Source organism: Mycetohabitans sp. B3 (assembly GCF_021498065.1).
Lineage (GTDB): Bacteria > Pseudomonadota > Gammaproteobacteria > Burkholderiales > Burkholderiaceae > Mycetohabitans.
In genome coordinates, this window is record NZ_JAHLKN010000059.1 from 1 (window position 1) to 42,609 (window position 42,609).

The following is a 42,609-nucleotide window of genomic DNA, read 5'->3' on the forward strand; positions in this document are numbered from 1 at the left end:
GTTGATATCGCTTGGCTAAAAGTCGAGGTATCTGCTTATGGACTTTTTCCTTGCACAAAACTCTTGACAACTTTCTGCTCATAGAAGTCCGCCCTGAACAATTCGGAAACGCTGGTGCAGTAAGGCTCTGAGGCCGGAATGGTATGGTGGGATTTGCAAGAGACGGGCATATTAGCGTGAATTTCCTGCAAATTTCGACGAGGGTTGAATGGGTCCGAAGACGCCGGTGCTAGAGGGGGATTTGTTCCGCCAGCCGCTGCGCGAGCAGATCAACTTGAAGCATCCGTTAGTTCGTCTGGCCGATCTGATAGAGGTGGCTGAGTGTCTGACGTCAACTAAAAAAGCCGCCGACGACAACTAAAATTGCCGCCCTATGCTGCTACGGGGGCTGATGCCGTCGGCTTGTCGCCGGCAGCTTTTGCCCGATAGCTTTCAACGCTCATCAAGTCAAGAATGACACTGTGATGAACGACGCGGTCGATGGCCGCGAGCGTGGTCATCGGATCCTTAAAGATGCGCTTCCACTCCGAGAACACGAGGTTTGTCGTGATGATGATGCTCTTGCGCTCGTAGCGCTCAGCGAGCAACGTGAACAGCACTTCCATTTCATCTCGGTTATGCTGGACGTAGCCGATGTCGTCCAGAATAAGGCACTCAAAGCGATCTAGCTTTGCTAGTTGCTGCAGCAAACGCAGATCGCGCTTTGCTGCCAGTAGCCGCTGCACCAAGGCCCCCGTGGATGTGAACAGGACCGGGTACCCTTGCTCGACGAGCGCGTGCCCCAATGCGCAGGCAAGATGGCTTTTCCCGGCACCAGGTCGGCCGAGCGCAATCACATTGATGGCATCCTTGAGGAAGCTGCCGCTACGCAGCCGCTCGATCTGCAGGCGAGTGGCCGGATCGAATCTTTCCAGTTTTAACGTGCGCAAGTTCTTCTCGGGCAGCAGTTCGGATTGCCTCAGTAGTCGCTCGATTCGGCGCGACGCTTTCGCGGCACGTTCGATACGAGCCAGCTCGAGAAGAAACGCCTCATGAGTCAGTCCTTCCTTTTCCGCTCGCAGTGCTGTGTCTTGCACAGCTGCCGCCATGGCACCGAGATTAAGCGCACGAAGCGACACCAGCAATTCTTCACGGGCGTTATGCATGATTGCTCCGCGACGGGATTAGGGCGTCGTAGTCGCGCAAGTTGATGGTGGCCTTGCCGATTTTCGGCACCGGCGTCAGCGTAGGGCTTGCGACGAGTTCGCGCACGACATCGAGCGTCGGTATGCGATCTTCATGCAGCAAGCGGCCGATTGCTTCGTCAACTTCCGACTCGGATGTGCTCGCAGCTAAATGCAACAGGCGAAGGTATTGCTGGTCCGCCTTTGTCGGCATTGTGGCAAGCAGTGCGTCGTAGGCCCGGCGAAACATGGTCGTTGGAAACAGCTCGTCTCTGTAGCAGTAAGCCGCGAACGCGCCGGGCTTTCTCACCAGTGACCAGATCAGATGCCGATAGTCGATTCGCCGCTGATTGCGCCCGCTTAGGCGCGGCAGAGTCAGAACATGTGCCGTGCCGTGGTAAAGATCCAAGTTCTCCGAGCGGATGCGCGCCTTCAGCGTGGCGCCGATCAATCGTGACGGCACCGAGTAGTGATTGTTGAGTACCCGAACCAAACTAAAACGAGAAACGCGCACCGTGACCTCGCGCGTGAACTCCAGCGGCGCTGCGGGCAGCGCTCTAAGCGCGGCTCGCTCCGCCTCGAATCGTTGCGAGCGCGTAAGATTGCGCTGCCGAATAAGTTCGCCAAGGAAGTGTTCGTAGTCGCTGCGCGTTGCGAACTCTCGCGTGCCGCGAACCCGTAGCGCCTGGTCCACGGCCTCTTTGAGGCGAAAGTGCGATTGCTCGACGTCGCCGTTTTGGTTCGCGCATCCGGCCGTGTTCGCTGATGGCTGCATGCCGTAATGAGCAAGCAATGCACGATAGTTCTGCGTGAACTCATGCATGCCTTCGCGATCGAGCTCGCGTACGGCCGCAGTCAGATTATCGGTGCGATGCCATTGTGGAACACCGCCGATCTGCCACAGGCACGCTTCAAGCCCCTCAGCCAGCGCCTCAAAGCTCTCGGAGAAGCAAATGCGCACGGCCTCCACGTTCGAGTACGTCAGCACCAGGTGGTAGAGCAGATGCGGGAATGCCGTGCCCGAGATCGTTACTTTGAGCCTATTCATTGAAGTGAAATCGGATTGAGCCATGCGCCCGGGCACATGCTCCTGTGCAAACATGACTTCTTGTTCCGGGCCGTGACGAACTCGCCACGCTTGGATGTGCCGCTGCAACGTGCGCAGCTGGCCTTCTTGATATCGCCCCGGAAACGCCTGGCACAGCAGCGTGAATAAGGTCTTGGCCTGCAATGCCGGATCTCGCTTGAGATGCTCCTCAACCCATGGCCAATCGACGTTAAACGGATTGTCCCGCGTGCGATGCATGCGCGGCTTCTTCATTTGACTCGGTAACGTGCCAGCACGCTCGTACTTACGGAGCGTGCGCTCACTCATACCTGTTCGCGCTGCCGCCAGCTTCTGACTCGCTCCTTTACGCCGTTCTTCACGCAACAATTTGATTTCTCCGTCTTTTTTCATGCTGGCTCCGCAAGGAGCCGCATGATAGCGACGGCCGCAACCTCAACAGTTCAGCCGCCCAACACCGGCAAATCTAGTTGTCGCCACCGGCAAAAGTAATTGTCGCCAGACATCACGGAATGGAAAGGGCAGTTGCAGACGCGCGGCAGACGTGTTCGGCACGGCTGGCACGTTCTCGAGTGAGCCGCCGGTAGAGCTGAAGGCGCTGCATGCGAAGATCGGCCAGTTGACCCTGGAGCATGATTTTTTAGAAGGCGCGCTCACCAAAGCGGGATTGCTGAGCGCAAAGCGATGATTGACCGTACGCATGCGCTGCCGGTTTTGCAGCAAGCACGGCTAGTGGGCATCGCAAGATCGAGCGCGTATTATCGAGCGCAGCCGACGAGCAAGGCAGATCAGTTGCTGATGCGACGAATCGACGAACTGCATATGGAATTTCCGTTTGCCGGAGCACGGATGCTGGCGCGTTTGCTGTATCGTGAGGGGCATAAGGTCGGCCGCCGGCGTGTGCGCACGCTGATGAAGCGCATGGGCGTCGAGGCACTGTACTGCAAGCCGAACACAAGCCACCGCAACGCGCAGCACAAGCTCTGGCCGTACCTGCTGCGCCGCATGAAGATCGAGCGGGCCAACCAGGCGTGGGCACTGGACACGAGCTACATTCCGATGGCGCGCGGCTTCGTGTACCTGACGTCGGTCGTGGACTGGACAAGTCGCAAGATCCTCGCGCACCGAGTGGCCATCACGCTGGAAGCCACGCACGCTGTCGAGGCGCTCGAGGAAGCGTTTTCGCGCTACGGACAGCCCGAAATCGTTAACACAGACCAAGGCAGCCAGTTTACGGCGAACGCATTTACCGAGGCCGTGCTGGGCCGAGGCATCCGACTGTCGATGGATGGCAAGGGAAGCTGGCGCGACAACGTGTTCGTCGAACGGGTATGGCGCAGCATCAAGTATGAAGAGGTCTATCTGAAAGCGTATGAGTCGGTCAACCATGCCCGGAGCTCCATCGGCGAATACATCAAGCTGTACAACCAGAAACGCCCCCATTCGAGCCTGGCAGATCAGACGCCGGATGAGGCATACTTCGCGACGCTGCCTGCGATTAAATCGGCAGCATGAGTGCCCCGGATGTTCCACCTAACAAGCACGAAAAAATGTCCGAACAACCGAGGCCACTTCTCATGATCCGGCGGCGCAGTGCAATCGAGCCGGTCATCGGCCATATGAAAGCAGACGGTAAGCTCGATCGCAACTGGCTCAAAGGCGCGCTTGGCGATGCCATTCATGCGGTGCTGTGCGGCGCCGGCCACAACCTGCGCATGATTCTCAGGAAGCTGCGGCTTTTTTACGCTTTGATCCTGGTTGCTCTGCTCGATCGCGATGCTCACAGGTTGTCGGCAGCATGAACTCGCCGCAGAGCAAAGCGTATTGTTCAGGACGGGTTATCTATTTGCCATTTGCTGGAATTGCTTGCTGCTCACCGGTTTGTAGCGCGTTGCGGACTGTAAATTAATTTCAGTCACGTTATTGACACAACACATCATTTCATCCTTCGCCCGCAACTGGAGAGGCTTGCTGACATTGTCGCAAGTCGCGTATCTGTGCCGCACTTCTGGAGCGAGCGAAGCAACGCGACGAAAACGGCCTTCTAAAAAGTGAAATGATGTCCGCGAATCGCACAGGTAAGCCTTGTACTCATGTGATTGCGTGTCGGATTTTATTCAGTGCAAAGCCGCTTCGAAACATAGGAGATACTAAGCCGCCAATTATCATGGCCCATTTGCCAACGCTCCTTGTTACCCGCTCGACGGGGAAATATGCTAAGTCCAGCAAGCTAATAAGCATGCTAACTATGAGTAATGGATTAATTCAACCTAGTGAGGCGGCAATGTGCAGAATATCTGCAGTTATATTGATTTTTTTGTTTTCGCTTGTATCAGTACCTGCTTGGTCGGACATTGGACGATACACCACGGCTACGCCCGCTCCGCAGGACGGGGTAATGCGAGTTCAGGGAATCCAAATTACGGATATCGTGGCAGAAGATACTGCTTGCCCTGAGAATGGTCGTATAGCAAGAGATGCTAATGGAACGCCCCTCTTTTGTCAGTCCGGTCGCTGGTCCTACGCAACTGCAAGTGGCGGAAAATATATTTGTATTGGGCGAGAAGAATGTGGTTTCTCATCTGCAAAAAGAATTGAGGGCGATATTACTATGCTCTATTTATCCAAGAGAAATGAATCAAAGAAGACGCAGTGGTTCATGATTCATAGTATTCCCAAAGAATATGATCATGGAGTATGTCGTGCGGGAGGTATTGTGGCTAAAGAAAAGCCGGAATGGCTTGGGAATGATTTCATCAATCCAATACCATCTTCTCCGCCAAATAAATATGCTTTTGTAGAAAATGGAGATCGAGATTGCAGCGTAGTTATCCCCGTTCCACCGGGATCAGTTGGAACACTTCGGGTTAACAATGTTTCCGCAAGACAAGATGGCTCGAAAATTAAGGGAGATAGTTGGTTTTATAAAGTTTCTATATATGAGTAAGCGATTTTAAATGGTTAATATCATATGCTGCCTTGGGTAGTGCTCGAGGTGGCACTTGTGCAATTCTTGTTTAGCTTCATGGGAGTGCTACTTCTGTATGGGTGGTGTGAGGAGTAGGTGATTCATCGTCGTTAAACTGTAACTATACTTCACCACCCAAGTCATACGACTTGCCGATTGCTTACATAATGACGGAAGGACATAGCCAAGCGAACTACGAAGAATGCTATAGGAAGAGCTTTGTGTAATATAAACAACGGAGTTAATAATTGGACAAGTACAATAACTTACTTTTTGCTGCTCTCTCGCAGTGGCCGGTATCGCAGCCAGTGCAACCAGTATCGCTTCCGGGGGGTTATCAGAATTTTGGGACGGGTCTCCCTCAGTTTAGTGGCCACCTCTGCGTTAAGATTTCCGGCTGCGCTTCCTCTAGAGCGTGTTAGGCACTTTTGATCAGAGTTGTTACCCTGTGGGGATGACAGAACGCAAGCCTTACCGACGGATGTATCGAACGAGGAATGGAGCTTTGCCACTGCCTACCTGACTTTAATGAACGAAGGCGCACCGCAGCGTTGATACGAACTGCGCGAAATGTTCAACGCGCTGCGCTGGATGGCGCGAGCGGGTGCATCGTGGCGTATGCTGCCGACCAACTTCCGCCGTAGGAACGAGTCTATCAGCAAACGCAGCGTTGGCTGAACGCGGGTTGCTTCGAAGCGGTGATCAACGATTTGCGTTCGGTGCTGCGCGTGGCGCAACAGCACCAGGCACAGCGCAGTGCAGTGCAGTTATCCTGGATGGTCGCACGTTGCAGTCCACGTGCGAAAGCGGTCCGCGTGCGGGCTACGACGATCATCAGCGCAAGCAAGGCAGTAAGGTATATGGCTGAGGACACGCTGGGTCTGCTGCTGGCGGTGCACATTACGCCGGCCAACGCGCAGGAGCGCACACAGGTGGCCGAGCTTGCACGTCAGGTTCAGCATGTCACCGTTCAGACGGTGAAACTTGCATTCGCTGACTGGGGCTCTACGGGCGACACGCCTGCGCAGGCCGGTCGCGATGAAGGCGTGGAGCTGCAGGTCATCAAACTGCCTGAGGCAAAGAAGGGCTTGGTGCTGCTGCCACGCCGCTGGGTGGTCGAGCGCAACTTCGTCTGGCTTAACTGGTTCAGGCGACTGGTCCGCGACGACGAGCGCCTGCCCGAAACCCTGGCCGGCCTGCATTTCGTCGTCTTCGCTATGCTCATGCTGTACCCATTATGAAAAGTGCATAACACGCTCTAGGGCATTTGACAGCAATCGCATCGGTGAAGCCGTGCCACGCTAAACAGCGGCGTCACGCCCAAAATTTCGCCGCTTAAGGTCGCGGTCTTTCAACTAGGCTATTTCCCTCACAAAGCGACCTTAGGCTGGCTGCCAGCGGCCCAGGCCACACAGTATCCAAATAAAGTTACCAAGAGCCTGGCCGTGGCGAGTCTGCTGGCTGCTGACGCGCCCCGCGCACAAGCCGTAGCAGCGCCGTACAGGTACACGGCAACCCAAAACAATTTTTGTAGAACAAAAAAAGCGGGCCCCATTTGCTGGGACCCGCGTCAGTATTGGTGCCGGCTGCAGGACTCGAACCCGCCACCTGATGATTACAAATCAAATGGGCATCCGACGGGGAATTCGTTGACTATTCAATGTGTTTCGCCGAACAGCAATGCATTCAATTTCCATCCGCTGCGATTTGCCCAGACGCAAAACAGGATGTGTTTTTTCTCCACGCGCGGACACACGAGGGCAGCCAACGGTTCGGGGCGACGCGACAGGCGACGTCGATAACGAGAATACCCGCGATCATCGATGAACCAAGTTCCGACGTTCTCAACGATACTCTATCGCGCTGTTTGTAGTCCTGGCTGGCACTATCCGGGAACGTTGATAAGCCGCAATGGCTGCGATGCGCACGGTGGCCGCTGCTACTTCGAAGTCGAACTCTTTCACTGTTAGGGTTTTCGGTAATTAATACCGATTCGTGCAGCGATACAGCAAATACCCGTAATTAATTCTCCTGGAACCACCCCTACGGCGGCTCGTTATGTGTAAAATTCGGACGCTGAAATCAATTCGTAAGGGTTGTAACAGGAATGAGCGTGGAAGTTTTTCTGGCATCGGCCATTGGCCACCTGAACGGAGTGTTGTGGAACTACATGCTGATCGCGCTGTTGCTGGGTGCGGGAGCATGGTTCACATGGCGCTTTGCCGGCATCCAGCTTCGCGCGCTGCCGCTGAGCGTGCAGACGCTGTTTCGCGACGATGGCGAAGGCAAGCGCAAGGGCGATGGCATTTCCTCGTTCCAAGCCTTTGCCACGGGGCTTGCGAGCCGGGTCGGCACGGGCAACATCGTGGGCGTCGCCGTTGCGTTGAGCGCGGGCGGTCCCGGTGCGATCTTCTGGATGTGGCTGACCGCGCTGCTCGGCATGGCGCTCGCATTCGTTGAGGCCACGCTCGCGCAGATATTCAAGGTGTCCCATCACGACAACACTTTTCGTGGCGGCCCGGCCTACTATATCTGGGTTGGATTGCGTTCCAGGCGCCTCGGGATGGTGTTTGCCGCATCGTTGATTCTTGCGTTCGGCCTCGTGTTCAACGCGGTGCAGGCCAATTCGGTCGCGGACGCACTGCATGCGTCGTTCGGCACGGACCGGGTTGTCACGGGAGCCTTGCTGATCGTGTTGATCGCGCCGGTGATCTTTGGCGGGATTCGCCGCATTGCACGCATCGCGCAGTTCCTCGTGCCGGTGATGGCCTTCGGCTACCTTGCACTGGCCGGCTACGTACTGTTGGCACACTTGAGTTCGTTCCCGGCGGTGATCGCGTTGATCGTGCGCAGTGCGTTTGGCCTCGAGCAGGCGGTCGGCGGCGTCGCAGGCTACGCCATCAGCCAGATCGTCGCGGTCGGTATCAAGCGCGGACTGTTCTCAAACGAGGCGGGTATGGGTAGCGCGCCGAACGCGGCAGCGACCGCCACCACGCGCCATCCTGTCACGCAGGGCCTGATCCAGATGCTCGGCGTGTTCGTCGACACGATCCTGATCTGCAGTGCGACGGCGTTGATCATTTTGTTGTCTGGCGAGTACCAGCCTGGCGCGCCGGTCGAGGGTGCAGTGCTCACGCAGCGCGCGATGTCCAGCCATGTCGGCGATTGGGGCGCGACGTTCCTGACGTGTGCGATCTTCATGCTCGCGTTCTCGTCGATCATGGGCAACTATGCGTGTGCCGAGGGCAACGTCATGTTCATCACACGGCGCAAGGACGTGTTGGTCGGGTTCCGATGCGCGGTGCTCGGCATGGTGATGTTTGGCAGCGTCGCGAAGTTGCCGCTGATCTGGTCGATGGCCGACTTGAGCATGGGGCTGATGGCTACGATCAACTTGTTGGCAGTCTTGGCGCTTGGCAAGTATGCACGCGCTGCATGGCTCGACTATTGTGCTCAGCGTAACGCTGGCATCGCGCAACCCGTGTTCAACCGGCACACGATCACCGGCTTGGATGCGATATTGCCGGAGGGCGCATGGAGTGGCGATGCATATCGCCCTTCCGCCGCCCGACAGAGCATTGGCACGCAATCGGTTTCGAAAGGAGTGCGCTCGCGCTCGGTGCCGGCTTGGGCAACCGACTCCAAGTAACTGGCGATAATGTTGTCGGCGCTGCGGTGCTGCGGCGTCGCGTGGCTGAAAGCCGCAGCCGTGGCGCCCGCGGCGCCACGCGCGGTTGACGGCATGGCTGCCACAGGTACCGTACTGCTGTGTACTGTGGCGGCATGGGCGGTGCGGGCGCACTGGCCCGATCGCAGTGAGTCGGGCAAACATCTGTTGGCCGGCAGCGTTGCTGTAGGGCTTCCATCTTGGCACGGGCTGTTGTGGGCTTGAGCAGGGATGCGGCGCCGCTGTGATGGCCCTGTTAGGTGCGCTGCAGCCGCTATTGACGGCAGTTGTGGCATCGCGGTTGTTTGGAAAGCGACTCTCGTCGCTAGGTTGGACGGGCTTTGTTGGTGGGCTTGGCGCAGTGACGCGTCCTGCTGCCTAAACTCGCAGCGCATGATACCGCTGTGCTGCCCCATGCGGTCGCTGGCGCGACCGGCACGGCGCAGTGGATCGTGGTGATTGCGGCGATCTTCGCGGTATTGTCGATCATGGCGGGGACGCTGTATCAGAAAGCTTCGTTGTCGAATGTGCATTTGACCAGCGCCACCGCGTTACAGAACGCCGGCGCTGCGCTGGACGCCACCGCTTTCGCGCTGGTGCTTGGCGAACACCGCTGTGTCGCCGCGCCCCAACTGTGGGCGTAGTTGGCATGGGGTATCGTGATGCCGTCGGGTTTCGCGACGACCCTGCTGGTCCGGATGGTGCGACGCGGTGACGCCGGGTGACGGCCCTGCTGTTCCTGGTGCTACCGTTGGCTGCGTCTGGAGTTAACTAGGCGTTTGGCGAAACGTTGCTGCCGGTGCAATGGATCGGATTCGCCGTCGCGTTGGCGGGCGTGCTGCTTGCTCGCATACGAGCGTCCGCCTGCTGAGCTGGTTGTCGATCGTGTATGCGGGTGTTTTCTTATATGCTTGAGTGCGCGCGAGTTGCCGCATCCGGGAGCGGCGGCACTCGGATGGTTGGAGCTAAACGTGACGACGACTGTACTTCTTGTCGACGACGACCCGGAAACCCTCGCTGCCTGGGCCATTTGCTGCACGCAGCAGGGCTATGGGGTGCAGAGTGCCACTGACGGCGGGCATGCGCTAGCGCTGCTCGACGCGACACAAATCGATATTGTCGTGGCCGATTGGCGCATGCCCAGGATGTCGGGGAGCGCATTGTGTCAGGCGATACGTAATCATCCCGTGCTTGCCGACACGCTGTTCATTCTTGTGTCGGGCGAATCCAGTCCGCCCGCGTTCGTCCGCTACGACGCGTTTCTGCGCAAGCCGCTGGATTATCCTGAATTGTTTTCGACGATGCGTCGGTTGCTTGACGCGCGTGCCGAGGAGCGTGCCGCGACGCGCAGGCTGCCGAGCGTCTGATGCCTTCCGCGGCGTGGCGCTGGCTCCTGGCCGCTACGTGTGCCCGGCCATTGGCGCTGGTGCCTGCAAGTGATCTAGGTCCCTGGCCGCTGGGCGCTGCACGGCCTTGGTTGGACGGCTGATTGAACCTACTGGTCGCCGCTCTGCCCGGCGTGGGTGCCGCACGCAACGATGCAATTGTGTTCGCGTTGACCATTCAGTTGGCGTTGCGCGGTGCCGCTGACATAACCTCATAGCGCCATCGTCGTTGCCGCAGGCTCCGGACGACTTGCTGTTGCGTGTGGCTCAGCTGTATGACGGCGATCCGCCGCAACTGCACCGCCTGATGCAGGCGTGCGCACTGGCGGTGGATGGCCGACTTGAACGTCGGGACCGCGGTGGCAGCAGCGGAAACCTTTGCACTGGACTCGCAATACATCAAGCGGACGCTGCCCGCGCAACATAGCGTATTGCGGGCAGCAGTCGGATGCCGCGTCCGGACGGGCTTGTCAATGGTTGATTTGCAAATAGTCGAGCCTGCGGTAGCTGAATCCGCGACCGACTAGGTTTGCGAGCGGCTCGTTCTGCGGGTGGCTGGAAACGGCTGAATCCGCAGGCAGATGAGTTTGCAGGCGAAGGGGGCTACGTATGGCTGAGCCGGCGGAGCCTGCGAATGGTTGGATGTGCAAATGGTTGAATCTGTGAATAGCTGATCTGTGAAGGATTGAATCGGGACAACGCCAATGGCCGACAACGAGTTCACTTATGTTGAGCACTTCCATGTGATTACCGGGGGACCAGGATCGGGCAAGAGCATGCTGCTCGACGCACTGCAGGCGGCTGGCTATGCGCGTTCGGTCGAAGCAGGCAGGGGGGTGATCCAGGACCAGGTGCGGATTGGCGGCCCAGCGCTGCCGTGGCATGATCCCGTGTTGTTTGCGCAGTGGATGCTGTGCTGGGAGATGCGCTCGTATCATTTGGCTCACGAGCGCAGCGTGCCGGTACTGTTCGATCGAGGCGTGCCCGACGTCGTCGGTTATCTTCGTCTCTGCGGCTTGCCGGTGCCGCCACACGTGCTACGCGCCGCGCAATCGTTTCGCTATAACCGCCAAGTATTTATCGCGCCTCCTTGGCGCGAGATTTTTGTGCAGGATGTCGAAAGAAAGCAAGATTTCGACGAAGCACGGCGCACATACGACGTGATGGTCTCGACATACGATACGCTGGGCTACCAGTTGGTCGAGCTGCCTTGCGGGCCGGTGAGTGAGCGGGCCCGGTTTGTCATTGAGCAGATCGCGCGCGGCGACCACCGCGGCGGTCACGAGGGCTGTCGATCGTAGTGGATCGCCCTGGCGTGCCGGCGCCGGTCCCCACCGCTGCACGGCGCGTCGATGCGAACGGTCAGCACAAGTCATAATAGGATCGCTCGCAACAAGCCTCCTTCCTTGGACGTATCGCTGGCAACTCGCCGTACGTCGTTCAAACGCGGTGTAGTACTGTGCGGCACTGGGCATGCATACAGCGCCTGGTGCAAATCTGGTATGTCACGTTGGCGCGACCGGCAGCGTTTGCACGCGGTGCGATCGTCGGCAGCGATTGCCGTTCTGTCAACGGTTTGCGCTGCATATGCCCAGTTTACCCACAGCCTTCCCAACACATTCTGGGGATAACACGATACCGCGGCAAGCTATCGGTCCGCACCGTCGCCCCGCGCAGTCTCTGCGCAAGTCGGCGCGCTTGCACAGGCTACGACATTGCAGCCGTTTTGCATTGGACTTGCGGTGGCCCGGGCGCCGGCGTCGCGACCAGACCATAGACGTCGAACACGAACCACGTAATCAGCGGCACGCGTTGCACGCCTGACACGCATACCGCCTCGTCCGAGTGCGGAAAGTCGTGCTCCGGCGATGGTGAGAACAGAGCAAGCAACGAGGCATCGTGGCGGCCGCTCAGTCCGAGGTCGGACAGCGCCTCTGCTTCGATGTTGTGAAGGCGCCGCCATGTCAGTGGCTCGTCGCGAACCCGATAGCGTCCGGCGATCGCATGCACGATTCGCCGCAAATCGGCGGCGGCGCGATCAAACGCCCGTTTCGAGAAAAATGCGTCGTCCATCTTCATCTCCTTGTGTGTGTATACTGTATATTTATACAGGTGTTGAAGCAAGCCACGTTTTTCCGGAGGTGCCACAATGCCCGACAAACCCATGCGTCGCTCGATGCCGCAGGTGGCGGCATTCGTGGATGCACTACGGGCGGCGTTCGGCGACGTGGAAATCGATTCGATGATCGCGAGCGGCATGGCCGGCGAGCCGGTGTTCTATGCACGGGAAGGGGGTGAGTCGATCGGCACGCCTGTGCCGTGCAGCAGTGAAGGGTGGCGTGGTGCCGGCCTGGCCGCGCGCCACTATTGTCCCGGCTGCAGTGGCGATTGCGTCGGTACCGCACGCCGCTGCATCAAGCCGTAGCAGCCCCGTTTTCTGTTGGCGCGACAGGCACTTAGCATGCGTATCCAATGGTTGTCCACATCGTTGCAAACAAAATTTGTGAATAAGCCGGTGTAGATTTGGGCGTCGGTGGCTGCGACACCCATCGGGTGTCGAGCGCTATCGTTCAATCCAATGAGAGTCGAAAATGATCTTTGCTTGCCGGCCTCGACTCGCGTGCCTGTGGCTCGTCGTGTTGTTTTTTTGCCACCGCGCAACTTGTGCTTGCGCATATTCATCTCACTCGGTAGTTGCCAGGGCCCAGCGACACGATCAGTCTCGCGCAGCAGGACGTATGAATTGCGCCGCTTGGGTCGGTGATCATTGAGCTGACCGACGTGGCGTGAAAGCGGTGTCGGCCGGCACGAACTGCGCAAGGTCAGCTGTTCGTTGCACGTTATTGCGCGGTGGGGAACAAGTGCCGCGGGCTCAAGCACTTGCGCCGTTTGTCCCGAGGATATTCACAGGGACGTTCACAAAATCTGTGGAGAACTGCGTCCACTAGTGTCCGCGCATCATGCTCGACCGTGAGGTCATCGTCACCGTGTGGTCAGAGCCGAAGTGCACGTTGAAATAGCCTGCCTGCGTCACGTTACCCTCACGCCATGCCCAACTCCAGACCGTTTCTTGCTTCACTGGTTAGACGGCGACGTCACCGGGCTTGCCAGCAGATATGTCGCACTTCGTCTTCTGTCATGCCGACATGGGTCCATGTGAAATTGTCAGCGGACAATGCATCTGTGACCGTAACCCACTTGCTGTCTCCGCCGATATCGACCGTGTTCAGGCCTTGAGGACCGCGGGGGTATTCGAGGCGTCCCGATCCCCTCGCGAAGGTCCTTTGGTTTCCGGTTTCCCCATCTGATCATGGATCTATTGTTCAGTCGTGATCCCGGGCGTGAAGTTCTTGCACAGTAGCGAGTCTGGTTTGTTCAAATTGAAATTTGCTTTCAATGTGCGCATGGCTTGGCCACTGGCGGATTGTTGCAGCCGTCGATCAGTAGAGTACATCCGAGTATAGCGGCGAAGACCAGGCCGGGTGTCAACAAGCACAACCGTCGCGTCTGTTCGTTTTGGTGTTTATTTTCTGTAAATCCCGTAATTAATGTCGGAGCCAGTTCTATTAAGCGGGTTTGTAGTTGGCATCGGTCAGATAGCGCTCAACGCTCTTGATACTGAGGAGTTTATTTCAGTCTTTATCCGCCATTTCCTTACCTAATGACGCAGTCGATGTAAGCAAATCGTCAGTAAGCCGTTAGAGTGCGGTAGGTCATCGTTGCTGGCTTATAGATCGATATCGTGAAAGAACTGGCGTGCTGTTTGTGCAAGTATGAAAAAAGAAGTTGTGCTGTGTAATTTCAGAATTTTAACTGTTTGGTTTGTTAATAAATTGGCATTATTTTAAAGATATGAATTTAAAGTTAACTCGTGGTCAGTGCGCAGAACGTACCCGTCGATTTTCATCGAACCGCGTGCTGCGCGCGATTATGTCGTGCGCAATCGTCTATTTCGCAGTAGATAGCGCGGATGTAAATGCTACAGAAGAAAGAAAAAACGAGTTGCACGTATCGGGTTCTTCCAATTCTGAGCCGCCGGCGGGGCTAAGTAAAAGGGCGCAGAAGAAGTGGAAAAAAGAAACGCAGCGGTTAGCTCTAGAGAGGCGGGAAGTGAAGCGGGCAGCTCTAGACGAGCAGGAAGCGAAGCGGGTTCTTTTAGAAGTAATACGAGAGCATGAAGTGGGTCCAAAGGAGGAAACCCCGTCGCCAGTTTCTAAGGAAGAGGTACGCCAGCAGCCAAAGGAAGCGTCGAATCGCGCAGAAGAGAAAACGTTGCGGCAGCAAGAGCGGGAAAAGGAAGCGCAGCAAGCGAACAACGAGCTGCATCTGTCAGATCTAGAGCAGCAATTAATACAACAGCAGGAAGTGGGTCCAAAGGAGGAAACGCCGTCGCCGGTCCCTAAGGAAGAGGCACGCCAGCAGCCAGAAGAAGTGTCGAGTCGCGTAGGAAAGGAAACGGTGCAGTATCAAGAAAGCTGGGGTTTCGTAGAAGAGGAAACGGTGCAGCATCAAGAAAGCTGGGGTTTCGTAGAAGAGGAAACGGTGCAGCATCAAGAAAGCTGGGGTTTCGTAGAAGAGGAAACGGCGCAGCATCAAGAAAGCTGGGGTTTCGTAGAAGAGGAAACGGCGCAGCGTCAAAAGAGCCGGAGTATCCCAGAAGAGGAAACGGAGCAGCAGGAAGAAGTCCAGACTGTCGTAGAAGAGGAACCGACGCAGCAAGAGAGCGCGGCCGTCGAGCCGGAGTCGCGCGAGACTGCCGCATTGATCGACGACAAGCCTTCTCCCGACGATCGTCTGCGCGAAATGATCGCCTCGTACCCTCTGCTGGAGGGCAACGCGCTTTACAGTGCCGAGCGCATGTCGGAAGATGGCACCATCGTGGTGGGCGAAGGCTTCATCAACGGACGCGCACAGCCATTCATTGCGCGTGACGATGGAGGCAAGGTCGGGATTGTGGGCTTGTTCGACCTGAACGACTCGTTGAACAACGCGACCTTGTACAGTTCCGTGTTGCAATCCGCGGTGCAAACGTTTGTCCAGGACGGCATGCGTTGCAGCAGCTTCGACCAATACGGCGTGTGCATCTCGGCTGGCGCGCTATACAGCCACAATGCGGGCAAAGTGAACGGTGCGAACTGGCAGGGCGAATTCAGTACGGCATACCGAATCAACGACGACTGGACTGCCGGTTTGGGCTACCAGGCGCCGAGCTATCGCTTTGACGTAGGTAACGACACAATGCGTAACCGTGCCAGCTTGTTCGGGTTATTCGCCGAGTACGGAACCCATACTCGCCCGGGCGTGTTTGCCCGTGTCGCGCTTGGCTATCAGCAAGGCGACTTGTCCATCAACCGGTCTTACCTGACTGCCTCCGGCGTGGACCGGTCCAACGGCGACACGACGGTCGCGCAGCGCGCCGTGTCGACGCAGGGTGGTTACGTGTTCGCCGTACGGAACGCCAGCATCATGCCTTACCTGGGCATTGACTACTTGCGCACAAAACTCGGCGACTACACTGAGACGTCCGGCCAGTTCCCGGTTCGTTTTAATGCCCGTACCGACGAAAACGTATATGGCACAGTGGGACTTAGCGGTCACCTGCGCTTCACCGATCAAACGGTCATTTCGGCGGGCGTCAAGCACGTCCAACGATTGAGCAGGAGCAACGATCCGGTGTCGGCCAGCGTGCCAGGGTTCGATCCGTTTGTGGTCGGCGCGCAGTCAACACGCCAATGGAGCGAGATTAGTGTCGGTGGCCGGTTTGCGACACCCGTAAAAGCGTCAAGCTTGGATATCGGATACCGCCGTCGCTTTGCAAGTGGTGCGGCGATCGCGCAGGATATGGGGTCGGTGTTCTTCACGATGGGCTTCTGATCTTCACTGTGGCGCGGGCTGCTGTGGACGACGCGCGCGTCGGCGTGCACGAATGCCCTGCGTATCTCGAAGCGCACGGCATCGACTACTTTGCCGTGCGCGTCCACCCGCTCCAACAGACGACGGCTGCGGCGACCAGTCGATGTGCCTTACGGAACCGAGCTTGCTGCCCAGTCGTCAGAACACTGCCTCCAATGCGCCGCCCGCGCGCTCGAAGCCGACGCGTTGCCGGACGGCCGGGATGTTGGACGCCAGCGCAAAGTCGTATCGTCGATGCGCGTCGAGACGAGCAGTGAGGAAAAGCTGTCGTCGCCACAGCGCTTGAGCCGCTTCAGATGCTTGTCACTCTGGCAGTCCTTGGCAATCGCGGCCTGACGACAGTTCATTTCCGTTGCAGTCACTGACCGCGCGTGGGCGTTCGCGACTGGCCGGCCACCTGATCCTGCTGCATGGACGCGACGCGTAAGGGGCATGGTTCCACCCTTCGTCTGGCGTCGAGCTATCTCAGGCGGACGCTTACGTGCGGTTCGACACGATCGCACGATTCTATGTAAGAGCGGGATGACGGTGATTTGCCCATAGGTGCCTCATCAGGCAGTCTGGGGTTGTCAAAATCGTGCAAATTCGACGTGCGAGTCCGCCTGGCTGGGGCAACGTCGCGACTGCTCGGCTGTGCCGCGTGGGTGCGGCACAGGGGTGGTTCAGGCGAGCGGCGGCTGACCGGATGTCGGCTTACGCCGGAGGGCACCGCTAGAGCGGTGGAGCACCATGCGCTCGTAGAGTCGAGACACGGTTGTGCTACCCGTCTTGACGAACAGGAACGGAAACAATCCATGCACGAGCGCAGCGAATGCGGCCAGCAGCATCGGGCCTCCGAACGAGAACGACGCTCTCATGTGTTGCAGATAGCTTTCGCCGACGGAGGCCGGGTGCCGCGTAAACGCGCCGAATAGGATTCTCATGGGCAGCGCTCGAGTCGATGGTTTAATTCAATGGGCCGACGCGCATCAAGCCGGCGGCTGCGTGCGAAACAAAGGCAATCTTATAGGCGGGGGCTTGAAAAAGGATTGCGAATTTGTGCACGATGCTAGGTGAAAGTAGAAAAAATTCCTAATATTGACCCATCCATGGACAAGATAGACGCCAAGATATTGTCGTTGCTGCAGCACGACGCATCCCTCGGATTGAACGACATTGCCAAGGCGGTGAATTTGTCACCGACGCCGTGCTGGCGTCGCATACAGAAACTGCGCGAGGACGGCGTGATCCAGCGGCAAGTCGTGTTATGCGATCCGATTAAGCTCAATCTCGGATTGACTGCATTCGTGACGATCCGCGCGAGCCAGCACAACGACGGATGGACGAGCCGTTTCCTGAAGGGGGTGACGGCGATCCCGGAAATCGTGGAAATCTACCGGATGACCGGCGACGTTGATTACTTGCTGAAAGTGGTGGTGCCCGACATCGCCGGCTATGACAACGTGTATAAGCGCCTGATTAAGGTCGCCGAGCTGCTCGATGTGAGCGCGAGTTTTGCGATGGAGGTGGTCAAACATACGACCGCTTTCCCGCTGGACCATGTCACTGAGCGCAGTACACGAACTACGTCTCGGCGATTGTGAACAGCCGTGCTGGGTATGGGGCGTGAAACGCGGACGGGGCGTAGGCGTGCGGCGTAGGCCTCAACCTGGACCTAGACGTAGGCGTAGAGCACCAAATATGAGTGCCGGACTGGTGTACCACGCGGCAATTTAGATGACGGAACAGGTGGAACTCGGCTACGCTTATGTTCTGCACGCCTACGACTCGGAGTGAAAGCCGTGATGCCCTATGACCCCAATAACCCATTCGCACGCATCCTGCGTGGCGAGTTGCCATGCGTCAAAGTCGCGGAGACCGGCGACGTGCTGGCTTTCATGGACCTGATGCCACAGGCCGACGGCCACGTACTGGTGGTGCCGAAGGAAGCGGCGGCGCAGATCTTCGATCTGTCGGATGCGGCAGGGGCAGCGTGCCTTCGGATGGTCCGTCGGGTCGCCACCGCTGTGCGCGCTGCGCTGAAACCGGAGGGCATGTTGGTGGCCCAGTTCAACGGGGCCGCGGCCGGGCAGACCGTGCCGCACGTGCATTTCCATGTGATTCCACGTCATGCCGGCGAAGAACTCAAGCATCACGCGCGTGTGGCGGCCGAGCCAGGCAAGCTCGAGGCGATTGCACAGCAGATCCGTGCTCAACTCGAGTCAATTGGCTGATCCAGGGAGCGTGCGATGTTTGAGCTTTCGACATTGGGCACGTTCGTCGTAGTCGTGCTCGGCCTGTTTCTGATACCGGGGCCGGCCGTGCTGCTGGTGCTCACGCGCACGGTGCAGGGCGGGCGCAAGACCGGCGTGCTGACCGGGTTGGGCGTGGCAGTCGGCGATTTCATTCATACAGTGTTTGCCGCCGTGGGCCTGTCGGCATTGCTGATGACGTCGGCGCTGGCGTTCAACATCGTCAAGCTGGTCGGCGCTGCCTATCTGCTGTACCTGGGCGTGTGCGCGCTGCGCAAACGAACCGCCGACGGACACGCGCCGGCGCCTGCGGCAGTCGAGATTTCGCCGCTGAAGGCGTTCCTTCAGGCCGTGCCGGCTGAAGTGCTGAATCCGAAGACCGCATTGTTCTTTCTTGCCTTCCTGCCGCAGTTCGTGCAGCCGGAGCGCGGCACCACATTTGTCCAGTTTACCGTGCTGGGACTGATTTTCGTTGCGATGGGTGCGGTGTACACGACGTTGCTTGTCGTCGCGATGCGGCCATTGGCGCGCTTTGTCGCGAAGCTGCATTGGCTGCGTCGCTGGCAACAGAAGATCATCGGCGTGATCTTTATCTCGCTGGGACTGAAGGTCGCGATGCAGTAACAAGGTCGCGATGCAGTAACGATAGGGTATCGGGCTGCGCACCAATGCGATAATCTCGTCTTGCCGCTAGTTTCCTGGAGACGATTTTGACTCGCATCGACAACCTGTCGCACGCTCAGGAGGTGGGCGTGGTCGACGCCACGCAGGACACGACCCGCATCGACGACGTGCGCATTGGCGCCGTGCGGCCGTTAATCTCCCCGGCGTTGTTGCTGGACGAGTTGCCGGCGCCGGCTTCGGTGCAGCAACTAGTCGAGCACAGCCGCGCGCGCATTGCCGATGTGCTCAATGGCCGGGACGACCGGTTGGTTGTGGTGGTCGGCCCATGCTCGATCCACGACCATGACCAAGCGCTCGCCTATGCGCGCCGGCTCAAAGGTGCCGCTGACCGGCTGCACGAGGATTTGTTGATCGTGATGCGGGTTTACTTCGAAAAGCCGCGTACCACGGTTGGCTGGAAGGGCTATATCAACGATCCGCGCTTGGACGGCAGCTTTCGAATCAATGAGGGGCTGCGCCGCGCGCGCGAGTTACTGCTGCAAATCAACGACCTTGGGCTTGCGACTGCCACTGAATTCTTGGATCTGCTCAGCCCGCAATACATCGCGGACCTGGTGGCGTGGGGCGCAATCGGGGCGCGTACCACCGAGAGCCAGAGTCACCGCCAACTGGCGTCAGGCTTAAGCTGTCCGATCGGATTCAAGAACGGTACCGACGGCAGCGTGCAGGTCGCCACAGACGCGATTGTGGCCGCCCGCGCCAGCCACGCATTCATGGGCATGACGAAGATGGGCATGGCAGCTATCTTCGAGACGCGCGGCAACTGTGACGCGCATGTGATCCTGCGCGGTGGCAAGAAAGGGCCGAACTACGATGCTGCCGCCATCGAGGAAAGCTGCGCGGTGCTCAGGGCGGCGGGGCTGCGTGAGCATGTAATGGTCGATTGCTCACATGCGAATTCCGGCAAATCACATCTGCGCCAGGTCGACGTCGCGCGGGACTTGGCCGCGCAGCTGTCGCAGGGCGAGCGTCGCCTCAGCGGTGTGATGATCGAGAGCCACCTCGAGGAAGGGCGCCAGGACTTGAAGCCCGGTGTGCCGCTGCAATGGGGTGTATCGATCACCGACGCGTGCCTGGGCTGGGCGCAGACCGAGCCGGTGCTGGAGATGCTGGCCGGTGCGGTACGGGCCCGCCGTGCCGCCGCGGCGTGGCGGTAAGTACGAAGTCGTCGATGCGTTCGTCGCCGGTGACGGCTGGACGGCTAAACCGCTAAACCGCGATGGCGAACCGGGCCGAGGAGGAGTCCGTGCCCCCAATCCGCCGGCGGATTCGGCTGCTCGGTGCTGCACGCGTCGAACAAGCTCATGTCGCGCGTGACCCGTTCCGGTATCAACGCGCGCAGAACGCGCGTCAGCGTGCCGTTGCGCAGGCCGCAGGACGTAACGCAACGGAGGAATGCGTCGGTCCATGGCGCATATCGCCGCGGCCTGTCACACAGGCCAATCGCCCATAGATTGAGTGTGGCCGCAGCAGGTCCCCGTCAGGTTATTGGAGCATAGACGCTATGTATGAAGAACGCATTCGGTGCGCGAGCCTGCGCAACCGCATCATTTCCGCACGCGACGCGGCGGCCTTAGTTCATGATGGAATGCGCGTGGGCACCAGCGGCTTCACGCGAGCCGGCGATCCGAAGGCGGTGTTGCTCGCGTTGGCCGAACGTGCGCGCACCGAGCCGACGCCGCCTCGCATCACGTTGATGACGGGCGCTTCGCTCGGTCACGACAATGACAAGGCACTGAGCGAGGCCGGCATGCTGGCGCGCCGTCTGCCGTTCCAGGCCGACCCGACATTGCGTCGCGAGATCAATTCAGGACGCGCATTGTTTGTCGATCAGCATCTGTCTGAGACGGTCGAGATGCTGCGGGCCAATCTGCTCGGCCAGCTGGACGTGGCCGTCATCGAGGCCACCTGCATTACCGAGTCCGGGGGCATTGTACCCAGCACGTCCGTTGGCAATTCGGCCAGTTTTGCCATTCTGGCCAAACGGGTGATCATCGAGCTGAACTTGGCTCAGCCGGTGGAGCTGGAAGGCTTGCACGACATCTGGATCCCGGCTTGCCGGCCCGACCGCGCACCAGTGTTGATCACCGACCCGCGTGACCGGATCGGAACGACCACGATTGATATCCCATTGGACAAGATCGCGGGCATTGTCATCACGAACGACGAGGACAGTTCCTCGGCTGTGTTGCCAGCGGACAGCGACACCACGCGCATCGCGCAATACCTGATCGAGTTCCTGCAGCATGAAGTCTCTCGCGCACGCTTGCCGGCGCAACTGCCGCCGCTTCAGGCCGGTATTGGCACGATCGCTAATGCGGTGCTGGGGGGATTGTGCGCTTCGCCATTTGAAGCGATGACAATGTACTCGGAAGTCCTGCAGGATTCCACGTTCGATTTGATGGACGCCGGCAAGCTGGCGTTCGCGTCCGGCTCGTCGATCACGCTGTCGGCGGCGCGGCAGCGTCAGGTGTTGCGTGAGCTGGCGCGTTATCGCGATCGTCTGGTATTGCGTCCGCAAGAAATCAGCAATCATCCGGAGATCGTGCGCCGGCTTGGCGTGATCGCGGTTAATACCGCGCTCGAAGTGGACCTGTACGGTAACGTGAACTCCACGCATGTTGGCGGGACCCACATGATGAACGGCATCGGCGGCTCAGGCGATTTCGCGCGTAACGCATGCTGCGCGATATTTGCGACCAAGTCGGTGGCCAAGGACGGCCGGATTTCAAGCATCGTGCCGATGGTGCCACATTGTGACCACAATGAACATGACGTGGATATCGTGGTCACCGAGCAGGGGCTGGCTGACCTGCGTGGGCTGGCGCCGCGCGAGCGAGTGGGTTTGATCATCGAGCGATGCGCGCATCCACAGTACCGCGATTTGCTGCGCGACTACTATCGCGACGCACTCAAGGGTCAGGGGCACACGCCGCATGACCTGGCGCAGGCGTTTTCGTTCCACCTGCGGCTGGCGCAAACCGGTACCATGCTGCCGTAAATCGCCGTCGCCATCGCTGTTCTGGGTACAGCCGCCTCGTTGCAGCACCCCGTTGCCTCCAGCCTTGCGTAGGGTCTGCTCCGATGTGCGGCTCAATAGCGCGCTGCCACGAGTCTATAAGGCGCTGCCGGGCCTACAAGGCCGCGGACTTCAAAAAGGAGCGCAACTTTATCGGCTTCGCCAAATCGTTGCCTGCCGAGCAGAGGCGCGAGTTGCTGGCGGGCATGCGCCGGTCGGTGAGCAGAAGCTGTGCGCGTTGACGTAGGACCGTGCGGCAATGGATCGAAGGCAAGGTAGACGCCGCGCGGATTGATACTGTCGCGCCGAAGCTGGACGCCGATGGGATTAGCGATAAGCGGGCCACGACCCGTGTCGATTTCAGCCTTCACTGAATCGACGCACGTATCCGAAACAAGACGTACGACACTGAGCGAGGTGAGATGAAGGCAGCACGATGGATCGGGGTACTACTGCTGTTGTCCGGCTGCGGATCGTCGCAGCCGCTGTTCACCGGCGATGGCCGGCCGACGCAATTGATCCGGTGCTCCGCCGCCGAAGGGTGGCCGTTCTGCGATGCGCGTGCGCAGGCCCAATGCGGCGACGCCGGCTACGACACGCTGCAGCGCAACCGCTCGGACGGTACGCTGTCGATGCTGATCGCGTGCAAGCGCTCGGCGGTGGCATATTGACACTCGGGGTGACGCGTCGCTGCGTTCTGCCTGTCACATCCGGTTACGAAACCGCACATCATAATTGCTACACTGGGCATACGGATTGCGTTGCATCATGGCTTTCACGTCATGTTTCAACGGAGACCGAGATGCAATTTATTATTTTCAACTTGCCGGCCGACTTGAGCGAGGAAGCACTGCGCGACCGGCTTGCCCCGATCGGTGCACGGCTTGTCGAGATTATTCGTGACAATGTCGAACGCGCTCGCGCCATCATCGAAGTCGCCCACATGGCGATGGCCTCGCGTGCGCTGGCGCTGAACTTCGATTGAATCCGGTAGGGGCTAAGCCGACCTGCTCGAAAGTCTAGCCAGACCTTGCTGACAACAGACTGGCCCAGCTAACTCCCGTGGTTGACACAGCCGCGTGGTTCAGCCGCCTATCGCACGCTCAACCGACCTCGTCGGACGAGGCAATAGGCCGCTTCAGAGGCTCAAATGATCTTCATCAGATGCTCAACCGACCTCGTCACGCCCTCAACAGACCTTGTCCAACGGCTCGGCCCATTTTGCCGAGCGCGCCGATTAACGCGAGCACCGTCAGCACGGCGACGAAGATGAATTTTGCTCGTTGCCCCATTTTGCCTCGCCTTTCAATTTGAAAAAATGGCATTATTTCACGCCAAAAACTCACGTAGCTTTTACGGTGTCGTCGGCTGGCGCCACATTCCCCAGCTGAGCACCGCCAGCGCGCGCAGAATCAGCGCGATGGCCACTAGCGTTTGTGGGGCAATCCGCTCGCCACCCAGCGCTGCACCCACGAGTAGCGCGATCGGCGGATTGGCGTAGACGTAACTTGTCGCCAGCACTGCTGTGGTGTGACTGGCCAGGTACATATAGGCGGAGAACGCCAGCAGCGAGCCCATCGTCACCAGGTACAGCCACGCCACGAGTGGCGCGCCGCGCATCGAGCCGTTGCGCACCTGCCGCCAGCTCGCCCGCGCGCGGCCCCGCACAAGTACGAATAGGCCGAGGCACAGGCCCGCGACGGCGAAGCGCGACGCCATCAGCATGAATGGCGGCATCGCTCGCAAGGCGACTGAGATCGCGAAGTATGTGGTGCCCCAGACGACATAGGTGACCAGCAGGCACAGCAGCAGCAAAGGCGTCAGGCGGGCGGTCTGGCTCATGATCGGCAACGTGTCAGAAAACGTTCGATTGTCCGTCCGATCCCGCTGCTCATCCATAGTGTTTCAATCGTCTTTGAACGGATGCGGCGATAATCGATAGGAAGTTGGCCTGTAAAGCTTGATCGTACAGCTTGGCCCATAAAGTGCCGGATCGGTCCGGCGTTAGCTAAGCACAACCGCCTGCGCGGCCGTCGGCGGGAATCCGGCGCGCTGGCCGAGCGTGCCAAGACGCTGAGACTGATTCAGCAACTGGAGGACGGTTTCGCGGCGATCGGGCTGTTTCTCGAAATGCAGCCGATTATGTCGCTGCGCACGCCGGACGAGGCGCTGGACTTCGAAGTGCTGCTGCGCATGCGTGGTGCCGGCGGGACCATCGTCCCGCCGTCCAAGGTTATTGCCGCCGCCGAGGAGAACAGCAACATCTCGGAACTCGACAAGCGGGTGTTGACCACGTCGCTGCTCGCCCGGCAAGTGTTTGCCAAGGCGCTGCGCGCGGCGGCCTTCATCGCTTAGTCGGACGCGCGAGGGGCTGCTTCCCGTCTTGAAGGGGTCCGGCTTGTATGCCGGAGATCCGCTTCAACGACGATCGGCGGGACGCGCTGTAGGCATGACCGCCGCCCGTCCCGACATGCACGGCTACCCAGTGTTATTCAACGAGGCCAATGCCGCGTTGTACACCGCGGAGCGGCAGGGTCGGGACCGCTAGGTGGTGTTCGGCCACAGCGTAAGCACTTGATCTGACGCCGCGCTCAATGCTGCTCGAAGCGATCGTACCGGCGCTCCGAGTAGTCCTCATTCGCGATGAACTCGGACACCCTGGCCCGTGGCGGCCCGCGCCGCAGGAATTCCAGCATCAGGTCCACCTGGTTAGCCGGTCCCTGCACGACCGCCTTGACCGATCCGTCGTCGTGATTGGCGATCCAGCCCCGTACCTGCAGCGCATGCGCGCGGCGCACCGCGGCATGCCGGAACCCGACTCCTTGCACTGCCCCGCGAATCTTGACAGTGTATGTTTCAACCCTGGTATCGAGATCGACTCCACTCATCGAGCATCCCTCCTGTCGCGCAGACATCACTGAACCGTTCAAACCGCGGATTGTAGTCGCGCCGCGCGCATCGTGCACGGGCTCCGCAACATGAATGCGGGCGAGCAAGCACTGTGCCCTTGCCGGCAAGTGTGGCTTGCAGCATAGGAAGTTGACCTTCTGCCGGCCCGCCGCTTGGCCGATTGCCCGCGTGCCTCGCCGCTCAGCCTGCTGCTTTCCTGCTGCAGGTTTTGCCGCATGCGGCTATGCTGTGACGAATGCAACGTATGGCAGGAGTGTTGACTGGTGGAGCCATTTCCCTACACACCCGATGCGCCGGACCGCGAGCAATTGTATACGCTCGCCGGCGGGACAGTTATCGAATTCGGCACGAACTGGTGCGGTTACTGCCAACGCGCGCAGCCGGTGATCGCCGAGGCACTTGGGCGCCATCCGGCGATGCGCCACCTGAAAGTCGAGGATGGGCCGGGGCGGCCGCTGGGACGGTCGTTTCGTGTGAAACTGTGGCCGACTTTGATTTTTCTGCGCGACGGACAGGAACGGGCGCGTGTCGTGCGCCCGACCCGCGCTGAAGAACTGGACGACGCATTGGCCACGCTGCGATAGCGCGGTTTATGACGCGCTGATCCTGTTGCACGTCGGCCTATTGTTGCTGGCCACGCCTATTGAATCACGGTGTACTGGATGGCTGCGCATTGGCTACTGTGGGTCTGACGCGTGCCGCGCCGTTGCCGGTTGCGTCATTGTGCGCCGCGCTGTTGCGCGGCTGAGTAGCTGAGTAGCCGTACTGTCGGGCGGCGCTAGCGGATCGAGGCGCGGCTCGGCCTGACGGTGACCGCTAGCGCTTGTTCTAGCTCGGCCGCCGACGGCACGCGGTTGATCCGTTGACCGTTGGCTAGCAGCAGTGTGGGCGTTCCCATCACACGCAATTTGCGCCCCAGCATCAGGTTACGCGCCAGCACTGTCGCCGTTGCATCGCAGGGTGCGGTAACGGGCGGCGGCGCATGATCCTCGAGCATCCATGCCGGCCACGCGCCGGTGCGATTGTTAGCGCACCAGATCCGGGCGGACATCATTTTCGAGTCCGGCGTGAGGATTGGGTACAAGAACGTGTACACGGTGACGTCGGGTAGTCCTGCAAGCCTGTGCTCCAGTGTTTTGCAGTAGGAGCAATAGGGATCGGAGAACACGACAATCCGGCGTGAGCCATCACCGTTGACGCTGCGCAGCGCATCGTCCAGCGGCAGCGTGCCGAAGTCAACGCCGCGCTTATCGAAATGCACAATTTTGTCGAGTTTTTGCTCGATTCCGAATAGTAGCCCGCCGTAGCCCGGCCGGTTCAGGTACAGCCACGCGCCGCCGGCGAGCGTGGCCGCCAGGGCCAACGCCGCGAGCAGCGTGGCGAGCATGCGTACGGTTCGCGGTGTCATCCGTGCTGTTGTCCCGGGATTCAATGGAGCTGCCGATTGTCGGCGTTGCGCCATCGCGCTGTCTGTGGCCTGTCGCACAGCGGCACGCCAACTGGCGAGCGGGGCACGTCAGAAGCAAGTAAGTGTTGCTGTCATCATGTTGGATCGCAATGCTGGCACGCAAAGGCGTGCCTGGTGCAATACATGAAGCTTGGCAACACCGGGCTGGCCGTCTCGCGCTTGCGCATGAGAACGATGACGTTCGGCGTACAGACCGATGAGGACATTTCGCTTGCGATTCTCGCGTATCACCTCGCAAAAGCGCGGGGGCGTACCCAGTTACGCAACTCGGCCCGTTTCGTGTCGGTACAGCCACGTTACAGTCTGCCGCACTGCGAAATAGAGCGCGAACTACTGCCGCTTGCCGCGGAGGACCAACTCACGGCGTTGCCGTACAACCCACTGGCCGGCGGGTTGTTGACAGGAAAACACTCGCGTGAAGCCGGGCCCGGAGCCGGTAACTGCTTCGCGCTAGGCAATGTCGCCAAGCTTTACCAGGAGCGTTACTAACATGATATGCAATACAAAACAATTGCGCGATGTGGTGGGGCTGTCCGGCTCATGATGACGATCGCCGCGGTGGCATGGGTGCTCGCCAATCTGGCCGCCACCTGTGCGAGCATCGTTGCGAGCCGGCCAGAACAACTCGTCGACACGCTTACGGTTGTCGATGTGACGCTGGATGTTGACCTGAGGGCACGGCTCAATGAATGGATGTCGCAATATCGGTGCGATGACGCGGTGCGCCTAAATGGCACTGGTGCTGCCCCACGCTTCGCTTCTGCAGGCCGGGCGCTCGTGATTGCCAGTCCTTTCGACATGAAGGTGCGGTACGCTGCGTACTGGAGAATTGCCGTGAGGGAGCGCTTGATGCCGAATGTGTTTTCGTCGATCTGTTGCTGGCCTTTGCGCACCTGGAGAAAGTCCTCTGGCGCGTCTGCGGTGCGCAAGGGGCCACAGGCTGCTGAAAAAGCTGCACCGCGTGCGCGCAGCGCACACCCGACACTCGATACGTTATTCAACGTATCCAGGATCACGCCGGGATGTCGCCGCGACAGCCCATCGGCGTATGCGAAGGAGATGAGAGGAAATCAGGATGCCATATTGCTTACGTTGATGTTTATGTGCCCGGCGCAGCAGTCCGCTGCACTGGCCAATGGTGGTCGTGCCGATTCCGCATCATCGCCTCCCAAAGAGCCGATCACGCTGGCTGATTTATGCGATGACATTGAGCGTTATGTGAGACGACAGGGTATCAATCGCGCTGTGACGCCCGAATTGCGGCAATTCATGACCCGGACGGCGGCAATGCAGAATGTCCTGGTCCAGCGTGGAGAGCCCGCTTGGGGGCGACTGCAGCAAATGCTCGACCGGCTGCAACAGAGGATAGACCTACCGGATTCCAACGCAGGCCCAGCGCATGCGTTCGGCCATCAGGACGGGCATGCTCGTCACGACGCTTGCACCGTGTTCGAGTCGTTTCTTGATGTGTTCGATGACAAATGGATTCCGTCGCTGTACAAACTCAAAATTTCAGATGCAGATGTGCAGAAGGAAGGGCAGGCTAGGCTGAAGTCGGCTTGCGGGCGGCTCAGCATGGGTGAGAAGTGGCAGGTCAGTCAAATGATTGAGGCCAGGAAACGACAAGAAAAACTCGGCGCATGGGGCACGATACTGCAGCAGGCGCTCGGCCCGGTGACGCTTCAGTTGCCGCCGGTTGCAACGCCAGGATTCTCACTCGACGTAGATGCGGTATTCAAACGGGCGCGGGAGGGTGCGGGCGTTGATGTGTTTCGCCGGGCTCCGTCGGGACACGATCGATAAATAACAGCGTGGTGGCCGGGCTGGCGCATTGGCTTCATGGTCGGCAATGCCGATCTGGTCGCGGCACTCGCGCGCATCAAGCGTTACCACGATTACGGCGCGTTCACGTCCCTATAGGTTGCCGCGATTGCGGCGCTGGAACAGGATTAGCAATGCGTGCGGGACATCGCGGCGCAGTACCAGAGCCGGCGCGACGTGCTGGTCAAAGGATTGCACGAGGTGGGCTGGCAGGTGGAACGGCTCAAGGCGTCGATGTATATCTGGGCGTGGATACTGGACGGGTATCGCGAACTCGGTTCGCTCGAGTTCGCCAAGCAGATGCTGCAAAAGGCCAAGGTATCGGTGTCGCCGGGGATCGGCTTGGTGACCACGGTGACGACCATGTGCGTTTTGCCTTGATCGAGAACGAATCGCGAATACGGCAGGCGGTGCGCGGGATCAAGGCGATGTTTAAGGCTGACGCCGTTACGCGCTGAGCTGACGCAGTCGCACGATCAGGCTCGATGTATCGTAGCGCCGGCCGCCGAGCGCCTGAACGTCGCCGTAGAACTGATCGACCAGCGCGGTGACGGGCAGCGACGCGCCATTGCGCTTGGCCTCATCCAGGCAGATCGCTAGATCCTTGCGCATCCAATCGACCGCAAAGCCGAAATCAAAGCGGCCTTCGATCATCGTGTTGCCGCGGTTGTCCATTTGCCAACTCGCGGCTGCGCCTTTGCCGATGACCTCGAGTACGCGCGGCATGTCCAGCCCGGCGCGTTGCCCGAAGTGAACGGCCTCTGACAGCCCCTGTATGACGCCGGCAATTGCGATCTGGTTGACCATCTTGGTCAACTGGCCCGCGCCAGACTCGCCCAGCAGCGTGACCGCGACGCCATAGTGCCGCAGCGTGGGCGCGACGCGCTCGAACACTGCGGCGTCGCCGCCGCACATGATCGTCAGCTTGCCGTTCTGAGCGCCGGCTTGTCCGCCCGATACCGGCGCGTCGATGAAATGCAGGCTTTGTTCACCGGCGATCGAGAATAGCTCCCTGGCGACATTGGCCGAGGCGGTTGTATGGTCGACGAACACCGCGTCGCGCGACATGCCGGCGAACGCACCGTGCCCGCCCAGCGTCACGCTGCGTAAGTCATCGTCGTTGCCCACGCACGCGAGCACAATGTCGGCGTTGCGTGCGGCCTCGCGGGGCGTGGTCGCCAACCGGCCGCCGTATTCGGCAACCCACCGCTGCGCCTTGGCCGCCGTGCGGTTGTACACTGTCACATCCAGCCCGGCCTTGGCGAGATGGCCGGCCATCGGGTAGCCCATCACGCCGAGTCCGAGAAACGCGACGCGCCGTGGCGTCCCGCTCGATGAAGGAGATGACTGGTCGGTCACTTCATTTCTCCTGGAAACAATATCGGGGAAACCGGCATTATCTCAGGTGCCGGGTGAAGCGGCGGTCCGCCATGATGCTTGTGACACAATACCAGTTCAGCGTGCCGTTGCCGCCGTGCTTATGCCTGTTCGTCACATGTCTGATGCCGCGAATCCGCTCGTTGCCACCGTGCCGATCTCTCTGGTGAATGGCTTTCTTGCCGGCGCGGATCCGCACGCCGTCGCCCGGCTTGCCGAGCGCTCGGGTATCCCGCGTCCGCTGCTCGAGAAGCCGGACGCGCGGGTCACCGAAGAGCAATTCTCCACGCTATACCGGTTGCTTGCCACTGAGTTGGACGACGAGATGCCCGGCGTCTTCAGCCGTCCGCTGCGCAATGGCACGCTCAAGTACCTGTGCCTGAGTTTGCTAGATGCGCCGCGTCTGGAAGTCGCACTGCATCGCTTCGGCCAGTTCTTTCACTTGATCCTGGACGACTTCCGCCTACAGTCCCATTGCGAGGACGGTATTGGATGCGTGACGCTCGTGGTGGGCAACTCGGACTCCGGCGCTGTCCGCCCGCTCGGCCGCGAGTTGATGCTTAAATTGGTCCATGGTGTTGCATCGTGGTTGGTGGCGATGCGCATTCCGTTGATCGACGTGGAGTTTGACTGCCCGCGCCCGCCGCACGCGCGCGACTACCTGTATCTGTTTCCTGGTCCAGTGCGCTTTGTCGCTCGGTGTACCAAAATGCGTTTCGCGGCGGCCTATCTGGACATGCCGATACGGCGTCGTAAGGCTGATCTGCAGCGGTTTCTCGCGCGGGCGCCGGAGGATTGGATCTTCGTGTCATTTGGCCAAGAGCTGGTTTGCCACCGGGTGCGCCAGTTCATCGCACAGAGCTTGCCGACGGTACCGACGGTCGATGCGGTTGCAGACGTGATGCATTGGTCGGTGCGCACACTATGCCGCAGGTTGGCGGCGGAAGGCACGACATTCCAGGGTATCAAGGACGAGGTGCGGCGCGATATCTCGATCCAGCGGCTGACCCGCTCGCACGATGCAATCGCGGCGATCGCCTACGATGTCGGGTTCGACAATCCGAGCGCTTTTCACCGCGCGTTTCGCCAGTGGACCGGCAGCACGCCCAATATGTACCGGCAGATGGGATAGCGCCGGACTCCCCGTCGCGTACCTCGCGCGCCCCGTTCACGTATCGTAACCGAGCCGCTCAAATTCCCGCGCATGGACCTGCATGCTCCCTCGTTCAATCGCGCTGAGCCATACCGCGTCAGTGCCAATAGCCGAGATTGCGCACTCGAGATAGCGCTCGCGGCCGTTCGCCGCAGTCGGTAAATCACCGGCGCGCGGCACGTTTTGTCAATGAAAAGGCAGCTTTGGATAATGGCTCCGCAGCCATTCGTCGTTACGATGGTGTGTGATCGAACGCCCTGTGCGTTCGGCGCGTACGGTGGCAAAGCAGCGGCAGGCCGTGCGCTCTTGGTGGACGACGCTGCGATGTTTGAAAAGGAGCCAGGCGATGAGCTATCGTGCACCGGTCAAGGATATGTTGTTTACGATGAACGCGTTGGCGGACATCGATGTGGTTAGCCGCCTGCCCGGCTACGAGGAGGCGACGCTCGAAACCGCGCAAGCCGTGCTTGAGGAAGCCGCGAAATTCGCCGAGCAGGTGCTCGTGCCGCTGAACCGTACCGGGGATACGCAGCCGTCCACATGGGCCGACGGGGCGGTCACCACGACTGCGGGATTCAAGCAGGCCTATCGCCAATACGCGCAAGGCGGCTGGCAGGCCGTCGTGCATCCGCCTGAGTTTGGCGGACAGGGCTTGCCTAAGCTCATTGCGAGCGCATGCAACGAGATGATCAATGCGGCGAACCTGTCATGGGCGCTCTGTCCGTTGTTGACCGATGGCGCGATTGAGGCGTTGTTGGCCGCCGGCAGCGACGTGCAGAAGGCGCGTTACTTGCCCAAGCTGATCGCCGGCGAATGGACTGGCACGATGAACTTGACCGAGCCGCAGGCCGGTTCGGACCTGTCGTTGGTGCGCACGCGCGCGGAACGCCAGGCAGACGGCACCTACAAGCTGTTTGGCACAAAGATCTTCATCACCTACGGCGAGCATGACATGGCGGACAACATCGTCCATCTCGTGTTGGCCCGCACACCCGACGCGCCGCCGGGCGTCAAGGGTATTTCGCTGTTCATCGTGCCGAAGTTCTTGCTCGACGGTGACGGTGCGCCGGGTGCGCGCAACGACGTGAATTGCGTGTCGATCGAGCACAAGCTCGGTATCAAGGCGAGTCCGAGCGCGGTGCTGCAGTTCGGTGACCACGGGGGGGCGATTGGCGAGCTGGTCGGCGAGGAAAACCGCGGTCTGGAATACATGTTTATCATGATGAACTCGGCACGGTTTTCGGTCGGCATGCAGGGCGTGGCGATTGCCGAGCGCGCCTACCAACAGGCCGCTGCGTATGCGGCCGAGCGCGTGCAGAGCCGTCCGGTCGATGGCTCGGCCAAGCGGGCGGTGACGATCGACCAGCATCCGGATGTCAAGCGGATGCTGATGACGATGCGTGCATTGACCGAGGGTGCCCGTTCGCTGAACTACTTTGCCGCGTCCGCCTGCGATATCGCGCATCGGCATCCGGACGCTTCGGTGCGGGAACAATATGCGCGGCGCTATGAGTTCCTGGTGCCGATCGTCAAAGGCTGGAGTACTGAACTGTCGGTCGATGTTGCCAGCATGGGCGTGCAGGTCCACGGTGGCATGGGCTTCATCGAGGAAACCGGCGCCGCGCAGCATTACCGTGACGCGCGCATTCTGCCGATTTATGAAGGCACGACCGCTATCCAGGCGAACGATCTAGTGGGCCGCAAGACCGTGCACGACGGCGGTGCGGTCGCTCGCGGGCTGTGCGAGCAGATTGCACTCACCGAGTGTGAGCTGGCCCATCACGAGGAGCCAGTATTTGCGGCAATGCGCAAGCGCCTGGCGGCGGCGCGCGCTGCGCTGGCCGAATCGATCGAGTTCGTGATCGGTCACGCGATGACGGATCCGAACGCGGTTTATGCCGGTAGTGTGCCGTACCTGAAGCTGTGCGGCATCGTGCTGTGTGGGTGGCAGCTTGCGCGCGCGATGCTTGCGGCGCATGCCACACGGGCACAGGATCCGGTATTCTGCGACGCGAAGATCGCGACCGCGCATTGCTTTGCCCATCACGTGCTGCCGCAGGCGGACGCGCTACGTGTGGCAATCGCCAGCGCCGCAGTCTGAAGCCGCTCGCGCGGCTGGTGAGCTATGCGCATGCCGGTGTCGATCCGCGCTACATGGGCATCGGTCAGGTACCGGCATCGCGGCTCACGTTGCAAAAGGCCGGTATCCCGGTTGACGCACTCGACGTGATCGAGGCGAATAAAGCGTTTGCCGCTCAGGCGTGCGCGGTCACCCGTAAGCTCGGGCCGGATCCCGCAAAGGTCAACTCGAACGGCTCGGGTATCTCGCTCGGCCATCCGATCGGCGCCACTGGCGCGTTGATTACCGTCAAAGCGATCCACGAGTTGCAGCTTATCAGTGGCCGTTATGCGCTGGTGACAATGTGCATCGGCGATGGTCAGGGTATCACGGCTGTCTTCGAAAACTTGCCGTGAGCGCGTCTTGGCGTTTGCATGACACGATAAGTAATTGTCTCGATGAGCAAGTATTTTTAGCCCGCTGCATGAAGCGGCGCATTCCACGGCTTGCCTGCCTTGACCATTGCATTGAGGATGGTCAGCACTTTGCGTACACAGGCGACTAACGTGCCTTTTTCGGTTTTCCTGTGCTCACGAGGCGGTCGTAAAACGTCTTGATGACCGGATTGAATTGAACGGCGACAAGCGCTGCCACTTAGGATGGTGGTTCACCCCGCGGGTCTAGACAATGAACTGGCATCACCCTGTCCGACTCGCGGAGGATCTCCTGGATAAATGAAGCATGCGGGTTCAGCCGCAGGTTAATGTGACCGACTTCTGAACCAAGGCACACTGTCCTGGATTCGCGCCCGGGCCGGCTCAGAGAACTGGTTGGCTTCCATAAAGCGGGTAATCTCAACCCTCGCTATATTCCCTTGACGATCGTCTAAGTTATGTAGCGAACCCTCGAACCGAAGTCTGCTAAGCACATCGCATAAGTCGGCTTCGCCCGCGCCATTCAGTAGGCTCAAGCTCTGCTGCCAGACCCACTTTACCAGTGCATCATCTAAATTGTAGGTGCACATTAGTAGGCCGAGTGCAACCTGTACGCGCTGGGCTGGCAGTACGCGCAACAATGCCGGCTCCAGTAACTGGAGTTCGTGTGCGTGGTGCTCGCGCGGTAAATCCGTCAACCCCTCTGGAAGATAGCGTAGCGCAACGCCCAACTGCTCGTCAGGCAGCGACAGCGCTACATCACGCAGCTGCGTGTACTGAGCGAGCTGCTCCGCTTGCGGCAAAAACAATATGAAACTTGCTAACATGCCAACCGATTCGCCTTGATGAGAGGGCGGCAGCTGCAACGCTTGTTCGCGTAACACTGCATACAGCCCAGGAATGCGGTCGTCGCTCCCCCCAAAGTGAATCATTCGCCGACACAATACCGGGATCAACTCCGCTTGCTCGGACACCCTCAAGGACGCAAGCCGAGCCACAAGCGTCTGATAACGCTTGACAAACTCAGCTGAGCCAAACAACAAGAATCTCAAACTGTCAGCGAGTTCCGTCCAAACATTATCTTCTTCGGGCGCACGCCGCTGCGCCATCGCGTAAGCAAAGTCGAATAATTCATCCCGATGGCTCCAATGGAAATCGCGCAATGAGTGCAACAACAGCGCTTTTTGTATTTGCACGCCATCCTTCGGAATGCGCTGCGCCGCCGCGTACACGCGCTTGAAGGCTTCGCCGCGCTCGCGATATGGCAACGCTTCCAACCGCTGGCGCAGCGCGTCAAGCGGCTCGACGTGCTGCGCCGGATCGGCGAGCGTGCTACCCATCTCACTGAGCAGCTGGTTGACTGACGCGAGGCTCACGGCTCGATTCGCTCGTTGCCAGTAACGGTAGACTACGCGCCGACTTTGCATCGCATGATACGTACGACGATCGGCTGCTGAAAAGTTTCCCACGTCTTGGACGGGCACGTAGTCACCGATCTGCTCAATCAGTTCGCGCGGCAGGTCATGATATGTCGTGGGTCGGCTGGCCGACGGGCTCGCCAGCCCACCGCTTGCTGGTTTCAGTATCGGCGGGGGCGCCGACGCAGCAGGCTGCGGGCACGACTCCAACGCATACATGTAGGCTTGGTAGTCGTTCAAAGCGGCATGCAGATCGAAGTCCATCTGTAAGCTCGGCAGTCGATAAAAAACGGCGCAATACGAAGTGAGGCCGCGCAGCAGGCTAGCTGAAAACGGGAAGCTGAGCACAGCGATGGACTGTGAACGCCATGTTCTTGGCGGATAGTGCCATGCCAATATGCGGAAATTGTTACATCGTCTGTTGACAACTCACACTTTTGAAGAAGCTTGTGCGAAGCTAACAGTGATAACCAGCAAGCAGCCAAAATAACGTGCGGATCAAATAAGTGATGGTACAGGTTCAGTTACATCCGACCCTCCCCGGCCGCACCGTACACACGTAGCTTGAAGCACATGAAGCTTGCCCATTTCGATTTGAAACACAATAATAAAAATCGGTTTAATATCGATTCCTGAATTTTCCTGTGAGAAACGAATCCCTCGCAGACAATAAAATTCAAGCAAGAAGGGTCTAGATGTCGAGTCAAGCAAAGCGAGCGCAGTACGCACTCGAATTCAAGCTGGAAACAGTTCGACTGGTAAAAGCCGGTTAAAAAAGCATGGCGACAGTGGCAACAACGCTGAGAGTGCCGGGACAGGCTTTGCACAACTGGGGGAAGGCAACGCGTGACGCGCATAACCGGCTTGGTGCTGCGAAGAAGTCATCCTAATGCACGAACATTTTGTGTCACTGGCACGGGTCGTTGTTCGATGCACCGTGCGTAGAGCAGCCGCGCGGTTGGCCTTGCGCAAGCCGTCGGCGCCGGTCATCGCGATTATGGCGTACAGCACGCAAATGATGTGCTTGCAGTGATAGCCCCTCAATGAGATAAACCGGCTCAAGGTTGGGTGTTCCCGGTACGTTTGCCGATTACTTTAGTGAATTTCCGTCCTCCGGCATGTCGGTATCCGTCGCCTTGATGCACTGGAATTGTCCAACGATTGATGTACTTGAGCTACTGTGGCTGTTAATCTGGCCGACTTCTGAGCCAGGACGCACTGTCTTGGATTCGCGTTTGGGCTGACTTGGAAAACTGGTTGGCTTTCATAAAGCGCGTGATCTCACCCATTGCTACTTTCCATTGGCGATTGTTCCGGCGCCATAGCACACCATTGGCCCGAAGCTCGCTCAGTACCTCCCATAAAGCGGCTTCATCCGCCCCGTTCAGTAGACTCAACCCCTGCTGCCATCCCCGCTTGGCTAGCGTGTCATTGATGAAATAGATACTTCTAATGAACCCGACTGCTGCTTGCGTGCGCTGCGCCGTAGGTACACGCGTCAAATAGCGTTCAAGCAACGCCAGCTCCTGCGCTTGTCGCTTAGGTGAGAAACTACCTAGTCCTTCAGGCAAACGCTGCAGCGCGACCCCCCACTGGTCGTCAGGCAGCGACAGCGCCCAATCGCGCATTTGCGCATACCACGCGGATCGCTCCGCTTCCGGAAAGCGCCACACGTAACTTGCCAACGCGCCGACCGATGCGCCTTGATGAGAGGGGGGCAAGCGTAACGCGTAGTCGTGTAAGAGCGTATAAAGCTCAATGACGCGCGGGTCTGCTTGGTTAAATTTATTTAGTAAACGGACCAATGTGGAAATGATCTGCGCTTGCTCGGCTACGCTCAACGACGGCAGCCGTGCCAGAATCTTGTAATACCACTGAGCAAACTCAGGGGTCTCAGGTGTGTCGAGGGAAAAATTCGACAGCCCAAGCGCCAGTTCCGGCCACACATTGTCCTGCCCGGGCTCACGCTGTTCGGCCAGTGCGTAGGCAAAGTCAAACAGTTCCATCCATTCGCGCTCATAGGTGAAATCCCGGTGCATGAGCAACAGCGCTTTTTGTATCTGCACGCCGTCTTGCGGGATACGCTGCGCGGCTGCGAATAAACGCTTAAATACGCGGGTGCGCCCGGCCTTCAACGTTTTCAAACGTTGGCAAAGCGCGTCCAGGGGGTCGGCGTACTGCGCTGGATCGGCGAACGTGTCGTCCATCTCATCGAGCAGGCGGTGGATCGACTGAAAGGTCACTGCTTGTTTTGCTCGTTGCCAATAGCTATGAACAAGGCGCCTAGTCTGCATCGCATGACTGACATTTTAAGGCCACCCGTAGTTTTAAGCACGACAAGTGCAACCTGACGCTCGGTCAGTTTTGCCAGCACAGCATCAAAACCCTTTTCATTATTAGGCAAACTCAGCGTAGGGGCCTTCAGGCCAATTGCTCCATCAGCGTGGCCCTCGCCACATCAATGCCAATTGTGGTTGGCATCGGGGGCCGAATCTGGCAGGCTCATCACTGCCCCTCCTTGTAAACGCGAATTGAGCTCAAACAATTGTTCTGGCTTTTGATGAGCGGCTTGGCTCGTGCGCCTTTACTGGGTTACGGGCTGTGTTAACCCTAGGGGATGTCAGACTGCACGAGCCTCGCCAAACCGACACCAACACCGACGGCAGATTGATGGACGATGCGCTTGCGGCACACTGCAGAGCTTACCGTGGCTAAGGCTGCGCGTTACCCGCCGTATATCCATTGCCCACAAGCTTCACCGCTTTTACTATCAAGAAAAGAAACACTCATTTCTAAGATACAAGGGCAGCGGAGACAGTTGCGAAACGCAGTCCGCCAAGCCGGCAAAACCTTTAACGCCGGGGCTCCAAATTTAAGGGTCCGTATTGATCATTGATCGGCGCCGTCGGTTCGTCGTCGATTGAAGCCGCAGCATTGGTATCAGCAGGTGGTCGCACGGGCGCCGGACGCGTAGCCGCGGTGGCCGGCCGGATCGGTTGCGGGGACGGTAGCGCGACGGCCCGGGCCGTCAATGCCGCGGTTGCTTCGGCGGCGGATGGCGGGGCATGCGGACCGGTTGCATCGGCTGCATACGGCACGTCGGCCGACGGGCGGGGCGCGGCCGCGGCGGTCGAAGGGGCCGTCTGTATGCCATAGACAACCGGCGGCTGCGTTGGATCGACGTGAGCGGCTTGCGGCGGCAGTGGCGTGATTGCCTCCTGTGTCAAAGCGTCGGTTGCCGCGCGTGCCTCGGCGCGGGACACACTCGGCGTGTCGGCGAGTGGCTGCATCGGCTTGGTCGACACAGCGGCGGCCACCGCATGTTGGGCGGGATGTGCCCCGACCGGTACAGTGTGCCCGTCGGTGTCTTGCGTCTCCGGGGCGATAGCTTTGCGCACCTTTGCATGGCGTGCCCGCGGTAGGCTGCGCTGCACAGCGCCCGAATCCGTGCTCGCGGGACTCGCGCTGCGTGCTGGCGGTATGCGCGCGAATGCCACAGTATCGGATGCCTGCATGCGCGCTTGCGGCGACGGCAAGGTGCTTGATGGTGTCGTGACGGCCTGCTGCGGTGCTTGTGCACCCAAGCGAGCGGTATGGCTTGCAAGCGTGGCAGCATCGAACAATGGGACGGTGCTGGCGCTCATATTGGATTGCGTCAGCGCCTCACGGCGCACGATATCTGCATACCGGTGCGGCTCCGACGACGTCTTGTCCTGGTAAAGCTGGCTGATTGTTACCCCCAAAGCGCCGGCGCCCAGCACCAGCAAGGCGGCGAGTGCGACTATGTGGCGTCGCGCGAGTGGAGCACGTTGCAGGCCGGTCCACGGCGGCGTAACGAACGATGGCGGCGTGGCATCGAACGAGCGTGCCGTGGCGTACGCCGGTTCAGTCCCTTGTTGTCGTCGCGCGTAGTAGGAACTCTCGTCGTTTGCCGTTGAGTCGGCGTGCGAGCGGGTAGCGGTGGCGCGGGTTCTTGCTGGTCCCAGCCGGGGCTCGATTCTGCGCGTGATGCGCACCTGTTTGCTGCTGCGCGCCGATCCCCGTCTATTGAAGCCCGGCGCCACGCCATGGGGCGTTTTAAATCTGGCGCTCATGGTCTTGGTGGTGACAGTCCGTGAATTAGCCGATCTTAGAGGGGCGATTCAGGGTTTTATGTGCGGGCGCGCACATTGCTGCGGCGCGCTGGCGCATCCACGCGCGCTCACGCGATGGACCATTTCGCAAGCTAGTCCACGCGCGCGAGTCTATGCGCGCTCGCCGCGGATGTAGAGCTCCAACTGTTGGATCGTAAACGCCTGGTCGGAGATGATGCTCTTAACCAAGTCGCCGATCGAAATCATGCCGACGAGCCGTCCTCCGTCGATAACAGGCAGATGCCGTAGACGTTGCTCGGTAACCAGGGCCATGCAGCTTTGCGCACTGTCCTCCGGGCGCACGTAACGGACTTCACGGGTCATAATGTCACGCACTGATGTGGCCTTCGAGGAGCGGTCCATCAACACGATCTTGCGGGCGTAGTCGCGCTCGGTGACGATGCCGACAATCTTGCCGTCCTCGGTCACGACCAGCGCGCCGATTTGCTTCTCAGCCATACGCTTCATTGCATCGTAGACCAGTGCGGACGCGCCGATCGTGTGCACGGTAGCGTCCGGCTTGCTCTTCAAGATCTGTGCAACGGTAGCCATCGGATGCTCTCCTTGCGCTGGCATGGGCACGCGGCAGGATCGAATGCGCCGTCCGCGTGGGCCGTGGAGCGCCAACAAAGTATATGTTGCCTACAAGTATAGGACACGGTATCGACGGGCACGCGTGTGCGGCGCTGCAGGCGTTGCGCGGCGCGTGTACGCACAGCGTTAGGGGTTGATCTTGCTATTCGCACGCTGTTTGAGGCACCCACCCTCGCAGGCTTAGCACGCCATTTAGTTCAGCATGACGGGATGCAAGGAGACTCGTTTTCCGTTCTACTTCCTCTTAAGCCCACAGGCAGCCGTCCTGCTCTTTTCTGCATTCATCCCGGATTTGGTTTGATCTGGAACTATATGGGTCTGTCCAGTTACCTTCACTCGGACCAGCCTCTTTATGGCTTGCAGGCTCGTGGGTTTGATGGAACAAGTCCGCTTGCTTCTACGCTTGACGAGATGGTGTCAGACTATCTTGAACAAATGCGCCGTGTTCAACCCCAAGGGCCTTACTGCTTATTAGGATGGAGCTTCGGCGGCAATGTGGCGCATAGCATGGCTGTTCGACTCGAACACGAAGGCGAAAAAGTGGCGTTGCTGGCGTTACTAGATAGCTCCCCTTTTGCGGGCAAAGTTTTTGAGGAGAAAGACAATCAAATTGACCAGGCGATGGTTAGAGAGGTATTCGCTCACCACTATGGCAATGAGTTAGTCTCGGCGATGGGCGAGCATTTATTGGAAAACACCGAGAAAATTGCAAAGAATAATGTGCGTATCGTAAGAGATTATTCTCCATCGCAGTATGGCGGTGATGCGCTATTGTTTCGAGCCACAGTAGCAGAGGCGGGATGTGAACCGCTAGTCACGCCTGATGCGTGGAAACCGTATGTGCGGGGGAATATCGAAATTTTCAATATTAACTGCATTCATAGCACAATGCTCAAGCCGGAATCGAAGGCCCTCATCGGTCCTGTTCTAGCCCGCAAGCTAAATGAATTGGAGCATCAACAAGCTTAAGGACAGACAAATGCGGTACGATAAACTTTACAGTGCAGAAACGTTCAATAACCTTAAGCGCGAATTTGATCGCGTTAACCGATAATGGTCATGGTTAGCTTGCCCGATAATGACAGTGCAGCACACGAGCTGAACGATGTGTTGCAATGGTTCGACGCGGACCGCGGCGAATTCGTGTGGCTTGAGCAGCTGATTGCGCAGCACCAGCCGCGTTTTTTGCAAGCAACCGGTTCAAACCGGGTGGTGCGCATGCCGATGCCGAAACGACGTTCTCGATGGTCGATCTTCCTGAGACAACGGCGTTGCCTGACGAACACGCCGTACACTTGCTTGCCGACGTGTTCAGTCGCGTCATGCCGGTCGCATCGCCGACCTTCGTCGGACACATGACCTCATCGCTACCGTCGTTTTTACCGTCGCTCGCGAAGGTGCTGACCGCGCTAAACCAAAATGTCGTGAAGCTAGAAACCTCTGCTGCGATGACGGCGCTTGAGCGCCAGGTCATCGGGATGCTGCACAAGCTGGTTTTTGGTCAGGACGATGCATTTTATCGAAGATGGCTGCATAGCGGCGATCATGCGCTCGGTGGATTCTGCTCGGGCGGCACGGTGGCCAATCTCACCGCGCTATGGGCGAGCCGCAATAATCTACTGCATCCCCGAGTTGGCTTCGCCGGGGTCAACCGCGTCAGGCTCATGCAGGCGCTTCGACATTACGGCTACGACGGGCTCGCTATCCTTGTATCGGAGCGCGGGCATTATTCGTTGCGCAAGGCCGCGGATGTGCTTGAGATCGGTTGCGATTACCTGATCCGAATTCCTGTGGATGCAGCGGAGCGAATCCGCATTGACGCATTGCGCGCGGCCGTGTGTGACCTGCAGCGCCGCAATATTAACCCTATGAACTCGTCGTTCGCTACTGTGTCCCGAAGATCCCGCCTGGGTGACACAGTATCAGAAACACCGCACGCCCTATAAGGGAGCTAACTGAAAAGACATTGCCAAATATATCAGCAAACATTATTTGAGCTATTTTTGTTTGATCTAGTAAAGATCATTTTAATAGCCGGACAGTTATATGTGCCGAAATGAGATTAGGCAGCCGCTCTGCCGTGCGTAACGGTGTGCCTTGCAGCCCAATTTTAGGACCGGGTGGAACGCTCCAGTTTTTTCATCGTAAGGCATACCCGTCGAGTCTTTCGACAGCCTGCTTGCGAGACGTGACAGGCAAATGGGTGGCTAGCTTCCGTTTAATGCGCTTACTGTGGGTGCTGCTCGTTCAAGGGCGTGAATCTCTGTCAACGCCAGGGCGGGATACCGACGCTGCTTGTCCATTGGCGGTAGTACGGTCATGCGCGGTGATATCGAAGTTTCAATGGTATCCGCTCAGCCTTCTTCTGGTCATGAACGGTGACCTAGACACGCCCTTAAACCATACTTCATCCATCTCGTATGGCGATCATGTGGTCTTTGGTTGCAAATTTTAATGTATTGTTTCATTCGCTAAAGATCTGTCGTTTTAAGTAAAGGTAATATGCTTGCTTACACTATGTGACGGGACCCTATAGTTTTTAAATAGCTGTTAGACGGGGTAATTGGATGAATTTTTATCGCGGCTCTTGGTAGCTGGGCACAGTGCTTGCGATATACGAAGCAGTGAGCGTCGAGCTGATGGGTCAGGGAACAGGTGCGTTGCCGTAGCCGTATGGCTAAATAAAATTGATGTCTGGAGGGAACGGTGAAGAAGTATCCCAGCACTGAGCCCAATGACGCCGCGCCTGTGCGACGCACTGTCTTGCTTGGCCCACTGTAGTGCCAATTCTCGCGCAGCTTCACGCGCGTTATGCCTGGTGTTTCCACTAAAGCTTGACATAAACTGACCGTGGCGCGATCACTGGTCAGCCAAGTGATACGAACGGCGCACTGACGCGTGCCGATGAATGGCCCTGATCGCCGTAGTAAATGGCTAAGGATTACACGCAACGTGTCATAAAAGCCGGAGTGGTTCCTGAAGAGTAACGATAGATTCTGAGTGCGGCATTGAGATTAATTGGTAAACCTATTAATTAAAAGGCTGCTTGGTCGCCTGAGTCGGAGCTTTGTTATGGATGCTAGCGTCACGCCTGTTACACAGCCGTTATCCAGTGCGCAAACCGAAGTTTGGCTCGCGCAGCAGCT

36 protein-coding genes and 8 pseudogenes are annotated in these 42,609 nt (G+C 58.9%); 30 read left to right on the plus strand and 14 right to left on the minus strand.

Features of this window, described 5'->3' with window-relative positions; translation table 11 throughout:
• Positions 1 to 208 precede the first annotated feature (208 nt).
• Positions 209 to 361, plus strand: a complete 153-nt coding sequence (locus KQH55_RS15300) for a hypothetical protein (protein ID WP_170872330.1) — start codon at positions 209 to 211, stop codon at positions 359 to 361.
• 10 nt (positions 362 to 371) lie between these two features.
• Here the strand turns inward: KQH55_RS15300 and istB are convergent, their stop codons facing one another.
• Positions 372 to 1,145 carry an IS21-like element helper ATPase IstB gene (gene istB, locus KQH55_RS15305; RefSeq protein WP_076794072.1) on the minus strand — a complete coding sequence of 258 codons (774 nt, stop codon included), beginning with the start codon at positions 1,143 to 1,145 and terminating at the stop codon, positions 372 to 374.
• Positions 1,138 to 2,622, minus strand: coding sequence for an IS21 family transposase (istA, locus tag KQH55_RS15310; protein ID WP_235091574.1), 1,485 nt, complete (start codon positions 2,620 to 2,622; stop codon positions 1,138 to 1,140). The genes istB and istA overlap by 8 nt, the downstream gene beginning before the upstream one ends.
• Before the next feature lie 111 nt (positions 2,623 to 2,733).
• Between istA and KQH55_RS15315 the strand changes: the two are divergent.
• The 8 genes and pseudogenes from KQH55_RS15315 to KQH55_RS15350 form a co-directional block, all read left to right on the plus strand.
• Positions 2,734 to 3,744: pseudogene (locus KQH55_RS15315) on the plus strand (IS3 family transposase); the annotation flags it as partial.
• Positions 3,745 to 3,806: 62 nt separating this feature from the next.
• Positions 3,807 to 4,031, plus strand: a pseudogene (locus KQH55_RS15320) (IS5/IS1182 family transposase); the annotation flags it as partial.
• A 437-nt stretch (positions 4,032 to 4,468) separates the two neighbouring features.
• Entirely contained in the window at positions 4,469 to 5,176 is a 708-nt protein-coding gene (locus KQH55_RS15325; protein WP_235091575.1) for a hypothetical protein, read from the plus strand.
• Positions 5,177 to 5,725: 549 nt separating this feature from the next.
• Positions 5,726 to 6,438 (plus strand): annotated as a pseudogene (locus KQH55_RS15330) (IS5 family transposase).
• Positions 6,439 to 7,310: 872 nt separating this feature from the next.
• Positions 7,311 to 8,846 carry a sodium:alanine symporter family protein gene (locus KQH55_RS15335; protein ID WP_338893376.1) on the plus strand — a complete coding sequence of 512 codons (1,536 nt, stop codon included), beginning with the start codon at positions 7,311 to 7,313 and terminating at the stop codon, positions 8,844 to 8,846.
• A 422-nt stretch (positions 8,847 to 9,268) separates the two neighbouring features.
• The gene (locus KQH55_RS15340) at positions 9,269 to 9,508 is read left to right on the plus strand and encodes a hypothetical protein (protein WP_235091576.1); all 240 of its coding nucleotides are present in this window, start codon (positions 9,269 to 9,271) and stop codon (positions 9,506 to 9,508) included.
• A gap of 327 nt (positions 9,509 to 9,835) precedes the next feature.
• The gene (locus KQH55_RS15345) at positions 9,836 to 10,231 is read left to right on the plus strand and encodes a response regulator (RefSeq protein ID WP_076788726.1); all 396 of its coding nucleotides are present in this window, start codon (positions 9,836 to 9,838) and stop codon (positions 10,229 to 10,231) included.
• Positions 10,232 to 10,953: 722 nt separating this feature from the next.
• The gene (locus tag KQH55_RS15350) at positions 10,954 to 11,550 is read left to right on the plus strand and encodes an AAA family ATPase (protein WP_235091577.1); all 597 of its coding nucleotides are present in this window, start codon (positions 10,954 to 10,956) and stop codon (positions 11,548 to 11,550) included.
• 406 nt (positions 11,551 to 11,956) lie between these two features.
• Here KQH55_RS15350 and KQH55_RS15355 read toward each other — a convergent pair whose 3' ends face one another.
• Positions 11,957 to 12,322 (minus strand): DUF2471 family protein, encoded by a 366-nt coding sequence (locus KQH55_RS15355; protein WP_235091578.1) that lies wholly within the window; start codon positions 12,320 to 12,322, stop codon positions 11,957 to 11,959.
• A 76-nt stretch (positions 12,323 to 12,398) separates the two neighbouring features.
• On the opposite strand from KQH55_RS15355, the gene KQH55_RS15360 reads away from it, so the two are divergent.
• Entirely contained in the window at positions 12,399 to 12,674 is a 276-nt protein-coding gene (locus KQH55_RS15360; RefSeq protein WP_235091579.1) for a hypothetical protein, read from the plus strand.
• Positions 12,675 to 13,193: 519 nt separating this feature from the next.
• Here KQH55_RS15360 and KQH55_RS15365 read toward each other — a convergent pair.
• Positions 13,194 to 13,693 (minus strand): annotated as a pseudogene (locus KQH55_RS15365) (hypothetical protein).
• 666 nt (positions 13,694 to 14,359) lie between these two features.
• Between KQH55_RS15365 and KQH55_RS15370 the strand changes: the two are divergent.
• Positions 14,360 to 16,123: an autotransporter outer membrane beta-barrel domain-containing protein gene (locus tag KQH55_RS15370; protein WP_235091580.1), complete on the plus strand. Its 1,764-nt coding sequence runs from the start codon at positions 14,360 to 14,362 to the stop codon at positions 16,121 to 16,123.
• A 701-nt stretch (positions 16,124 to 16,824) separates the two neighbouring features.
• On the opposite strand, the gene KQH55_RS15375 is transcribed toward KQH55_RS15370, so the two are convergent.
• Positions 16,825 to 17,085, minus strand: coding sequence for a DUF6356 family protein (locus tag KQH55_RS15375; RefSeq protein ID WP_076794087.1), 261 nt, complete (start codon positions 17,083 to 17,085; stop codon positions 16,825 to 16,827).
• A 165-nt stretch (positions 17,086 to 17,250) separates the two neighbouring features.
• On the opposite strand from KQH55_RS15375, the gene KQH55_RS15380 reads away from it, so the two are divergent.
• From KQH55_RS15380 to KQH55_RS15410, 8 genes and pseudogenes are all read left to right on the plus strand, one after another.
• Positions 17,251 to 17,745, plus strand: coding sequence for an Lrp/AsnC family transcriptional regulator (locus KQH55_RS15380; RefSeq protein WP_076794089.1), 495 nt, complete (start codon positions 17,251 to 17,253; stop codon positions 17,743 to 17,745).
• Between the two features lie 201 nt (positions 17,746 to 17,946).
• Positions 17,947 to 18,375 carry an HIT family protein gene (locus KQH55_RS15385; protein WP_076794090.1) on the plus strand — a complete coding sequence of 143 codons (429 nt, stop codon included), beginning with the start codon at positions 17,947 to 17,949 and terminating at the stop codon, positions 18,373 to 18,375.
• Between the two features lie 15 nt (positions 18,376 to 18,390).
• On the plus strand, positions 18,391 to 19,017 hold the full coding sequence (locus KQH55_RS15390; protein WP_076787903.1) for a LysE family translocator: 627 nt from the start codon (positions 18,391 to 18,393) through the stop codon (positions 19,015 to 19,017).
• 86 nt (positions 19,018 to 19,103) lie between these two features.
• Entirely contained in the window at positions 19,104 to 20,234 is a 1,131-nt protein-coding gene (locus tag KQH55_RS15395) for a 3-deoxy-7-phosphoheptulonate synthase (protein ID WP_304610936.1), read from the plus strand.
• Between the two features lie 347 nt (positions 20,235 to 20,581).
• The gene (locus KQH55_RS15400; protein WP_235091581.1) at positions 20,582 to 22,078 is read left to right on the plus strand and encodes a succinate CoA transferase; all 1,497 of its coding nucleotides are present in this window, start codon (positions 20,582 to 20,584) and stop codon (positions 22,076 to 22,078) included.
• A 128-nt stretch (positions 22,079 to 22,206) separates the two neighbouring features.
• Positions 22,207 to 22,470: pseudogene (locus tag KQH55_RS17025) on the plus strand (hypothetical protein); the annotation flags it as partial.
• 48 nt (positions 22,471 to 22,518) lie between these two features.
• Entirely contained in the window at positions 22,519 to 22,767 is a 249-nt protein-coding gene (locus KQH55_RS15405) for a hypothetical protein (protein ID WP_076787912.1), read from the plus strand.
• A gap of 131 nt (positions 22,768 to 22,898) precedes the next feature.
• Positions 22,899 to 23,081, plus strand: coding sequence for a hypothetical protein (locus tag KQH55_RS15410; protein ID WP_076787914.1), 183 nt, complete (start codon positions 22,899 to 22,901; stop codon positions 23,079 to 23,081).
• A gap of 196 nt (positions 23,082 to 23,277) precedes the next feature.
• Here KQH55_RS15410 and KQH55_RS15415 read toward each other — a convergent pair whose 3' ends face one another.
• Together KQH55_RS15415 and KQH55_RS15420 are read right to left on the minus strand one after the other, a co-directional pair.
• Positions 23,278 to 23,421 carry a hypothetical protein gene (locus tag KQH55_RS15415; protein WP_175972472.1) on the minus strand — a complete coding sequence of 48 codons (144 nt, stop codon included), beginning with the start codon at positions 23,419 to 23,421 and terminating at the stop codon, positions 23,278 to 23,280.
• 28 nt (positions 23,422 to 23,449) lie between these two features.
• Positions 23,450 to 23,920, minus strand: coding sequence for an EamA family transporter (locus KQH55_RS15420; RefSeq protein WP_175972499.1), 471 nt, complete (start codon positions 23,918 to 23,920; stop codon positions 23,450 to 23,452).
• 267 nt (positions 23,921 to 24,187) lie between these two features.
• On the opposite strand from KQH55_RS15420, the gene KQH55_RS15425 reads away from it, so the two are divergent.
• Positions 24,188 to 24,451 (plus strand): EAL domain-containing protein, encoded by a 264-nt coding sequence (locus KQH55_RS15425; RefSeq protein WP_255710809.1) that lies wholly within the window; start codon positions 24,188 to 24,190, stop codon positions 24,449 to 24,451.
• A gap of 236 nt (positions 24,452 to 24,687) precedes the next feature.
• Here KQH55_RS15425 and KQH55_RS15430 read toward each other — a convergent pair whose 3' ends face one another.
• Positions 24,688 to 24,984, minus strand: a complete 297-nt coding sequence (locus KQH55_RS15430; protein ID WP_076788568.1) for an acylphosphatase — start codon at positions 24,982 to 24,984, stop codon at positions 24,688 to 24,690.
• Positions 24,985 to 25,266: 282 nt separating this feature from the next.
• Here KQH55_RS15430 and KQH55_RS15435 point away from each other — a divergent pair, with 282 nt between their 5' ends.
• Entirely contained in the window at positions 25,267 to 25,590 is a 324-nt protein-coding gene (locus KQH55_RS15435; protein WP_373566408.1) for a thioredoxin family protein, read from the plus strand.
• A gap of 194 nt (positions 25,591 to 25,784) precedes the next feature.
• On the opposite strand, the gene KQH55_RS15440 is transcribed toward KQH55_RS15435, so the two are convergent.
• Positions 25,785 to 26,414 carry a DsbC family protein gene (locus KQH55_RS15440; protein WP_235091583.1) on the minus strand — a complete coding sequence of 210 codons (630 nt, stop codon included), beginning with the start codon at positions 26,412 to 26,414 and terminating at the stop codon, positions 25,785 to 25,787.
• Positions 26,415 to 26,588: 174 nt separating this feature from the next.
• Here KQH55_RS15440 and KQH55_RS15445 point away from each other — a divergent pair, with 174 nt between their 5' ends.
• From KQH55_RS15445 to KQH55_RS15455, 3 genes and pseudogenes are all read left to right on the plus strand, one after another.
• Positions 26,589 to 26,963 carry an aldo/keto reductase gene (locus KQH55_RS15445; RefSeq protein ID WP_235091584.1) on the plus strand — a complete coding sequence of 125 codons (375 nt, stop codon included), beginning with the start codon at positions 26,589 to 26,591 and terminating at the stop codon, positions 26,961 to 26,963.
• A 51-nt stretch (positions 26,964 to 27,014) separates the two neighbouring features.
• Positions 27,015 to 28,277: a hypothetical protein gene (locus KQH55_RS15450; RefSeq protein WP_235091585.1), complete on the plus strand. Its 1,263-nt coding sequence runs from the start codon at positions 27,015 to 27,017 to the stop codon at positions 28,275 to 28,277.
• Between the two features lie 18 nt (positions 28,278 to 28,295).
• Positions 28,296 to 28,753 (plus strand): annotated as a pseudogene (locus KQH55_RS15455) (aminotransferase class I/II-fold pyridoxal phosphate-dependent enzyme); the annotation flags it as partial.
• Here the strand turns inward: KQH55_RS15455 and KQH55_RS15460 are convergent.
• Entirely contained in the window at positions 28,743 to 29,654 is a 912-nt protein-coding gene (locus KQH55_RS15460; protein WP_235091586.1) for an NAD(P)-dependent oxidoreductase, read from the minus strand. The pseudogene KQH55_RS15455 and the gene KQH55_RS15460 sit on opposite strands and share 11 nt — an antisense overlap.
• A 136-nt stretch (positions 29,655 to 29,790) precedes the next feature.
• Between KQH55_RS15460 and KQH55_RS15465 the strand changes: the two genes are divergently transcribed.
• From KQH55_RS15465 to KQH55_RS15475, 3 genes and pseudogenes are all read left to right on the plus strand, one after another.
• Complete coding sequence (locus tag KQH55_RS15465; protein ID WP_235091587.1) at positions 29,791 to 30,804, plus strand: AraC family transcriptional regulator; 1,014 nt, start codon at positions 29,791 to 29,793, stop codon at positions 30,802 to 30,804.
• A gap of 367 nt (positions 30,805 to 31,171) precedes the next feature.
• Positions 31,172 to 32,926, plus strand: coding sequence for an acyl-CoA dehydrogenase (locus tag KQH55_RS15470; RefSeq protein ID WP_235091588.1), 1,755 nt, complete (start codon positions 31,172 to 31,174; stop codon positions 32,924 to 32,926).
• A pseudogene (locus KQH55_RS15475) lies at positions 32,917 to 33,300 on the plus strand (acetyl-CoA C-acyltransferase); the annotation flags it as partial. The gene KQH55_RS15470 and the pseudogene KQH55_RS15475, both read left to right, overlap by 10 nt.
• A 344-nt stretch (positions 33,301 to 33,644) precedes the next feature.
• Here KQH55_RS15475 and KQH55_RS15485 read toward each other — a convergent pair.
• Positions 33,645 to 35,000, minus strand: a complete 1,356-nt coding sequence (locus KQH55_RS15485) for a hypothetical protein (protein ID WP_235091589.1) — start codon at positions 34,998 to 35,000, stop codon at positions 33,645 to 33,647.
• Positions 35,001 to 35,431: 431 nt separating this feature from the next.
• On the opposite strand from KQH55_RS15485, the pseudogene KQH55_RS15490 reads away from it, so the two are divergent.
• Positions 35,432 to 35,587 (plus strand): annotated as a pseudogene (locus KQH55_RS15490) (IS3 family transposase); the annotation flags it as partial.
• A 336-nt stretch (positions 35,588 to 35,923) separates the two neighbouring features.
• Here KQH55_RS15490 and KQH55_RS15495 read toward each other — a convergent pair.
• The 3 genes from KQH55_RS15495 to KQH55_RS15505 all read right to left on the minus strand — a co-directional run bounded on the left by KQH55_RS15495 (position 35,924) and on the right by KQH55_RS15505 (position 39,421).
• Positions 35,924 to 36,979 carry a hypothetical protein gene (locus KQH55_RS15495; protein WP_235091590.1) on the minus strand — a complete coding sequence of 352 codons (1,056 nt, stop codon included), beginning with the start codon at positions 36,977 to 36,979 and terminating at the stop codon, positions 35,924 to 35,926.
• Positions 36,980 to 37,588: 609 nt separating this feature from the next.
• Positions 37,589 to 38,830 carry a hypothetical protein gene (locus KQH55_RS15500; protein ID WP_235091591.1) on the minus strand — a complete coding sequence of 414 codons (1,242 nt, stop codon included), beginning with the start codon at positions 38,828 to 38,830 and terminating at the stop codon, positions 37,589 to 37,591.
• Positions 38,831 to 38,980: 150 nt separating this feature from the next.
• Positions 38,981 to 39,421 carry a CBS domain-containing protein gene (locus KQH55_RS15505; RefSeq protein ID WP_076788577.1) on the minus strand — a complete coding sequence of 147 codons (441 nt, stop codon included), beginning with the start codon at positions 39,419 to 39,421 and terminating at the stop codon, positions 38,981 to 38,983.
• A gap of 252 nt (positions 39,422 to 39,673) precedes the next feature.
• Between KQH55_RS15505 and KQH55_RS15510 the strand changes: the two genes are divergently transcribed.
• Positions 39,674 to 40,432 (plus strand): alpha/beta fold hydrolase, encoded by a 759-nt coding sequence (locus KQH55_RS15510; protein WP_235091592.1) that lies wholly within the window; start codon positions 39,674 to 39,676, stop codon positions 40,430 to 40,432.
• A gap of 275 nt (positions 40,433 to 40,707) precedes the next feature.
• Positions 40,708 to 41,409 (plus strand): pyridoxal-dependent decarboxylase, encoded by a 702-nt coding sequence (locus tag KQH55_RS15515; RefSeq protein ID WP_235091593.1) that lies wholly within the window; start codon positions 40,708 to 40,710, stop codon positions 41,407 to 41,409.
• Positions 41,410 to 42,609 lie beyond the last annotated feature (1,200 nt).

Excerpts from the sequence above, each read along its gene's own strand:
- KQH55_RS15300 (WP_170872330.1), top strand. The coding sequence starts at position 209 with ATGGGTCCGAAGACGCCGGTGCTAGAGGGGGATTTGTTCCGCCAGCCG.
- istB (WP_076794072.1), bottom strand. The coding sequence starts at position 1,145 with ATGCATAACGCCCGTGAAGAATTGCTGGTGTCGCTTCGTGCGCTTAAT.
- istA (WP_235091574.1), bottom strand. The coding sequence starts at position 2,622 with ATGAAAAAAGACGGAGAAATCAAATTGTTGCGTGAAGAACGGCGTAAA.
- KQH55_RS15325 (WP_235091575.1), top strand. The coding sequence starts at position 4,469 with ATGCTAACTATGAGTAATGGATTAATTCAACCTAGTGAGGCGGCAATG.
- KQH55_RS15350 (WP_235091577.1), top strand. The coding sequence starts at position 10,954 with ATGGCCGACAACGAGTTCACTTATGTTGAGCACTTCCATGTGATTACC.
- KQH55_RS15355 (WP_235091578.1), bottom strand. The coding sequence starts at position 12,322 with ATGGACGACGCATTTTTCTCGAAACGGGCGTTTGATCGCGCCGCCGCC.
- KQH55_RS15360 (WP_235091579.1), top strand. The coding sequence starts at position 12,399 with ATGCCCGACAAACCCATGCGTCGCTCGATGCCGCAGGTGGCGGCATTC.
- KQH55_RS15375 (WP_076794087.1), bottom strand. The coding sequence starts at position 17,085 with ATGAGAATCCTATTCGGCGCGTTTACGCGGCACCCGGCCTCCGTCGGC.
- KQH55_RS15380 (WP_076794089.1), top strand. The coding sequence starts at position 17,251 with ATGGACAAGATAGACGCCAAGATATTGTCGTTGCTGCAGCACGACGCA.
- KQH55_RS15385 (WP_076794090.1), top strand. The coding sequence starts at position 17,947 with ATGCCCTATGACCCCAATAACCCATTCGCACGCATCCTGCGTGGCGAG.
- KQH55_RS15390 (WP_076787903.1), top strand. The coding sequence starts at position 18,391 with ATGTTTGAGCTTTCGACATTGGGCACGTTCGTCGTAGTCGTGCTCGGC.
- KQH55_RS15400 (WP_235091581.1), top strand. The coding sequence starts at position 20,582 with ATGTATGAAGAACGCATTCGGTGCGCGAGCCTGCGCAACCGCATCATT.
- KQH55_RS15405 (WP_076787912.1), top strand. The coding sequence starts at position 22,519 with ATGAAGGCAGCACGATGGATCGGGGTACTACTGCTGTTGTCCGGCTGC.
- KQH55_RS15410 (WP_076787914.1), top strand. The coding sequence starts at position 22,899 with ATGCAATTTATTATTTTCAACTTGCCGGCCGACTTGAGCGAGGAAGCA.
- KQH55_RS15415 (WP_175972472.1), bottom strand. The coding sequence starts at position 23,421 with ATGCCATTTTTTCAAATTGAAAGGCGAGGCAAAATGGGGCAACGAGCA.
- KQH55_RS15430 (WP_076788568.1), bottom strand. The coding sequence starts at position 24,984 with ATGAGTGGAGTCGATCTCGATACCAGGGTTGAAACATACACTGTCAAG.
- KQH55_RS15440 (WP_235091583.1), bottom strand. The coding sequence starts at position 26,414 with ATGACACCGCGAACCGTACGCATGCTCGCCACGCTGCTCGCGGCGTTG.
- KQH55_RS15450 (WP_235091585.1), top strand. The coding sequence starts at position 27,015 with ATGATGACGATCGCCGCGGTGGCATGGGTGCTCGCCAATCTGGCCGCC.
- KQH55_RS15465 (WP_235091587.1), top strand. The coding sequence starts at position 29,791 with ATGTCTGATGCCGCGAATCCGCTCGTTGCCACCGTGCCGATCTCTCTG.
- KQH55_RS15470 (WP_235091588.1), top strand. The coding sequence starts at position 31,172 with ATGAGCTATCGTGCACCGGTCAAGGATATGTTGTTTACGATGAACGCG.
- KQH55_RS15485 (WP_235091589.1), bottom strand. The coding sequence starts at position 35,000 with ATGGACTTCGATCTGCATGCCGCTTTGAACGACTACCAAGCCTACATG.
- KQH55_RS15500 (WP_235091591.1), bottom strand. The coding sequence starts at position 38,830 with ATGAGCGCCAGATTTAAAACGCCCCATGGCGTGGCGCCGGGCTTCAAT.
- KQH55_RS15505 (WP_076788577.1), bottom strand. The coding sequence starts at position 39,421 with ATGGCTACCGTTGCACAGATCTTGAAGAGCAAGCCGGACGCTACCGTG.
- KQH55_RS15510 (WP_235091592.1), top strand. The coding sequence starts at position 39,674 with ATGCAAGGAGACTCGTTTTCCGTTCTACTTCCTCTTAAGCCCACAGGC.
- KQH55_RS15515 (WP_235091593.1), top strand. The coding sequence starts at position 40,708 with ATGGTCGATCTTCCTGAGACAACGGCGTTGCCTGACGAACACGCCGTA.